The organism is Streptomyces sp. NPDC050121, assembly GCF_044460385.1.
Taxonomy (GTDB): domain Bacteria; phylum Actinomycetota; class Actinomycetes; order Streptomycetales; family Streptomycetaceae; genus Streptomyces; species Streptomyces soliscabiei.
The window spans coordinates 1-57,671 of record NZ_JBITJV010000043.1 but is presented as its reverse complement, the minus strand read 5'-3'; the positions used below and the strand labels follow the sequence as shown (position 1 = coordinate 57,671).

Genomic DNA, 57,671 nt, shown 5'->3' with positions numbered 1-57,671 from the left:
AGGACAGCGCCAGCGCCGTCTGCAGGTCGACGCCCTCGGCGGACAGGACGGCCTGGGCGGCGATGCCCGACGGTTCGCCGAGCAGGAGGTGGGCGAAGGAGACCGGGTAGACGCCGAGGTCGAGGAGGGCGCCGCCGCCCTGGGCCGGGTCGCGCAGCCGGTGCGAGGCCGGGAAGGGGCCTTCGAGGCCGAAGTCGGCCTGCACGGTGCGGACTTCGCCGATCGCGCCGTCGTCGACGAGGGCCTTGAGCCGGCGGATGACCGGGTTGCAGTACATCCACATGGCTTCCATCAGGAAGCGCCCGTTGCCGCGGGCCAGCGCGACGAGTTCCTCGGCCTCGCGGACGTTCAGCGTGAACGCCTTCTCGCACAGCACGTTGCGCCCCGCCTCCAGGCAGAGGCCCGCGGCGGTGCGGTGGGCGGCGTGCGGGGTGGCGACGTAGACGACGTCGATGTCCTCGTCGGCGGCGAGCAGGGACCAGTCGCCGTAGGCGCGGGGTATGCCGAACCGTTCGGCGAACGCCTTCGCGGCAGGCTCGGTGCGCGAGGCGACCGCGACGACCTCCGCGTCGGGCAGGTCGATCAGGTCTGCCGTGAAGGCGCCCGCTATCCCGCCGGTCGCCAGGATTCCCCAACGCACCGTGTCCGTCGTCATACCCTGCCCGCCCTCGTGCCGTCCCAGCAGTCCGTTCGAGCTGAGAGCATAGGTGGCGAAGACATCGGAGAGGGAGGGGCGGCCGTATGCCGGAGGGTGGGGCGATACCGGAGGCTTCGCGAGCGGCCGTCGCACGCAGGAACACCAGGAACACCGAGAAGAACACCGGCACGGACAAGGCGCCGCTGTCTGCGCGGCGTCGGGCCGGGCTGCTCGTCACGCTCGTCCTGGGCGGTCTGACCGCCACTCCCCCGCTGTCGATGGACATGTACCTTCCGGCCCTGCCGGAGGTCACCCGTTCCCTTAACGCGCCCGCGGCGACCGTGCAGCTCACGCTGACCGCGTGCCTGGCCGGGATGGCGCTGGGGCAGCTCGTGGTCGGCCCGATGAGCGACCGGTGGGGGCGCAGACGCCCGCTGCTCACCGGACTCGCCGTCTACGTGGTGGCGACCGCGCTGTGTGCCGTGGCGCCGACCGTCGAGGTGCTGGTCGCGTTCCGGCTGCTGCAGGGACTCGCGGGCGCGGCGGGCATCGTGATCGCGCGGGCCGTCGTACGCGATCTGTACGACGGCGTGGCGATGGCCCGGTTCTTCTCCACCCTGATGCTGATCTCCGGGGTCGCCCCGGTGGTGGCGCCGCTGATCGGCGCGCAGATTCTGCGGGGGACGGACTGGCGGGGCGTGTTCGTGGTCCTGACGGCGGTGGGGCTGCTGCTGGCCGGGGTGGTGTGGATGAGGCTCCCGGAGACGCTGGACAGCGCCGACCGGCATGCGGGCGGTGTCGGCGAGGCCCTGCGCTCGATGCGCCGGCTCCTGTCCGACCTGCCCTTCACCGGCTACATGCTCACGGGCGGCTTCGCCTTCGCCGCGCTGTTCGCGTACATCTCGGCGTCCCCGTTCGTGGTCCAGGAGATCTACGGCGCCTCCACGCAGACGTTCGGTCTGCTGTTCGCCGTGAACTCGGTCGGGCTGGTAGTGGTCGGGCAGATCAACGGCAAGGTGCTGGTGGGCCGGGTCCGGCTGGACCGGGTGCTGGCCGCCGGGCTGACGGTGGTCGCGCTGGCCGCCGCCGCGCTGCTGCTGATGACGACGGGCGTGTTCGGCGAGGTCGGCCTGGCGCCGGTGGCCGCCGCGCTGTTCGTGCTGATGTCCGCGATGGGCGTGACCCTGCCCAACGCCCAGACCCTCGCCCTGCTGCGGGTGCGGCACTCCGCCGGTTCCGCCTCCGCGCTCCTCGGTACGTCGTCCTTCCTCATCGGCGCGGTCGCCTCGCCGCTCGTCGGGATCGCCGGCGAGCACACGGCCGTCCCGATGGCCGTCGTCCAGTTGGCCGCCGCGGTGGTGGCCCTGGCCTGCTTCGTGATTATGTGCCGTCCCTGGACGAACACGGGGGCGGAAGGAGCGGAGAGCTGAGCGCACCGAGACTGCGCGTCGACACACCGGAACGGGCGGGGCTCGACCCCGAGGAGACGCGGCTCCTCGTCCGCGACGTCGTGGACCTCACCACCGGCGACCGGCCCTGGGCCGCGGGCGCCGTGGTGGTCGCCGGGCGCGGACCGGTGATCGCCGTCGAGGAGGCGGCGGGCTGGGCCGTGCGCTACTCGGCGTACGACCCGGCGACGGACGCGGGCGTGGAGCTCCCGCCGCGGGCTCAGGTCCCGATGACCGTGGACACGCCGTTCGACCTGGCCTCCCTCACCAAGCTGTGCACGTCGGTCGCCGCGGTGCAGCAGATCGAGCGCGGCACCCTCGGCATCGATGCGCGGATCGGCGCCTATCTGCCCGACTTCCACGCGGCCGCCGCCCATGACATCACCGTCCGCCAGCTCCTCACCCACACCTCCGGCCTGCGCCCCGAGCTGCCGCTGTACGACTGCGCGGACGACACCGAGCGGCTGGAACGGCTGCGGGCGGAGGCGCCGATCGGCGAACCGGGCGCGTATCTGTACTCCGACCTGAACATGCTGCTGCTCCAGCAGCTCCTGGAACGCCTGACCGGCCGCCCGCTCGACGTCCTCGTGCACGAGGGGATCACCCGCCCCCTGGGGATGACGTCGACCGGCTTCGGCCCCTGCCCCGGCGCGGCGGCGACCGAGGACCAGCGGCGGCCGTGGGCCAGGGTGGACCGGGGGATGCTGCGGGGCGTGGTGCACGACGAGAACGCGTGGGCGCTGGGCGGAGTGGCCGGTCACGCGGGCCTGTTCTCGACCGGCCGCGACCTGGCCGTGTTCTGCCGGACCCTGCTGGCGGGCGGCTCGTACGGTCCCGCCCGTATCCTCGGCCCCGACTTCGTGGAACTCCTGCTGACCCCGCCGGGGCTGGGCTTCGCGGTGGACCAGCCGTGGTTCATGGGCGAACTCGCCGGCGAGGGCGCGGCCGGCCACACGGGCTTCACGGGCACATCGCTGGTCCTGGACCCGGCGACGGACACGTTCGTGGTCCTGCTGGCGAACACGGTCCACCCGGTACGCAGGGCGCCTGACAACGGACCGCGGGCACTGGTGGGGACGCGGATGGCGATGGCGGTGCGATAGCCGGCCCATTGGGGGTGCCCCCTCTGGCGGAGTTTGAGGACGAGGCCCCTTCAGGGCCGACAGGGCGCTAGGGGCCTGGGGTACTGGGGTACTGGGCGCTGGGGGCCTGGGGCGCTAAGGGCCTGCGGGCCCGAGGCGCTGGGGGCCTGCGGGCCCGAGGCGCTGGGGCCTGCGGGCCCGAGGCGCTGGGGCCTGCGGGCCCGAGGCGCTGGGGGCCTGGGGCGCTGGCGGCCCGGGGCGCTGGCGGCCCGGGGCGCTGGCGGCCCGGGGCGCTGGCGGCCCGGGGCGCTGGCGGCCCGGGGCGCTGGGGGCCTGGGGCGCTGGCGGCCCGGGGCGCTGGGGGCCTGGGGGCGTAGCCCTCGGTGTGGGCGACACCGATGCCGGGTGCCTCATAATCGCCAGGTGAACGTCTCCGTATCCGCTGCCGAGACTCTCCGTACCGCCCTCGGAGACCTCCTCGACGGGCTGCCGCCCAAGCAGGCCGCGCAGGCCGTCGAGCGGCTCATCGCCAACTACCGGGGCGCCACCCCCACGGACGCGCCGATCCTGCGCGACCGCGCGGACGTGGCCGCCTACGCCGCGTACCGGATGCCGGCGACCTTCGAGGCGGTGTGCTCGGCGCTGGAGGCGTTCGCGCGGGCGGCGCCGGAGTGGACGCCGGGCAGCCATGTCGACGTCGGCGGCGGGACGGGCGCGGCGACCTGGGCGGTGAACGCGACCTGGGAGGGCGAGCGCCCGGTGACCGTCCTGGACTGGGCCGAGCCCGCCCTGGCCCTCGGCCGCGAGGTGGCCGCCGCGAACCCGGCTCTGCGCGGCGTCCGCTGGCAGCGCGCCCGCATCGGCTCGGCGCTCACGCTGGACCCCACGGACCTCGTCACCGTCTCCTACGTCCTCAACGAACTGGCCGCGCCCGACCGTGCCGCCCTCGTGGACGCCGCCGCGTCGGCCGCGCAGGCCGTGGTGATCGTCGAGCCGGGCACGCCGGACGGCTACGCCCGGATGATCGAGGCCCGTGACCGGCTGATCGCCGCCGGTTTCCACGTCGCCGCGCCCTGCCCGCACAGCGCGGCCTGCCCGATCGTGCCGGGCACGGACTGGTGCCACTTCTCGGCGCGGGTCAGCCGCTCCTCCCTGCACCGGCAGGTCAAGGGCGGCTCGCTGCCCTACGAGGACGAGAAGTTCAGCTACGTCGCGGCCGCCCGCTTCCCCGTGTCGCCCGCCCCCGCCCGGGTGGTCCGGCGGCCGCAGATCCGCAAGGGCCAGGTGCTCCTCGACCTGTGCGAGGCCGAGGAGCAGTTGAGCCGTACGACGGTGACGAAGAAGCACGGCGAGCTGTACCGGGCGGCCCGTGACACGGACTGGGGCGACGTCTGGCCGCCGGCCCCGTAAGACTGTTGGAGGCTACGCCGAGGGTGAAGGGGTCGGCGGTGAGCTGCGCGGGGTCGCGTTCGGCGGCGGGCAGGTTCACCGTGAAGGCGAGCGCGGCGGCGGCCGCGGTGCCGGCGAGGAAGCGACGACGGCCCAAGTGACGTGCGGTGGCGCGGAGTTCGGGGGTGTGCGGGGACTGGCGTGCTGCGGGTGAGGCATCTGGTTGGCGCGTACACAACAGTCGGATGGCGGACGTGCGAGTTCCGCATGCCGGATCCGAGGGCGCGGGCGCGGGCGCGGGCTGCCGTACGCTGCGGCCCCATGAACGCCAAGGAAACTGCTGAACGAGCAGCTCTCAAGGGGAAGATCGCGGTCGTCACGGGCGCCGGTTCCGGCATCGGGCGCGCGGTCGCCGTGGAACTGCTGCGCGCGGGCTGGTCGGTGGCGCTGGCGGGCCGGCGCACCGAGACCCTGGAGGCGACGGCCGCGCTGGCGCCCGAGGGCACGAGTCTCGTCGTACGGACGGACGTCTCACGCCCCGACGAGGTGACGGCCCTCTTCGCCGCCGTGCGCGAGCGGTTCGGGCGACTGGACCTGCTGTTCAACAACGCGGGCACGTTCGGGCCGGGCGGCGTGCCCTTCGAGGACCTTCCCCACGACGCCTGGCGGCACGTCGTCGACACCAACCTCAACGGGGCGTTCCTGTGCGCGCAGGGCGCGTACCGGCAGATGAAGGAGCAGGAGCCGCGAGGTGGACGCATCATCAACAACGGTTCCATCTCCGCGCACACGCCCCGCCCGCACTCGGCGCCCTACACGGCCACCAAGCACGCCCTCACCGGCCTGACGAAGTCCCTCTCCCTGGACGGGCGGGCGTACGACATCGCGGTCGGCCAGATCGACATCGGCAACGCCGCGACCGACATGACGGCGCGGATGCAGACGGGCGCGTTGCAGGCCAACGGCGAGGTCGCACCGGAACCGGTGATGGACGTCTCCGACGTGGCCCGCACCGTGCGGCACATGGCGGAGCTGCCACTGGAGGCGAACGTGCAGTTCGCGACCGTACTGGCGACGGCGATGCCGTATGTGGGCCGGGGCTGACGGCTCACAAGCGGAATTTGGATGTCCGCCCCATTGCGGCCGGTTACGGAGATATGCTCAACTCTCCTGCACAAGAACTTCACACTTGGGACACGAAAGTTCCGCAAGGAGCGACCGTAAGCCATACCGAGGGGGGAAGGGCAGCCGTCCCACGGCCCCGCGTGGGGGTGACCTCGCTGGGACCGCGAGGTACGCATTGGGGCCGTGGGACGGCTGCCGCACCATCACTTCTTCTCGGAAACCTCCGCCGACGCCTCGGCCGAAGTCTCGGGCGAGGTCTCGGGCGCGGTCCCGGGCGAGGTCTCGGCCGCGGTCCCGGCGGCCGCCGTCTCACGGGTGCGGCGTCTGCGCAGCGCGTACGCCCCGCCCGCCGCAAGCGCCACCACTCCCCCGGCGCCGCCGAGCACGCCCCAGCCACCCGGGCCACCCGATCCGCCGCCGTCCGCCGTGGAAGCCCGTGCCCCGGCATGCGGGACCTCGCCGGAGGACGACACCCGCGCCCCGCCCTCGCTCAACGCCTCGGCCAGCATCCCCACCGCGCGTGCCGAACTCCCTTGCGCGAAGCCCCAGTCGAGCAGCGCGGCCGTCTCCTCGTAGACGGCGTTGTGGCCGCTGCGGGGATGCAGCACGGTGACGACGAGAGTGCGCCCGGCGCGGGTCGCGGCACCGGCGAACGTGTTACCGGCGTTACTTGTGTAACCGTTCTTGACGCCGATCATCCCCGGATACGGCGTCACCCCGTTCGTGCCCGCCAGCAGCCGGTCGGTGTTCTCGATTTGAACCGTCTTGCCGCCGCCGGCCGGGAAGCGGACGCTCCGCGTGCCGCAGTAGGCGCGGAAGTCGGCGTTCTGCAGCCCGTGCCGGGCAAACAGGGCGAGGTCGTGGGCGGAGGACAGTTGGCCCTCGTGGTCGTAGCCGTCGGGGCTGACGACATGGGTGTCCAGCGCCTGGAGGTCGGCCGCTTTCGCCCGCATCTCGGCGACCGTCTTCGCGACCCCGCCGTTCATCCGCGCCAGCACCTGCACGGCGTCGTTCCCCGAGCGCAGGAACACGCCCTGCCACAACTCCTCGACGGTGTACGTGACCCCGGCCTCGACGCCGACGAGGCTGGACCCGGACGGGATACCGGCCAGGTCCGCGTCGGTCACCGTGTACCGCTCGGTGCGCTCGAACCTGCCGAGCAGGGTGTCCGCGAACAGCATCTTCAGCGTGGAGGCGGGCGCGAGCCGCAGATGCGCGCGGTAGGAGGCGAGCACCTCGCCGCTGTCGTGGTCGGCGAGCAGCCAGGCCCGAGCGGTCAGCTTCTCCGGCAGGGGACTGCCCCCGTCGACCTGGACACCGTCGGCGAGCGGCGGACGGCTCGTCGGCGCGGTCGACGGTGCGCCCAGCGGCGCGGCGGCCGCGAACGCCAGCAGAGAACGCCGGGACAGACTCGGGGACAGACTCGGGGACGGGCGCGGAGACAGACTCGGGGACGGGCGCGGAGACAGACGCGGGAACCGACGCGGGGAGGAGCGCGAGAATGCGTGCACTGCGGGACCGTACACGAGGGGTGGACGGCGAGGGGTAGACGGTGCGGGGCTCGGGCGGCGGCTAAGCCTGCCCGGTCTCGAACCGGGAGATCCGCCCGTCGTCCTCGACCGTGAAGCTCCACCTGGTGCGCATCTCGCCCCAGGTGTCGTTGCGGTAGTCGGCGATCAGCGCCCGGCCGCCGGCCATCTCCTTCGTGACGTCCATGTGGCCGTGCGAGGAGAAGATCTCCCGGTCGATCCACTGGACGAGATCACGGTCGGAGCCGTCGTCCGACATGGTCGCGCCGGGAGTGAGAAGGCTGCGGAAGGCCTCCTCGTCATGGGCGTTGACGGCGCTGACGAAGGCGCGGACGGCCGGGTCGCTGAGTTTGGCGGTCTGAATCGTCATGCCGGCCACACTCACACCGCCGTCCGCCCGCCGCCACCCGACCGCCGCCACTCGAACGGCGCCACCCGACCGCCGCCACTCGAACGGCGTCCAGGACGGGCCGGACGGGTGTGAAGGGTGCGACGGTGGAAACGCGGAGGGGACTGTTTTCTTTCGTTGCCCGCTGTCGACCGCTGCCCACGCCTTTGTCGCCCGCGCCTTGCCTCAGGGAGTCACCGTGACCTGTTACGACCGTCGTGATCTGGGACTGCTGCTGCTCCGGCTGGGCACCGGCGGAGTGCTGGCGGCCCACGGCACGCAGAAACTGTTCGGCTGGTTCGGCGGCCACGGCCTGGAAGGCACCGGCCAGTTCATGGAGTCCGTCGGCTACGAGCCGGGCAAGGCGAGTGCGACGGCGGCGGGCCTGGCCGAAGCGGGCGGCGGCACGCTCCTCGCCCTGGGCCTGGCCACCCCGGCGGCGGGCGCGGCGGCGGCCGGCGCGATGGCGGGCGCGTCCGCGGTGCACGCCCCCAACGGCTTCTTCGCGGCGAGCGGCGGCTACGAGCACGCGGCCTCCCTCGGCCTGGCCGCCGCGGGCCTCGCCGTCGCGGGCCCCGGCCGCCTCTCCCTCGACCACGCCCTCGGCCATCTGGTCGACCGCGGCTGGATGGTCCCGGCCGCCCTGGGCGCGACGGCGGCGGCCACGGCGGTGATCATCGGCCTGCGCAGCCAACGGCTGCGGCGGCGCGAGCAGGGCGAGCAGGAGGCCCTGTTCGAGGAGTAGCCACCGGCTGCCGGGGTGAGCTGACAGGCTGCGCCCATGAGCATCGAGAACCAGCAGCCCACACCCACCTCCCCCACCTCCCCCACCTCCCCTGCCACCCCTGCCACCCCCGCCACCCCGGCCGACCTCTGGCCCACCGTCGACGCCCTGTGGACCTGGCTGGACGCCAACCGGGCGCACGACGGCCAAGAGGCCCTGCTGCTGCGCATGCTGAAGCTGTCGGAGGAGGTCGGCGAGGTAGCCCAGGCGGTCATCGGCGCGACCGGCCAGAACCCCCGCAAGGGCACCACCCACACCTGGGAGGACGTCCAGGCCGAACTGTGCGATGTCGTCATCACGGCGTTGGTGGCCCTACGGACGCTCACGCCGGAGGCGGAGGCGGTGTTCGCACGGCATCTGGGACGGGTGGCGGAGCGGTCGTTGGGGAGCACCGGGGACCGGCCCGCGTGACTCGAAGTGAACCCTGTCCGGGCCGCCGTGTTCACTCCGCGTCGGCGACGACCGACCCGACGCGTTCGGCCAGGCCCGGGTCGCGTCTGACCAGGAGGGTCGCGTAGCAGACGGCGGCGAGGAGGGTGGCCAGTGCCGCATACGGGAACCAGCTGTAGGGGGCGGGCTGACCGGGCTTGGCGAGGTAGTAGAGGGGGATCAGAACGGCGAGGGCGCCGACGGCGGGCAGTACCACGTGCCGCACGATCCGGAACTCCTGCGGCCGGTATCTGCGGTAGTACAGCGGCAGCGCGATGTTGGACGCGAGGTAGACCAGCAGGATCAGGATGGCGCCCAGACTCGAGGACTCGGCGAAGAAGACCACCGGGTTCATCTGACCGCCGCTCCCGAGCACATGCCCCAGCCCCCAGCCCGCGATGATCAGCAGCGCGGTGGCCGCGAAGGTGACGATCGCGTTGTTCGGCGTACGGCGGGTGGGGTGGACGTACCCGAAGAAGGACGGGAGCAGGCCCTCGCGTCCGGCGTTGAACACCAGCCTCGCCTGGGAGTTGATGCCGGCGATCAGCACGCCGAGGGTGGAGGTCAGGCCGCCGACGTAGGCGAGGAGCGCCAGCGCCCCGAGGGTGTGCTGGGCGACGTCGATGAACGGGATCCGGGAGTCGCCGAGCCGCTGGACGTCGTAGCCGAAGCCGGTCACGGTGGCGTAGGAGAAGAGGATGTAGCTCACCGTCATGATCGCGACGGAGGAGAAGACGGCGCGGCCGACGTTGCGCCGCGGGTTCTCGGTCTCCTCGGCCAGTGCCGCCGAGTTCTCCCAGCCGATGAACAGGTACACCGCCAGCGGGAAGCCCGCCGCGAGGCCCTTGACGCCGTGGGTGAGGTGGGAGGGCAGGAACGGGGCCGCGGAGAGGTTGCCCCGGTGCTCGACGATCGCCGCGACCGAGACCACGACCAGTACCAGCATCTCCACGCCGAAGAAGTAGCCGGCCCACTTGGTGGACACCACGATCCCGCGCAGCATCAGCACCACCGACAGGCCGGTCAGCAGCAGTGTCCAGATGATCCACGGCAGGTCGACGCCGGTGTAGTGGTGCAGGGTGATCTGCATGAACCCGCCGGAGATCGCGATGACGGAGGCCATCGCGATGATGTAGCCGAGTCCCGCGAGCAACGCCGTCGTCACCGCGCTGACCGGCCCGAAGGTCTTGCCCACGAAGGTGGTGAAGCTGCCCGCCGAGGGGTGCGCCCGGGAGAACTCGGCCAGCGTGTTGCCGAACAGCGCGACCGCCACCCCCGCCGCCACGATGGTCAGCGGGGACGCGACGCCCGCCGTGGTGGCCAGGAAGGCGAAGCCGAAGAAGAAGCTCATGGCCGGGCCGACGTTGGCCATCGTGGCGGCGGCGATGTCCGCCATGCCGAGGACGCCGCCACGCAGCCGCTGGGGCGTGCCGCCGGCGGGGCCCGACGTCGACGACGGTCCGACAGGTCGGGGGTCAGGCATGGCGACAACTCCTTCTCAGACCGGGTCAGCTCGGGCCGGCGTACCGGTGGGCCTTCACCGCTCGTACCGCCGGGTCCATGGCGCCACGGGTGAGTTCGTCGAGCAGGTCGGCGTGGCAGCGGTTGCGGGCGTGTACGACCGCGGGGTCCGGGGCGGGCCGCACCAGGCACTGCCGGCCGAGCAGGTCGGCGGCGAACTCGCGGATCCCGGCGCCGCCGAGCGTCTCCGCGAGGTCGAGGTGGAAGCGGGTCTCCAGTTCGAGCAGTCGTGCCGGGTCGACGGCCAGGTCCATCTCCTCGACCAGTGCCCGCAGCCCCTCCAGCCGGCCGTCCGGGACCTCGCCCGCGGTGTGCGCCACGAGCCCGCACTCGAGCAGCAGATGGAAGGCGTCCAGTGAGGCCGCCTCGTCGTCGTCGTGCATCACGGCGACGACCGTGTCCCAGTCCGCCGCGACGAAGGTCCCGCCCGCCCGGCCCCGGCGGCGGTCGAGCAGGCCGTCCTGGCACATGGCCTCCAGCGCGCGGCGCACGGTGATCTCACTGATCCCGAGTTCCTCGGCGAGGACGCCCGCGTCCGGCAGCCGGTCTCCCGGCGACACGGACCTCAGACGCACCCGCAGGGCGATCCGGGACCGGACGAGCTCCGCTCCCGTGGGGCCCCGACCGGCCAGGACACGGGTGTCCCAACCGCTGTAGGGGCCGAACTTGCCCGCTGCATTCACCACGGCGCCACCTTAACCGGGTGCTGACGGGTGCCTGAAAAATAGAGCAAGGTGAACAGTTAAACAAGTCTTGTTCTTTTCGATCGTACTGAACTAATTTCCAGGCACCCAGGTCCGTCGTCCCTGTCCGCTCTCTCTCCTGGATGTCGAGATGACCACAACCCTCCCCAAATCCGCTCCCACCGAGTCCGGCGGCCTGCAGGCCGGACTCAAGAACCGCCACCTGTCGATGATCGCGATCGGTGGTGTCATCGGCGCCGGCCTGTTCGTCGGCTCCGGCTCCGGCATCGCCGCCGCCGGCCCCGGCATCCTCGTCTCCTACGCGCTCGTCGGCGTCCTCGTCGTCCTGGTGATGCGCATGCTCGGCGAGATGGCCGCGGCCAACCCCACCTCCGGTTCGTTCTCCGCCTACGCGGACCGCGCGCTCGGCCGCTGGGCCGGCTTCACCATCGGCTGGCTGTACTGGTTCTTCTGGGTCGTGGTGCTCGCCGTCGAGGCGACCGCCGGCGCCAAGATCCTCGCGGGCTGGATCCCGGCCGTCCCCCAGTGGGGCTGGGCCCTGATCGTCATGACCGTCCTCACCGCCACCAACCTTGCCTCGGTCAGCTCCTACGGCGAGTTCGAGTTCTGGTTCGCCGGCATCAAGGTCGTCGCCATCGCCGCGTTCATCGTGATCGGCGGCCTCGCGCTCTTCGGGCTGCTGCCCGGCTCCGACCACCCGGCGAGCGGCTTGTCCAACCTCACCGCGCACGGCGGCTTCCTGCCGAACGGGCCCGGCGCGATCCTCACCGGCGTCCTGATGGTCGTCTTCTCCTTCATGGGCAGCGAGATCGTCACCCTGGCGGCCGGCGAGACCGCCGACCCGCGGGCCGCCGTCACCAAGGCCACCAACAGCGTGATCTGGCGGATCGCGGTGTTCTACCTGGGCTCGATCCTGGTCGTGGTCTCGCTGCTGCGCTGGGACGACCCCGCGATCCTCAAGGACGGCTCGTACGTCGCCGCCCTGAGCTCCATCGGCATCCCGCACGCCGCGCAGATCATGAACACCATCGTGCTGACCTCGGTGCTCTCCTGCCTCAACTCCGGCCTCTACACCGCCTCGCGCATGGCCTTCTCGCTCGGCCGCCGCAACGACGCCCCGGCCGCCTTCGGACAGACCACCGGACGCGGCGTCCCCCGCGCGGCCATCCTCGCCTCGGTCGTCTTCGGCTTCGTCGCCGTCGCCTTCAACTACCTCTGGCCCGACACGGTCTTCCAGTTCCTGCTCAACGCCTCCGGCGCGATCGCCCTGTTCGTCTGGCTGGTGATCTGCTTCTCCCAGCTGCGGATGCGCAAGATCATCCAGCGGGAGTCGCCGGAGAAGCTGGTCGTCCGGATGTGGCTCTACCCCTACCTGACCTGGGCGACCATCGCCCTCATCACCTTCGTCCTGGGCTACATGCTGACCGACACCGCAGACGGCGGCGGCCGCGACCAGGTGGTCCTGTCCACGGCGGTGGCCGCGGCCGTGGTGGTGTTCGCGGTGCTCCGCCAACGCCTGACCGGCAGAAACAGCACGCAGGACACCGCTGACGGCGCTCCCCTGTCCTGACGGTCGCGGACGGAAGACGGGAGGACCGGCGTCGGAGTTGGCGCCGGTCCTCCCGGCGTCCTGCCGGCCCCGCTGCGGCGTCTCCACCACGTCGAGGACGACGAACAGCCCGGTGTGCCCGGAGTCGAGCGGCACGGTGAGGAGCCCGTCCGGATCGCAGGGGCGAATCCCGCCCGCCGCTCACCCTTCGCAGGAGCCTCTGTCGACACGCAAGATGTGCCGGCCACTGGCCCAGCGGCACAGCCTGACCCCGACGACGATGCCGGCGATGGTGACCAGGGCCGGCAGGTAACCACTGGCGACTTGGATGATCGGGATCGCCGGGCATCCGCCGGAGATCGCCCAGCCGATACCGAACAGGACCGCGCCGGGGACGACGCCGGCGTGGAGGCGGCGGCCTGCGACCCGGCGCACCCGCAGCAGGGCGAAGACACTCGCGATGATCACGACAGCGCCGAAGAAGGAGAGGAACATCCGCAGGTCCTGGAAGGTGAACATGCGGTTCAGCTCGGCGTAGTCGCCGAACCCGATACTGGTCACGGTGAAGCCGAGAGCCAGCCCGGTGAGGAGATTGGCCAGCAGGACTCCGCCCCTGGTACGCATCAGATCACCTTCCACAGGAGGAACGACACCGCGACGGCGGTGCCGAAGAACGTCGCTGTCGCGACGAGACTGACGGGGCTGAGCCGACCGCAGCCGTTGAGCCCGTGCCCCGAACTGCAGCCACCTGCCAGCCGGGTGCCGAAGCCGACCAGCACGCCTCCCGCGAACAGCAGGGCGACCATGGCGACCGGGTTGCCGGTGACCAGGTGCCGGTAGCCTGCGCCCATGTCGAAGCGGATGTGGAACCGCCCGGAGGTGACGGCGGCGATCAGTCCGCCCACGAAGATCGAGACCAGCAGGACGGCCTGGGTGACCAGCGGAGCGGGGCGCGGGTGCGCGTCGCGGCGGCGTCCGTCCGTGACCGGTACGGCGGCTGGCCCAGGGGGCACGGGCGCGATGGGGGCGGGGGCGGTGCCGAAGTGCTCGGCGGTGGCCGCGCCGAGGGCGGCGACAAGAGCCCGTTCGTCGGCGAACTCGGCTTCCCTGCGCTCCAGTTCGGCTTCGCGGCGCCAGTGCAGCACTCGCTCCCATGCCCCCGACACTCCGAACGACCGATCGGTTGCGAGGGTGTAGCCGATGGTCAGTACGGCGAGTCCGACAGCACCCGCCCACCAGGGCCAGTAGTCGGTCATGCGTTGCCTTTCATCCACTCGGCCAGCCGGGCCCACCAGCCCCGTTCGGGCTCTTCCGGAGTCGCCGACGGCTGTTCGGCGGGGCCGCGCGCGGCGGAAGCGGTGCGTGCGGGTCTCGGCGCCAGATGACGGGCGTGCCGTCCGTTCGGCAGCAGGGTGATCGGCACCCGCTCACCGGTGAGTGACACCTGATAGCGCGCGCAACCGCGCCAGTTGGCCTCGTTGTCACAGTAATAGGTGCGCCAACCCTCCAGACTCTCATTGAGATGGGGGAAGAGCGGGCACGTCGAAGCATGTAGGCAACCCACGGCGTGATCAAACCATCATCCGAACAGGCCGACAACCGTTGGCGGGTGATGGTCAAGTACCGCCTTCACGCCTTCACGCCTTCACACGCGGAGGAGGGGCGGCTGCTGGGCCACTACCGGTCACACTCTCCATCTGGCGACCGGACGACATGCGCAAGCTGTGCGCCGACCGCGCGGTCGTCGTGAAGCTCTGAGCCGAGCCCGGCCCGCCCCCCTTCACCCTTCGCTTCCCTCGGTGTGCCCGCCCTCCCCCTCGTGCCCGGGTCGAACCCCGGCTCCAGCCAGGTGATGCGGGCGGCGAGGGCCGCTGACAGCGGCGCCCCCGCTCCGAGGATGGAGCGGGGGCACCGTGCGTGACGTGGTTATGCGCGGAACGGCCCGCCGATCACGCCATAGATGAGGCCGGTTCACTCGTCCGATCTGAACACGAGGCCGGGACCATCGGCAGTCCCGCTGTCAGAGTGTCGCGAACTCTACGAACGTGGTCCACGCCGTGGGTTCTACGGTCAGTGCGGCACGTGTTGTGTCCTTCGAGTCGCGGACGTGGACCCTGCCGGGGCGGGTGGCGACCTCGACGCATTCGCCGCCCGAGCCCGTGCTGTAACTGCTCTTGAACCAGGCCGACTTAGGTACCGGCTTTATGAGCTGTTGGGCGTTCATCTCTCTCCAAGCAACTTCTCGACGAGGGCCAGCGACTCGCGCGGAGTGAGGGCCTGGGCCCGAAGGATGCCGTACTGCTCCTCGATCTCCCGTACCTGCCTCCGCTCCGTGTAGAGACGGCTGTCCTTGTACGCCTCCACGTAGGCGATCCTCTGCCCATCATGCGTCTCGATCAAGGTGAAGGGGCCTTCCAACCCAGCATGCTCGTCCCGCTCGATCGGCATCACCTGGATTTCCACGTTGCGCCGATGCCCGTACAGCAGAATCTGCTCCAACTGGCCCTGCATCACGGTCCGTCCACCGAGGGGTCGGCGCAGAACGAACTCCTCGATGACGAAGCTGATGGTGGGCATCGGGGTCCGGGAGAAGATCTCCTGGCGTGCCAGGCGAGCCGCGACCCGCTGATTGATGGTCTCCTCGTCCAGGAGCGGACGCCACATGGAGAACACCGCTCGCGCGTAATCTTCCGTCTGCAACAGCCCTGGAACTGCCTTCGTCGCGTACACATGCAGGGCTGCCGCCTTGGCCTCCAACCTGGCCGCGTCCCGGAAGAACGCCGGATACTGGGCCCGAGCCACCTCCTCCTTGCTCGCGCTCAACACCCCAGCCGCCTCCAGCACGTCATCGGCCTGGTCGATGAACTTCGGCGGCGGAATACGTCTCGCCTGCTCGAACGACGCGATCGTCGAGGCCGAGTATCCAGTCAGCGACCCGAGCCTCGCGCGGTCCATCCCCGCCCGCTCGCGAAACAGCTTCAACTGCCGCCCGAACACGCACAGCATGCCCGTCCCGAACTCGTACTCCGGCTGCTGAACCTCGTCGTTCACGCCGCGACTCCTCCCGTACGACCATCAGTCACCGGACACCGCACGCCCAACGCACGGCCCGGAAACCGGTCACGCCCGACACCACGTACAAGCGCACCGCCGACGTGTACAGCCCACACCCGTCAGCACGTCGCTCCTGGTCAACGCTACGCAGAGTCCGCAACCGTTGACCCCATGAAGTCAGCAACTCCCCCGAACGGGCATATGCCACAGCACCTCGTACCCGAACGCGAGTTCGCCATGCGCTTCACCTCAACCCCACGTGGCGCCCGCCTCGCCCGCCGACTCGTCTCGCACCGCCTGGACGACTGGGGCCACCCCTATGCGACCTCGGTCAACGAGACTCTCACCCTCATCACGGCGGAACTCACCGCCAACGCCGTACGCCACGGCCACGTCCCCGGCCGGGACTTCCATCTCCAACTCACCCTGGCCGAGGACACCTTCCGCATCGAGGTGACCGACACCCGCGCGGAGAGACAGCCCCCGTCCACTCCCCCGGCTCTCGACCCCGCATCCGAGTCCGGCCGGGGTCTCCACCTCGTCGCCGCCCTCGCGGACGACTGGGGCGTCGCGCCCCGCTTGGCCGCTCCCGGCAAAACGGTTTGGGCGACACTGCGCGTACCGGCCGAAGACCGCTTGCACACCCACCCGGCGGCTCCCCGGCCGGCAGACTCGGCATGGGCGTACGGGCACAACGCCGAGTCGTTTCCGGCTACGTCTTCACGACGGCGCGACGGCCTCGGGTTGCTGTCAGAGGACGCCAGTTGCGGAGAGCGGGTCGCGGACCTCGGCCCTGGGCCGCGGCCTGCGTTGGCCGCCCCGTCACCCTCATGCCCGCTCGGAGCGGCCGCCGTCGATCGCCACCACCGTCGCGTTGATGTACGACGCTTCGTCGGAGAGGAGGAAGGCGGCCAGGGCGGCGACCTCGTCGGGGCGGCCGAACCGTTGCGCTGGAATCCTGTCGAGGGCCTTGTCGATCTCCTCCGGGGCGTGCCGGCGAAGCGCGTCCAGGTGGTTCTCCAGCATCGGGGTCAGGATGGTGCCGGGGGCCATGGCGTTGACGGTGACGCCGTACCGGCCGTACTCCACGCCCGCGTTACGCGTCAGACCGACCACGCCGTGCTTGGAGGCGTGGTAGTCGGATCCCAGGCCGTTGGCGCGGATACCGAAGAGCGACGCGGTGTTGAGCACCCGTCCGTGACCCTGTTCGCGCATGACTTTCAGCACGTGCTTCAGGCCGAGGAACACGCCGTCGAGGTTGATCGCGATGGTCCGGGCGAAGTCCTCGTGGCCGATGTCCTCGGTGCGCCGTTGCGTCGGCTCGACTCCCGCGTTGTTGAGGAAGCAGTCGATCCGGCCGTGGTGCTCGACGGTCCGGGCCACGTACCGTGCCACGTCCGCCTCCTGGCTGACGTCCGCCACGACCGTCCGTACCTCCGTGCCGGGCGCGGCCTCCCCCAGCTCCACCACGGAGTCGGCCAGGCCCCGCTCGTTGACGTCGACCAGGACCAGCCGGGCGCCCTCGGTCGCGAGCCGGACCGCGGTGGCGCGGCCGAGCCCGGAGCCGCCGCCGGTGATCAGGGCGACCTTGTCGGTGAACCTGTGCTGCACGCCGCTCTCCCTCACGCCGTCCGGACGGGCAGTGACCACAGCCCGTGGTGGAGCATGCTGGGGAACAGCCTCACCGCGTCCGCCATGTTCTTGCTCAACCGCGCTTCCGCCGGCAACCACGGGCTCACCCACCGCCCCGCCCCCTCGTCCTGAAGAGTTTCACTGCGATCTCAGTCCCTTCCGGTTCTTGCGTCCCAACCAGCCGGCCGTCACGAGTTGTTCGAGCACGGGCGACGGCATGAAGTCCGGCTCCCCGAACGCCTTGTACAACTCGGCCTGGATGGCCAGTGAGACGTCCAGTCCGATGGCGTCCAGCAGGGCGAACGGGCCCATGGGATGGCCGAAACCCCGCTCGATCGCCGTGTCGATCCCCGCGATGTCCGTGTCGTACCGGTTCAGCAGGTTCAGGGCGCGCCCCAGGTAGGGGAACAGCAGGTAGTTGACGATGAAGCCGACGCGGTCCCGGCAGTGCACCGTCGTCCGGCCGAGCCGCTCGCACACGGCCTGCGCGGTGGCGGCGGCCTCGTCGCTCGTGGCGTCGGTGCGGACGAGCTCCACCAGCCGCATCGCCGGGGCGGGGTTGAAGAAGTGCATCCCCAGGACGCGGGAGGGGCGTCCGGATGCCTCGGCACAGGCGGTGACCGAGAGGCTGGACGTCGTGGTCGCCAGCAGCGCACCGGGCTCGCACACCGCACCGAGCCGGGCGAACAGTGCGCGTTTGACGTCGAGGTCCTCCGCCACCGCCTCGATCACCAGGTCGCAGTCGCCCAGCGCACCCACGTCGTCGGCGCCGACCAGCAGATCCAGCGCGGCGGCTTTCGCCTGCGGCCCGATCCTGCCCCGGCGGACGGCCCGCACGAGTGACTCGCCGATCCGCGCCACGGCCTGGGACGCCTTGTCCGCGTCGCGCGCGACCAGCACCGTCGGGAAGCCCGCCGCGGCCGTGACCTCGGCGATACCGCGGGCCATGGTTCCCGAGCCCACCACGCCGACGCGACGGACATCGGCCGGTGCGGCGGGGAGACCGGCCGGGCGGTGGGGCTCTGCGGGGCGGTGGGGCTCGGCCGGCCGGCCGGCGTCGTACGCGTAGAAGCCGTGTCCGCTCTTGCGGCCGAGGCTCCCTTGGCGCACCAGCCGGGTCAGCACCGGTGCGGGTGCGAAGGAGTCGTCATCGGTGCAGGTCCACAGGCCGGTGAGGACGGACAGCGCCGTGTCGAGACCGATGCGGTCGAGCAGTTCCAGTGGCCCGAACGGCAGGCCGCAGCCCATGCGCATGGCGGTGTCGATGTCGTGCCGGTCCGCCTCGCCCCGCTCGTACAGGGTCATGGCTCGGTTGAGGTACGCGTACACCAGGGCGGTGGCGTCGGCCGCGCACCGGGAGTCCACGGCCACCGGCGTCAGGCCGAGCCGGGCGACCAGCTCGTCGACGGCGACGGCGGTGTCCGGTGAGGTCATGGGCGTGCGCAGGGCCTGGACCGGTCCCTGGGGCCAGGGCGGGATCAGGAAGCGCAGCCCCATCGTGTCCGCGGGGCGGCCGGAGGCGACCGCCAGCCGGGTCAGCGGCAGCGAGGACGTGGTGGTGACCACGGGGGTGCCGTCGGCGCAGAGGGTGTGCAGGCGGTGCAGCAGCTCGCTCTTCACGGCCTCGTCCTCGCTCACCGCCTCGATGACCAGGTCGGCTCTGCTCAGCTGGGCGATCTCCGCGGTGAGGTGAACGGGGGCGGAACCGTCGGCCGTGGGGCGTCCGTTCAGCCGGGCGAGGGCCGCGGGGTCGGAGTCGACTCCGATCACCTCGTGCCCGGTGTCCCGCAGCATGTCCAGCAGCGCCCGGCCCACGGTGCCCAGGCCGACGATCCCGACCACGGGCTTGTGCGGTGTCATGACCGAGGTGTCCCCTTCTCCGGCCGGGAGGCGACAGCCGTCTCCCGGAAGCGGTTGATGGCGTCGATGTGCTGGGCGCGCTTGTCGTGGTCGCGGACTCCGAGGCCCTCCTCGGGGGCCAGGCACAGGACGCCGACCTTGCCCTGGTGGAGGTTGCGGTGCACGTCGTGGGCGGCCTGCCCGGTCTCCTGAAGGGAGTAGACCTTCGACAGCGTCGGGTGGATCTTTCCCTTCGCGACCAGCCGGTTGGCCTCCCAGGCCTCGCGGTAGTTGGCGAAGTGCGAGCCGATGATCCGCTTCAGGGACATCCACAGGTAGCGGTTGTCGTACTCGTGGTTGTAGCCGGAGGTCGAGGCGCAGGTGACGATGGTGCCGCCCTTGCGCGTGACGTAGACGGACGCGCCGAAGGTCTCGCGGCCCGGGTGCTCGAAGACGATGTCGACGTCCTCGCCGCCGGTCAGCTCACGGATGCGCTTGCCGAACCGCTTCCACTCACGCGGGTCCTGGTGGTGCTCGTCCGCCCAGAACTCGTAGCCCTCGGCGTTGCGGTCGATGATCGCCTCGGCGCCCATGGCCCGGCAGACGCCGGCCTTCTGCTCGCTGGAGACGACGCAGATCGGGTGGGCGCCCCCGGCGAGGGCCAACTGGGTGGCGTACGAGCCCAGGCCGCCGCTCGCGCCCCAGATCAGGACGTTGTCGCCCTGCTTCATGCCGGCGCCGTTGCGGGAGACCAGCTGGCGGTAGGCGGTGGAGTTCACCAGCCCCGGGGCGGCGGCCTCCTCCCAGCTGAGATGGTCCGGCTTGGGCATCAGCTGGTTGGACTTCACCAGCGCGATCTCCGCCAGGCCGCCGAAGTTGGTCTCGAAGCCCCAGATCCGCTGCTCGGGGTCGAGCATCGTGTCGTTGTGGCCGTCGGACGACTCCAGCTCGACGGAGAGGCAGTGCGCGACGACCTCGTCGCCCGGCTTCCAGGCGTTGACGCCGGGGCCGGTGCGCAGGACGACGCCCGCGAGGTCGGAGCCGATGACGTGGTACGGCAGGTCATGCCGCTTGGTCAGCTCGCTGAGCCTGCCGTAGCGCTCCAGGAAAGCGAACGTCGGCAGCGGCTCGAAGATGGCCGACCAGACGGTGTTGTAGTTCACGGACGACGCCATGACGGCCACCAGCACCTCGCCCGGACCGAGTTCGGGCACCGGCACCTCGTCCACGTGCAGCGACTTGCGTGGGTCCTTGTCCGCCGAGGCCAGTCCCTCGAAGAGGCCGACCTCTTCCTTACGGAGGACCACGGCGCGACAGGACTCCGGGACGGCCAGACCGGCGACGTCGGCGCTGGTCGCGTCGCCGGAGAGGACGGCGCCGACGATGTCCTTCATGGGGTTTCCCCGCGCTGCCGACGGGTCGCCCACGGTCATCGCCGTGCCGTCCGGACGGGCAGTGACCGCAGCCCGTGGTGGAGCATGCTGGGGCGCCATGGCAGTTCCTCGGGGTCGACCGTGAGCGTCAGGGACGGGAAGTGCGCGAGCAGCCGCCGGAACGCGATCTCCCCCTCGGCCCTCGCCAGGGGCGCGCCGATGCAGTGGTGGATGCCGTGACCGAACGCCAGGTGCCCCTTCGTCGCACGGCGGACGTCCAGGCGGTCGGGGTCCGGGAAGCGGGCGGGGTCCCGATTGGCCGAGGCGAGCGCGATGAACACGAACTCACCGGCCGGGATGGTGACTTCGCCGACGGGTACCGGTTCGACGGTGCGCCGCCAGTGGCTGATGTTGGCCGAGCCGTCGTAGCGCAGGAACTCCTCGACGGCGCCCGGCAGCAACGCCGGATCGTCCCGTACGGCGGCCAGCTGGTCCGGGTTGCGCAGCAGCGCCAGCGTGCCGTTGCCGAGGAGATTGACGGTCGTGTCGAAGCCGCCGACGAACAGCAGTACGGCGAAGGAGATGATCTCGTCGTCGGACAGCCGGTCCGAGCCGTCGGCCGCGAGGATCAGCGAGCTGAGCAGATCGTCCCGGAGGTCGGTGCGCTTGGCCGTGACGATGTCGCTCACGAGCGTGAACAGCGCGTTCGACGCCTCCTGTGCGGCCTGCCGGTCACTGTCGGAGGTCAACACGGCGGTCCCGGCCGAGAAGTCCGCCCGGCAGCGCTCCGGTACCCCGAGCAGTTCGAAGATGACCGTACTGACCAGGGGGACCGCGAAGTCGGCGATCACATCGAACTCGACACGACCCTCCAACGACCCCAGCACCTCGTCCGCGATCTCCTCGATCCGCGGACGCAACCCGGTCACCTGCCGCATCGTGAACGCTTTCGCCACCAGCCCCCGAAGCCTCGTGTGATCCGGCGGATCCATGTTCACCATCGACCGGTTGATCACATGCGAGTAATCCCGCTGCCGGCTCATGTCACTCTGATGCCGCTCGAACAACTTCCCCGCGTCCGACACGTTCTTGCTCAACCGCGCATCCGCCAACAGCGCGCGCCCCTCCTCCCAACAAGTCACCCACCACACCTTCAACCCCGTCGGCATCACCACCTCATGCACCGCGCCCGACTCCCGCAACCGCGCGTTGACCCCATGCGGATCCCGCACGAACTCCGCACCCAGCACCACGGGCTCACTCGTTGTGGAACTCATCGGCTCCGCTCTCCTTGTCCCTGTCGATGGACTCTCGTTGTCTTGCCGGTCTGCCGGTCCGGTCAGCGCAGGCGGTCGCCGAGTTGCAGGGCGATCCGGTCGACGGTCCTGGTCATGCGGGCCGTGTCGAGGGGTCTGACCCAGAACAGGACGCGGTCGACGCCGACGGCCGCGTAGCTGTCGGCGTCACGGAGTTCGCCGCCGAAGAGGGTCACCGGGAGGGGCTGGTCGCTGCCCGGCCTGCGGACGGTCTTCTTGAACTCGGCGATGTGGTCGAGGACTCCGGGGCGGAGCATCGGGATCCACTCGTCGCCGTAGGCGAGGACGCGTTCGGCGACCCGAGGGCCGTTGCCGGCCACCAGGATCGGCGGGTGCGGCCGTTGGACGGGCTTGGGCCAGGAGGTGACGTGGTCGAAGTCGACGAAGTCGCCGTGGTAGGAGGCGATGTCGTGGGTCCAGATCTGTCGCATGGCCTCGACCCGCTCCCGCATGACGCGCCAGCGGTCGTCGGGGTCGGTGCCGTGGTTGCGCAGTTCCTGTTTGATCCAGCCGGGTCCCACCCCCAGGTGCACGCGGCCGCCGGAGAGGACGTCCACGGACGCCACTTCCTTCGCGGTGATGATGGGGTCGCGTTCCGGGACCAGCAGGATGCCGGTGCCGATCCGCAGGGTCGTGGTGGCCTGCGCCACCGCGCCCAGGGCGACCAGCGCGTCCATGCCCTTTCTGAACTCCGGCGCGAGAGCGGCGACGTCGTCCCCTTCGGGCGTGACGGCCGGGATATGGGTGTGGTCGGGCAGGAACAGGGACTCGAAGCCCCGGTCCTCCAGCAGGGCGCCGAACTCTCCGGGTGAAATGGCGTCCTGGGTGGGGAACATGACGAAGCCGAACTTCACGACGCGCTCTCCTCGGCCACCGTGCGGGACGCGTCTTCCCGGGCCGCCAGGTAGTCCGCCGTGAGCCGCTGACGGCCCAGCTTCCCTGTGGGCAGGACGGGGAGCCTGTCCACGGGGATGATCTCGCTGGGGTGCTTGTACGCGCCGATACGGCCGGACAGATGCTTCAACAGCTTGGGAGGGTCGACCTCTCGTCCCGGCTCGGGTTCGACCAGGGCGACGACGCGTTCGCCGGTGGCGGCGTCGGGCACGCCGAAGGCGATGGCGGCCGCCACGTCCGGGTGCGCGGACAGTTCCCGCTCGATCTCCAACGGGGCGATCGGATAGCCCTCGACCATGATCAGGTCCTTCTTCCGGCCGACGAACAACAGGCAGCCGTCCGGTCGTTGGCGGACGATGTCCCCGCTGGCGAGCCACTGCCGGCGGTCGAAGGGGTCCACTCCCGTCCCGTTCCAGGACCCGACGGGCCGGGAGGGGGTGCGGATCAGCAGCTCACCGGCTTCGTCCGGCTCGGCGTCGACCCTGATCTCCACGCCAGGCAGCGGCCATCCGATGGACGGCTCGTCGACTGCGTCGATCCGGGGCTGCTCGATCACGGGAGCGGCGGTCTCGGTCATGCCGTAGACGCCCGTCAGGGAGGACTTGAAGGTCTCGGCGAACTCCCGGCTGAGCTCGATCGGGCACGCGTCGCCCCCGGTGACGCAGCGCGTGTCCGTGAGATCGGGTGCCGGTTCGGCGGCGGCGCGGGCCTCGGCGAGGAGCGCGCGGTAGGTGGTCGGCGCACCGCCGATCCAGCCGAACCGGTGGGCGCGCAGCATCCGCAGGACGACGTCCGGCTCGTTGGTCGCGGCCAGGGCCAGCGGGGAGCCGCGGCGCAGCGAGGTGAGCAGGACGAGGACGCCCCACGGGTTGACCAGGTTGATCATGTAGTACGTGGCGTCGGCGCGACCGACGCCCTGGGCCTGCGTCAGACCGAGTCCGGCGTCGAGCGTCCTGTGGGAGAGCACCAGGCTCTTGGGGCGTCCCGTCGTACCCGAGGTGTAGAAGATGGCCGCGAGGTCGTCCGCGTCGACCTCGTCGGTGGCGGCCGGGGCATCGGCGAGGACATCGTTCCACGGGCGCGTCGTCGCGGTCGTGGCGGAGGCGTCCAGGATCCACGCCCGCTCGACGGCGGCGCTCTTCTCGGTGACGTCGGAGCACGGCCCGTGCACCGCGGCCTCGCCGAAGTAGAACCGGGGCGCGCTGTCGGTGATCAGCTGTTCCACCTCGCCGGCCGACATCTTGTGGCTGACCGGCACGATCACGGCTCCCACGCGCAGGCAGGCGTAGTAGACCGCGACCAGCTCGTACCGGTTGGTCAGGTGCACCGCGGCCCGGTCCCCCGTACGCACCCCCGCCGCCAGCAGGCCACCGGCGATCCGGTCGGCGAGGCCGAGGACGGTCGCGTACGACACCGCGCCGTCAAGAGTGACCAACGCGGGCGCGTCCGGCTGTCGTTGCGCGACCTGCTGGAAGACCGAGAAGACTGACATGAGTACCTCCGGTGGTACGCCTTGCGGGGCAATCGGGGGGCGTCGTCGGCGCTGGGGGTCACGACGGCGGTCGGTGTGTGCGGTGGGGGGTGGGTCGGCGGTCGGTGTGTGCCGGGGGGGCCAGCTGTGGTGCGGGCGGGGGTGGGGTCAGCTGATCGCGTCGGCCGTGGTGTGGGGGTCCAGCAGGCCGGTGAGGGTGTCGGCGGTCCGCGTGACGTACTCGGTGAGCAGGGTGAAGTGGCTGCCCGGTGTGGTGGTGCGGGCCGTGAGGTCCGGCCAGTCCCCGGCCCAGCCCTGCTCGGGGGCGGAGGGCACCTGCTCGGCGGCCTCGACGAGCAGGACGGGGGCGGTGAGTCCGGTCGGCCGCCATCCGCGGCCGAAGAGGTCGAGATACCAGCCCATGGCGGTGAGTCCGGTGTCGTCGTGGGTCCAGAACTCGCCCTGCGACGCCAGCCACTCCTGGAGGATGTCGGCCGACGCCGCCTCGGGGATGGCGCCGGGCGACAGGCTGTCGAGCAGCACCACGGCCTCGGGACGGATGCCGCCGGCCTCAAGGCGCCGGGCCGTCGCGTGGGCGGCGAAGCCCCCGGTGGAGAACCCGACCAGGGTGAACGGCTCACCCTCGACGCAGTCCTCGACGGCGGCGGCCAGTGCCTCGGCGACGGCGTCGACGGACGCGGGCAGTTGCTCGCCGTCGCGGTACCCCGGCAGCGGTACGGCCGCCACGTCGTACCGCCCGGCGAGCGCGCCGGCCAGCCGCTGGTAGGTGAGGTTCGCCGCGCCCGGGATGAACGGCTCCACGCAGATCAGTGCCGGCCGTCCCGCCCGGCGCAGCCAGGTCGCGGCGGGTGTGTGTGCCGGCTTCGGGGGGTGGGAGAAGGTGGGGCGCAGCCGTGCGGCCGCCGTCAGGATCCCGATGCCGTCGTGGGTACGGCCCAGGGAGACCGCCTGCCTCAGCAGCGTGCCGAGGCCTGCGGCCGTACCGTCGTGGTGGGCGGCCGGTGGCGCCGCGGCGGCGCGGGATCCGGTGGCGTCGGCCAGCCGGTCGTGGAGGTGGGCCGCGAGAGCGACGGGGGACGGGTGGTCGAAGACGACGGTCGCCGGCAGGGGGAGCCCGGTCGACGCAGCGAGCCGGTTACGGGCTTCCACGGCGGTCACGGAGTCGAAGCCCAGGTCCCTGAAGGCCGTGTCGGCGGGGATGGCCGTGGGGTCCGGGTGGCTCAGGACGGCGCCGGTGTGGCGGGTGACCAGGTCGAGCAGGAACCGTCGGCGTTCCGACTCCGGCAGTGCCGCGAACCGGTCGGCCGCCCCGGCGGTGGCCGACGGCCGTGCCGGGGCGGGTGCGAGGCCCGACAGCAGCGGTGTGGGGTGCTGCGCACGCAGCGTGTTCAGGTCCAGGCGTGCCGGTATGAGCAGCGGATGGTGGCTGTCGGGCCCGGTGCCGAGGGCGGCGTCGAGCCGCGCCAGTCCTTCCGCGGCGGACATCGGCACGATCCCGGAGCTCAGGAGTTGCCGGATCCCTTCGGCGCCGAGCTCCTCCCCCATCGCCGACCTCTCCTCCCACATGCCCCAGACCAGGGCGGTCGCCGGCAGTCCGTGGCGGCGGCGGTGGTGGGCGAGGGCGTCGACGAAGGTGTGGGCGGCGGCGTAGTTGCCCTGCCCGGCGAGCCCGAGCACGCCCGCCGCCGAGGAGTACAGAACGAACTCGGCGAGGTCGAGGTGCTCGGTGAGCCGGTGCAGATGCCAGGCCGCGTCGGCCTTGGGCCGCAGGACGCTGTCCATCTGGTCGGGGGTCAGTTCCCGGACGGCTCCGGGGTCCACCGTTCCGGCGGCGTGGACGACGGCCGTGAGGGGGTGGTCGGCGGGGACGGTGTCCAGGAGGGCTGCCAGGGCATCGGGGTCGGCGACGTCGCAGGCGGCGAGGGTGACGTGCGCGCCGTGTCCGGTCAGTTCGGCGCGCAGGCTCTCGGCGCCGGGGGCGTCCGGTCCGCGCCTGCCGACGAGCAGCAGGTGTCGGACGTGGTGTCGGGTGACGAGGTGGCGGGCGGCGAGGGAGCCGAGGGTTGAAGTGCCTCCGGTGACGAGGACGGTGCCGTCGGGGTCGAGGGGGCGCGGGACGGTGAGGACGATCTTTCCGGTGTGGGCCGCGTCCCGCATGAGCCGGATCGCCCGGGGAGCGTGGCGGACGTCCAGGGCGGTGACGGGCAGGGGCTGGAGGGTGCCGTCGTCGAAGAGTCCGCCGAGGCGGGCGAAGGTGCGCGCGACGCGGTCGGGACGCGTGTCGAGTCCGTACGGCAGGTAGCGCCTGCCGGGGTGGTCCAGGGCGGTCTGCCGGGGGTCGCGCGGGTCGGTCCTGCCGATGTCGACGAGACGTCCGCCGAGGGCGAGCAGGCGCAGCGAGGCGTCGGTCAGCTCGCCGCTCAGGCTGTGCAGGACGACGTCGATCCCACGGCCCGCCGTCATGGTGCGGAACCGCTGCTCGAAGCCTGAGTCCCGGGAGGAGGCGATATGGGAGTCGTCGAGGCCGAGGGCACGCAGGGTGGCGTGTTTCGTGGGGTGGGCGGTGGCATAGACGTCCGCGCCGAGGTGGCGGGCGATCTGGAGGGCGGCCATGCCGACCCCGCCGGCCGCCGCGTGCACCAGGACCGTCTCGCCGGGGCGCACATCGGCGACGTCGACGAGGCTCTGCCAGGCGGTGAGGAACGCGGTGGGCACGGTCGCGGCCTGCGCGAACGTCCAACCGCGTGGCACGCGGAGGAGGTTGCGGTGGTCGGTGACCGCCAGCGAGCCCATCGCGCCCTGCCAGGCGAGCCCCAGCACCCGGTCTCCGGGCCGCAGCCCCTGCACGCCGGGGCCGCACTCGGTCACCACTGCTGCCAACTCGCTGCCGAGCCGCCCGGGTTCGGGATACATGCCGAGGGTGAGGAGCACGTCGCGGAAGCTGACGCCGGCGGCGCGGACGGCGACGCGGACCTGTCCCTCCGTGAGGGGGGCCTCGGCCTCGGGGCAGGCGGCTAGGGCGAGGTCGTCCGGGCTGCCGGTGGACGGTTCGCGCAGGGTCAGCCGCCAGGCCGCTTGTCCGTCCGGCACGGTCAGGGTGGTGTCGGTAGCGGTCCTGGTCAGCCGGGGCACGCGCAACCGGCCGTGTCGCAGGGCCAGTTGCGGTTCGCCGTCGGCGAGCGCGGTGGCGAGTGCCGTGGGCAGGTACTGCCAGGAGGCCTCGTGGTCGTCGATGTCGAGCAGGACGAACCGGCCGGGATGCTCGGACTGGGCGGTCCGCAGCAGCCCCCACGCGGGCGCCTGGGCGAGGTCGCGGACGTCCTCCCCCGCCCCGGTCGCCACCGCGCCGCGGGTGAGCACCACCAGGGGCCGGTCCCGGGTCCGTTCGTCGGCCAGCCATTCCTGTACGGCGGCGAGGAGCCCCCGGGCCGAACGGTGTGCGGAGTCCGCGACGGCCGCGACGGCCGCGACGGGGTGCCCGACGCGCACCAGGACCGCCACGTCACCGTGCGGCCGGGTGGCCAGGGCGTCGACTGCGGGACCGATGCCGGTGTGGTGATGGTCCGCCCGCAGGTGGCGCGAGAGCGGGGCCGGGCCGTCCTCGGGGAGGATCCAGCAGACGTCGCGGGACGGCGGGTCCGCGGCCGGGGTCAACTCGCGCCACTCCAGGAGGTAGGGCGCCTGGCGCCGGGAGTGGGCCCGCCCGACGGTCTCCGCTGTGAAGGGCCGTAGCGTGAGCGAGTCGATCACGGCGACGGGCCGGCCCGTGTCGTCGGCCAGCCGGAGCGTGTGTTCGCTGTGCCCGGCCGGGGAGGTGGCGCGTGTCGTGGTCGACAGGTGGGCGCGCACGACGGTGGCGCCCGGTGTGAGGATCCGCATGCCGGCGATGGCGAAGGGCATGCGGGCCGGCTGCCCGCCCGTGGTGTCTGCCGCCGCCTCCACGAGGCAGGCCTGCAGCCCCGCGTCCAGCAGTGCGGGGTGCACGGCGAATCCCGGGTCGGCGGCGTCCTCGGGCAGGTGGGCCTCGATGTAGGTGTCGTCGCCGCGCCGCCACGCGCCCGTGAGGAGCCGGAAGGTGGGGCCGAAGTCGACGCCCTGCTCGGCGAGGCGCTCGTAGAGCGGGTCGAGGTCGACGGGGAGCGCGCCGGGGGGCGGCCATGCCGTCAGGTCGGGCCATGCGGGCACGGTGTCCTCGTGCGGAGCGAGCGTGCCGCCGGCGTAGTGGGTCCAGCCGGTCTCCGTGTCGGGCGCGTCGGAGTCGTCGGAGTCGTGGGAGTCGTCGGAGTCGTCGGAGTCGTCGGAGTCGTCGGAGTCGTCGGAGGGGATCCGGAAGTGGAGGTCGACGGGGTGCCGTCCGTCGGCCGTGGCCGCCCTGACACGCAGTTGGAGGTCGACGGAGGTGTTCTCCGGCAGGACCAGTGGGGTGTACAGGGTGAGTTCGTCCAGACGGCCGCAGCCGAGCTGGGACCCGGCGTGCAGGATCAGTTCGGCGGTGCCCGCGCCGGCCGCGACCGCGCTGCCGCCCACCGCGTGGTCGCGCAGCCACGGGTGGGTCCGCACGGACATGCCGCCGGTGAACAGCCAGCCCTCCCCGTCGGCGAGTACGGCCTTGGCGTCCAGGAACGGGTGCGTCACCGGGCTCAGTCCCCCGCCCGCGCCCAGCTGCCGTGGCGGTGGGCTGTGCAGCCAGTAGGAGCGGTGCTGGAACGGATAGGTGGGCAGTTCCACGCGGTCGGCGCGGGCGAGCAGCCGCGTCCAGTCGACCGGTGCTCCCCCGACGTGCAGACGGGCCAGCGCGGCGGTCAGGGCGCGCGGCTCGTCACGTTTCCTGCGCAGGGTGGGGATCCACGCGGCCGAGGACGTGCCGGCCCCCTCCGCGGCGCCGGGGCCGGCCTGGCCGAGCGCGGTCAGTACGGCGTCCGGGCCGATCTCCAGGAACGTGGTGATGCCCTGGTCCCGCAGCCGGGCGACGGCGTCGGCGAAGCGCACCGCACCGCGTGCCTGCCGGGCCCAGTACTCCGGCGAGCAGGCCTCCTGCGCGGACAGGGCGGCGCCGGTGAGGGTGGAGACGACGGGCACGGCGGGCGGACGGAGGGCGAGTCCGGCCGCCACGCGGGTGAGTTCGCCGAGGACGGGGTCGATGTGCGGGGAGTGGAACGCGTGGCTGACGCGCAGCCGCTGGATGCGGCGTCCGCGCTCTCGCCACTCCTCGGCGATGCGTACGACGGTGTCGTGGTCGCCCGAGATCACCGTGGCGGCCGGCGCGTTGACCGCGGCGACGGACACCCGGTCCTCGTGGCCGCGGAGCGTGGCCAGAACCTCCTCCTCGGAGGCGGCCACGGCGATCATCGCCCCCGTGGCGGGCAGCGACACCATGAGCCGGCCGCGCGCGGCCACCAGCGTGGCCGCGTCCGCGAGGGACAGCACCCCGGCGACATGGGCGGCGGCGATCTCGCCGACGGAGTGTCCGGCCACGAAGTCGGGGCGGGGCCCGAGGTGTTCGACGGTCCGCTGCAGCGCGACTTCCAGGGCGAAGAGGGCGGCCTGGGTGAAGTCCGTACGGTCCAGCAGATCGGCCTCGTCCGTGTCCGGCCCGGCGAACATCACGTCCTTCAGCGGGCGCGGCAGATGCGGGTCGAGGTGGGTGCACGCCTCGTCCAGAGCCTGGGCGAACACCGGGGAGTGCGTGTGCAGGGCGCGGCCCATGCCGGGCCACTGGGAGCCCTGGCCGGAGAACAGGAACGCGGTCCCGCCCGCCGGACCGCGCACCCCCTGGACGAGGCCCGCCCCGGCGGAGTCGCCTGCGAGGGCGTCGAGGCCGGCGAGCAGGCCGTCGCGGTCCGTGCCGGTGAGGACGGCCCGGTGGGCGAGGTGAGCCCGGGTGGTCGCCAGGGAGTGGCCGACGGCGGCGAGGTCTGTCTCCGGCGCTTCGTTGAGGAGTCGGGAGAGCTGGGCCGCCTGGGCGCGCAGTGCGCCGGGCGACGCGGCGGAGACCGGCCAGACGAACCCGGGCACGGTCAGCGCCGGCGGCCGGTCCGGATCCTGCGGTGGGGCGGTCGGCGGCGGGGCCTGCTCCAGGACGAGGTGGGCGTTGGTGCCGGAGACACCGAACGAGGACACCGCCGCGCGGCGGGGCCGCCCGGTGTCCGGCCAGGGGCGCTGTTCGGTGAGCAGCCGCACCGATCCCCTGGACCAGTCCACCCTGGAGGAGCGGGTGTCGGCGTGCAGGGTCCGGGGCAGCTCGCCGTGGCGCAGCGCCATGACCGTCTTGATGATCCCGGCGACCCCGGCCGCCGTCTGGGTGTGGCCGATGTTGGACTTCAGCGAGCCCAGCCACAGCGGCAGGTCCGCGGGGCGGGCCTTGCCGTAGGTGTTGATCAGGGCGTTCGCTTCGATGGGGTCGCCCAGTGCGGTGCCGGTGCCGTGCGCCTCCACCAGGTCCACGTCGGACGGGGTCAGGCCCGCGTTGGCCAGCGCCTGGCGGATGACCTGTTCCTGGGCGGGGCCGCTGGGCGCGGTCAGCCCGTTGCTGGCGCCGTCCTGGTTGAGGGCGCTGCCCCGGATGACCGCCAGCACCGGATGACCGGCCCGCAGCGCGTCGGAGAGCCGCTCCAGCAGGAGCAGGCCCACGCCCTCGGAGAACCCGGTGCCGTCCGCGCCGTCGCCGAACGCCTTGCACCGCCCGTCCGCGGCCAGCCCGCCCTGCCTGGTGAACTCGACGAACACCTCCGGGGTGGCCATGACCATCGCACCGCCGGCGATGGCGAGCGAGCTCTCGTCGGCACGCAGCGACTGGCAGGCCAGGTGCACGGCGGACAGCGAGGAGGAGCACGCGGTGTCCACCGTCACCGCCGGGCCGTTCAGGCCGAGCGTGTAGGCGATCCGGCCGGAGGCGACGCTGGGCAGGCCGCCCTGGAGGCGGTACCCGTCCGCGGCGGGGACGTGCCGGTCGATGGGGGGCAGGTAGGCCTGATGGGTGACGCCGACGAAGGTGCCCGTCCGGGTGCCGCGCAGGGAGGTCGGGTCGATTCCGGCGCGCTCCGCCAGCTCCCAGGCGGTCTCCAGCAGCAGCCTCTGCTGGGGGTCCATCGCCAGCGCCTCGCGATCGGATATCCGGAAGAGTCCGGCGTCGAAGCCGGCGGCGTCCTGGAGGAAGCCGGCCCGCCGGGGCCGCTCGGCAACGGCGCCGAGCAGGTCGTCGAGGTCCCAGCCCCGGTCGGTGGGGAACTCCCCCAGTGCCTCCCGGCCGTCGGCGACCAGCTGCCACAACTGCTCGGGGGACCGGACTCCACCGGGCAGCCGGCACCCCATCGCGACCACGGCGATCGGCTCCCGTGCGGCGCCGAGCAGCTGCTGGTTCGTCCGCCTCAACTGCTCATTGGCCAGCAGGCTGTTCCGCAGCGCCTCGACGATGTTGGCAGGCGGGTTGGTCACGGTCGGCTCCCTCTGCTCGGGGGACGTCGGTCCATGGGCGGGGTGCGCGGCACCGCCGGGGCGGTGTGTCATCCGGACTCCTCCATGGACAGGGCGAGTGCGACGAGCTCGTCGGCGCTCGCCGACCTGATGTCCTGCGCGCCGGTGTGCCGGGCGGGGGGCGTGCCGTCGTCGGCCAGCTGCAGGAGCGTCTCCAGAAGCCCGAGGTCCCGCAGGCGGGCGACGGGGATCGAGGCCAGGGCCCGCTGGATCGCGGCGTCCGGGTCGGCCGTCGTCCGGTCCACACCGTCGGCGTCGGCGTCGGCGTCGGCGTCGGCGTCGGCGTCGGCGTCGGCGTCGGCGTCGGCGTCGGCGTCGGGGAACAGCTCGCCGACAAGGTGGACGGCGAGGTCGTCGGGGGTCGGATGGTCGTAGGTGAGGGTGGCGGGCAGCCGGAGCGCGGTGGCCTTGGTGAGCCGGTTGCGTAGTTCCAGGGCCGTCAGGGAGTCGAAGCCGGACGCCCTGAAGGGCTGGTCCGCCGGCAGCGGCGAGGCCGCGTCGAGACCCAGTACGGCGCCGGCGTGGGCGGTGATGAGCGTGCGCAGCCGACGCAGCCGCGCCTCGGGGGCGAGGGCGTCGAGTTCCTGGCGCAGATCGGGGGCCGAGCCGGCGGCGCCCGAGGTCCGGCGAGCGGCTGGGGCGGCGGTCAGGCGCTCCAGCAGCGGGTGCAGGGTGCCCAGTTCGCTGTTGGCGCGCAGGGTCCGCTGGTTGAGGGGGCTGGCGGTGAGCACCGGGTACGGCAGTTCCAGCGCGGCGTCGAGGAGGGCGTGCCCGTACTCCGCGGTGATCGGGGCGAGTCCGGTGCCGGCGATCCTCGCGTTGTCGGAGTCGGTCAACGTGCCGCTGAGTCCGGTGACCGGCTGCCACCAGCCCCAGGCCATGGAGGTGGCGGGCAGGCCCTGGCGGCGCCGGTGGTGGGCGAGGGCGTCGAGGAAGGCGTTGGCGGCCACGTAGTTGCCCTGGCCGGGGTTGCCGAAGGTGGCGGCGGTCGAGGAGTACAGGACGAAGGCGGCCAGGTCGAGGTGGCGGGTCAGTTCGTGCAACTGCCGGGCGGCGTCGGCCTTCGGCGCGAAGGCTCTGGCGAACTGCGCGGGGGTCAGGTTGGCGATGGTGGCGTCCGCCAGCGTGCCCGCCGTGTGGAAGACACCGGTCAGCGGGTGCTCGGTCGGGACGGAGTCGAGGAGTTGCCGAAGTGCGTGCGGGTCGGCGACGTCGCAGGCGGTGATCGTGACGTGCGCACCCGCGCCTTCGAGGTCGGCGCGCAGCCGGTCGGCTCCGTCGGCCTCGGGTCCGCGCCGGCTCGCCAGCACCAGGTGGCGGACGCCGTGCGTGGCGACGAGGTGCCGGGCGAGCAGAGTGCCGAGGGTACCGGTGCCTCCGGTGATCACAACCGTGCCGTCGGGGTCCAGCGGACGGGGGAAGGTCAGGACGAGCTTCCCGGTGTGACGGGCGTTCTGCATGAGCCTGAAGGCGTCGGTCGCCTGGCGGATGCCGTAGGCGGTGACGGGCAGGGGGGTCAACGCCCCGGTGCGGAACAGGTCGAGGAGTTCGCCGAGCAGGTCCGCCAGGCGGTCGGGGCCCGCGCTGGGGTGCAGGTCGAAGGCCTGGTAGGTGAGGTGCGGGTGGGTCGTGGCCAGGTGCCCGGTGTCCCGGATGTCGGTCTTGCCGAGTTCGACGAAACGACCGCCTGGCGCCAGGAGGTCCAGGGACGCGTCGACGAAGGAACCGGCCAGGCAGTTCAGGACGACGTCCACGCCACGGCCCCCGGTGGCCTCCCGGAAGCGCTCGGCGAAGTCGAGGTCGCGGGAACTGGCGATGTGCTCGTCGGGGCAGTCCAGTGCGCGCAGGGTCTCCCACTTGTCGGGGTGGGCGGTCACCAGCGGCGTCGCGCCCAGGTGGCGGACCAGCTGGACGGCGGCCTGGCCGACGCCTCCGGCGGCGGCGTGGATCAGGACCGTCTCGCCGGGCCGGACGTCCGCCAGGTCCACGAGGCCGTGGTAGGCGGTGGCGAACGCCACGGGCACGCCGGCGGCCTGCGCGAACGACCACGCGTCCGGGACGTGCGTCAGCAGGCGGTGGTCGGCGACGGCGACCGGCCCGAAGGCCTTCTCGATCAGACCCGTCACGCGGTCCCCCACGGCGAACCGGTGCACGCCCGGCCCGGTCTCGGTGACGACACCGGCGGCCTCCGCCCCGAGACTCCGGGGCGGGATCAGACCGAGTGCGGCGGCGGTGTCGACGAAGTTCATCGCGGCGGCACGCACCTCGACGCGGACCTCGCCGGGCCGCAGCGGGGCGGTGGCGTCGGGCGCGGGCAGCAGGGCGAGCCGGTCGAGACCGCCCGCGCCGGTGGACTCCAGCCGCCAGGCGGGGGTTTCGGCCGGCGGGGTGAGCAGCTCGGCCGTGCTGGTCCGGGCGAGCCGCGGGATGTACGGCTTCCCGGCCCGTATCGCCGACTGGGGGTGCCCGGCGGCCAGTACGGCGGCCAGCGCGGCCGCGCTGTCGGGGTGGCGGTCGGTGTCGACCAGGACGATCCGGCCGGGGTTCTCGTTCTGGGCGGTGTGCAGCAGACCCCACGCCGGGCCGTCGGCCAGTCCGGGCGGGTCGTGGGGACCGGTGACGACGGCGTGGCGGGTGACGACCGCGAGGACGGTACGGGTCAGCCGGTCGTCGGCGAGCCATTCCTGAAGGAAGTGCAGCACGTGTTCGCACAGGGTCCCGGCGCCCTCGGCATCGGCCTGGTCCTGTGCCGGCGGGGACCAGACGACCAGCTCGGGCGGAGCCGCTCCCCGGTCGACGGCCGCGGTCAGGGCGGCGAGACCGGCATGGCGAGGGACGGTGTCCAGGGCCTCGGTGAGCCGGGGATCCGTGTCGAGCAGGGCCCATCCGGTGCTGTCGGGGGCGTCGGTGCGGGCGCCGGGCAACGCGCTCCACGTCAGGCGCAGCAGGTCGTGCTCGGGGCCGGTGGTGGTCTGGCGGCGCAGATGGTCGCCGGTGGTCGCGCGCAGGGTGAGCGCGTCGATGGTCAGGACCGGGGCGCCCGTGCCGTCGGTGGCCAGCACACGCACGGTGTCCGGCTGGGTGACCTGGAGGTGGACGCGCAGTTGCCGGGCCGGGGTTCCGGTGCGGGTGATGCCGCTGAAGGTGAAGGGCAGCCGGGGCCCGTCGCGTCCGTCGGTGCGCTCCCCCACGGTGTCGGGCAGGGCGATGGGGTGCAGCGCGGTGTCGAGCAGCGCGGGATGGATGACGTGGCCGGTGGGCGTCAGGCCGTCGGGCAGTTCGGCCTCGGCGTAGAAGTGCTCACCCCGGCGCCACACGGAGCGCAGGCCGGTGAAGGCCGGGCCGTAGTCGTAGCCCGCCTCGGCGAGGCCGGTGCGCAGGCCGGCCAGGTCGACCGGCCGGGCGTCGGCGGGCGGCCACCCGGCCGGTCCGACCGGTGCCGGGTCCGCCGCCGGCTGTGGGGTCAGCCGCGCGGTGGCGTGCAGGGTCCAGGCGGGCGGGTCGGTGTCGGCGGTGTGGACGCGGGCGTGCAGGGTGACCGGCCGGTGCCCGTGGTCGTCGGGCGGGCCGACCCTCAGATGCAGGTCGAGGGTCTCCTGGTCGGGCAGCACCATGGGGGCGTGCAGGGTCAGCTCGGCGATGTGCGGGCACCCGGCCAGGTCGGCCGCGTGCAGGACCATGTCCAGGTAGGCGGTGCCGGGGACCAGCGCGACCGAGGTGGCGGCGTGGTCGGCGAGCCAGGGGTGGGTGTCCAGGCCGACGCGGCCGGTCAGGAGCAGGCCCTCGTCGTCGGGCAGGTCGACCATCGCGCCCAGCAGCGGGTGCCCCGTCGTGCGCTGCCCCGCGGTCACCGCCTCGGCCGAGGGGGCCTGGACGAGCCAGTGGCGGCGGTGTTCGAAGGCGTACGTGGGAACGTCGACGCGGCGGGCCCCGGCGTACAGGGCACTGAAGTCGAGGTCGTGTCCGTGGGTGTGCAGGCGTGCCGCGGCGGACGCGAGGGAGCCGGTCTGCGACTGGGTGCGGTGCAGGGTGCCGACGACGAGCCCGGCGGCGGTGGCGGTCTCCTCGACGGCCGGCACGAGCACCGGGTGCGGGCTGCACTCCAGGAAGGTCCGGTACCCCTGGGCGGCCAGGGAGCGGATGGTGTCGGTGAGGCGAACCGTGTTGCGGAGGTTGTCCCACCAGTAGGCGGCCGTCAGGGTCCTGCCGTCGAGCGGGCCGTCCTGGAGACGGCCGTCCACCGTGCTGTGGAAGGCGATGGAGGTGGGGTGCGGGGTGATGTCCGCGAGCCGTTCCAGGATGTCGTCGTGCAGCGGCTCGATGTGCGGGGAGTGGCCGGCGACCTCCACGTCGATACGCCGCGCCCGTATACCCTCCGCGTCGCACCGCCGCAGCAGTTCCTCCACGGCGGTGCCGACGCCGGCGACGACCGTGGAGGCGGGGCTGTTGACTGCGGCCACGCCGATGTCACCGGCGTACTCGTCGACGAGCGCCTGGGCCCGGTCGGCGGGCAGGCCGAGAGTGGCCATGGAGCCGGTGCCGGACAGGACGGCCAGCGACTGGGCGCGCAGGGCGACCAGTTTCGCCGCGTCGGCCAGGGTGAGGGCGCCTGCGATGTGGGCGGCGGCTATCTCGCCCTGGGAGTGTCCCACCACGGCGTCCGGGCCAAGACCGTAGGACTGCCACAGGCGGGCGAGCGAGGTCATCACCGCGAACAGCGCGGGGTGGACGATGTCGACCCCGTCCAACGCGGGCGCACCCGGAGAGCCGCGCAGCACGTCCACCACCGACCAGCCGGTGTGGGGCCGCAGGGCCTCGTCGGCCGCGTCGAGCGCCTGCCGGTAGGCCGGGTGGGCGTCGTACAGCTCCATGCCCATGCCGGGCCACTGCGAGCCCTGCCCGGGGAAGACGAACACCAGCTTCCCCGGCCCCGACACCGGCACGGCCGCCTGGGTGAGGCGGGGGTGGTCCTCCTGCCGTTGCAACGCCCGCAGGCCGTCGATGAGTTCGTCACGGGTACGGCCGCGCACGACGGCGCGGTGCGCGAAGGCGCTGCGTGCGGTGCCCAGCGTATGAGCCACGTCCGCGGGATCGAGGTGGGGGTGGACGGCGGCGTACTCGCGCAGCCGGGCGGCCTGGGCCCGCAGCGCGGTCGGGCTCTTCGCCGAGACGGGCCACAGGACCTCCGCCGACGTCTCGCCGCCGACGGCGGGCGCGGGGACCGCGGGCAGTGGCAGGGGCGACTGCTCCAGGATCAGGTGGCTGTTGGTGCCGGAGACGCCGAAGGAGGACACCGCGGCGCGCCGGGGGCGGCCGTCGACGTCCGGCCACCGCTGTTCCTCGGTGAGCAGCCGCATCGCGCCGGCCGACCAGTTCACGTGCGGGGAAGGGGCGTCGATGTGCAGGCTCCTGGGCAGCAGTCCGTGCCGGAGGGCCATGACCATCTTGATCAGTCCCGCGACCCCGGCGGCGGCCTGCGTGTGACCGAGGTTGGACTTCACCGATCCCAGCCACACCGGCTGTTCGGCGGGTCGCTGACCGTAGGTGGCCAGCAGCGCGTGCGCCTCGATCGGGTCGCCGAGCGGTGTTCCGGTGCCGTGGGCCTCGATCGCGTCGATGTCGTGGGGGCCCAGCCCGGCGTTGACGAGGGCATGGCGGACGACCTGTTGTTGTGCCGAACCGCTGGGCGCGGACAGACCGTTGGAGGCGCCGTCCTGGTTGACCGCGCTGCCCCGGATCACCGCGAGGACCGGGTGGCCGTTGGCGCGGGCGTCCGACAGCCGTTCCAGCAGCACCATGCCGACGCCCTCGGCGAGGCCGATGCCGTCGGCGGACGCCGAGAACGCCTTGCACCGGCCGTCCGGGGCGAGGACGCGCTGTCGGGAGAAGTCGACGAGTACACCGGGACCGGACATCACGGTCGCCCCGCCCGCGAGCGCCAGGTCGCAGTCGTGGGCGCGGAGCGCCTGGCAGGCCTGATGGATCGCCACCAGGGAGGAGGAGCAGGCCGTGTCCAGGGTGATCGCCGGTCCCTCCAGTCCCAGGAGGTAGGAGATCCGGCCCGAGGCCACACACAGCGCGGTGCCCAGGAACGCATGGCCCGCCACCTCCTCTCCTGCCTGGTGGAGACGAGGGCCGTACTCCTGGGAGATCACCCCGGCGAACACCCCGGTGCGGGTGCCGCGCAGGCTCTCGGGGACGATGCCGGCGTGCTCGACCGCCTCCCAGGACACCTCCAAGAGCAGCCGCTGCTGCGGCTCCATCGCGGTCGCCTCGCGCGGCGAGAGCCCGAAGAATCCCGCGTCGAAGTCGGCGGCGTCGTACAGGAACCCGCCGTACCGCGAGGAGATCTTCCCCAGCTCACCCGGGGTCGGGTCGTACAGGCGGTCCGTGTCCCAGCCGCGGTCTGCGGGGTGCTCGCCGATCCCGTCGCGGCCGCCCAGCACCAGGTCCCACAGGGACTCCGCGCTGGTCACCCCGCCGGGGAAGCGGCAGCCGATCCCGACGATCGCGATCGGCTCGTCCGTCGCGGCACGGCGCACGGGGCGCGCCGGGGCCTCGTCCGGCGCGGTGAGGCCGAGTTCGTGGCGCAGATGGTCGGCAAGGGCCAGGGGGGTGGAGTGGTCGTAGACGAGGGTGGCCGGGAGGTCGAGGCCGGTGGCCGCCGAGAGGGCGCCCGCCAGCTCGACCACGGTGAGCGAGGTGAGCCCGATCTCCAGGAAGGTGCGGGTGTCGAAGGAGCCCGAGGAGTCGGCGGACTCGGCGGACTCGGCGGAGTCGGCGTGGCCCCGTACCCTGTCGGTTTCCCGGGCGATCAGATCGACCAGGATCGCGCGTTGTTCGGCCGGGGAGGCGTCGCGCAGCTCCGCGGTGTCGCGGAACTCGGCGGTCCGCGGCGGCACCGCGGGCTCCTGCGGACAGACGACCGGGGCCAGGGATGAGACCGGAGCGGAAGCTGAGGCCGGGGCCGGGGCCGGGGCTGAGGCCGGGGCCGGGGCTGAGGCTGAGGCCGGAGCCGAAGCTGAGGCCGGAGCCGAAGCTGAGGCCGGAGCCGGGGCTGAGGCCGGAGCCGGGGCTGAGGCCGGAGCCGGGGCTGAGGCCGGGGCTGAGGCCGGGGCCGGGGTGAGGAGTTCTTCGTAGGCCGTCTCCCAGTTGACCGGCACTCCGTTGACGTACGCGTGGGTGAGGGCGCGCAGGAGGCTCTCGCGGTCGCTCTTCCTGCGGTCCAGCGTGGGGATCACCACGCCGGTCACACCCTCCGCGCGCAGCGTCTCGCCGATGACGGTGGTGAGCGTGGGATGGGCGCTGACCTCGATGAAGAGCCGGTGGCCCGCGGCGACGAGCGCGCGCACGGCCTGCTCGAAGAGGACCGTGCCACGCAGCGAGCGGTACCAGTGCGCGGCGGTGAGGTGGGCGGCGCCGAGCCGCGAGCCCGTGGCGGTGGAGTAGAAGGCGGCGCGCAGCGGGCCCGGGGTCCCGGGCGACGCCTGTCCGAGGATCATCTCGCGCAGGATCTCCGTCTGGCGGGAGTGTCCGGCGACCTCGATCCCGGGCACCTTCCAGGCCCAGAGACCCTCGCCGGTCAGCTTGGCCAGGAGTTCGTCCACGGCGTCCCGGTCACCGCTGACCGTCACGTTGCGGGCGCTGTTGACGGCGGCGATGTCGAGGCGTCCTCCCCATGCGCGGAGCAGCGGTTCGACGCGGTCGACGGGGGCGGCGACGGATGCCATCGCGCCCCGCCCCTCGATGCGGGTGAGCGCGCTGCCGTACTGGGCGAGGAGCCGGGCGGCGTCCTCGATGGCCACAGCGCCACAGGCGTGGGCGGCGGCGATCTCGCCGACGGAGTGTCCGACGACCGCCGTCTCCTTCAGGCCGTGGGCGCGCCAGGTGTCCGCGAGGGCCGAGGACAGGGCGAACTGGACGGGCTGGACGGTGCCGAGCCGGGTGAGCTCCGCTTCCTCGGCGAGCGCGTCGGCCGGGTCCCAGCCGTCCAGGTGGGCGCTCAGTGTCCGGCCGTAGAACGCGATCCGCTCCTGGAATCCGGGCGAGGACGCGCGCAGTTCCGCCGCCATGCCCGGCCAACTGGCGCCCTGGCCGGGGAAGACCAGGACGGGTTCGCGGGCCACGTCGGCGGTGCCGGTGAGGATGTCGCGCCCGGTCCGGCCCTGTGCCAGGGCGGTGAGGCCGCGCAGCAGTCCGTCCCGGTCCGTGGCGAGTACCGCGCCGCGGTTGTGGGCGTGGACCGTGGTCAGGCTGCGGTGGCGGAGGTCCCGCAGCGTCTCCTCCGGGGCCGACGCGGCCTCCTCACGCAGCCGGTCGGCCGCCGCCGCGAGCGCGTCCGGGGAGTTGCCCGAGACCAGCAGGGGTGGGGTGAGATGTTCCATGGTCGACCTCCGCTACTTTCCGGCGGACTTGCGCCAGCCCAGGTGCGTTGCCGGGTGGATCAACAGGCGGGCCGGCTGCTCGCTGCGCAGCAGGACCGTCGCCAGCCGTCGTCGGATCTCTTGTTCGTCGATCGAGGGGTCCGCGCAGTAGACGTCGAGGGTGAACACGACGTCGCCGTCGGTGTTCTCGTGGGTCCAGGCCTCCGCGCCCAGGACGCCGGGGAGGGTCTCCGCGAGTGCGCAGACCGATTTCAGGGAGACCTTCTCGCCGCGGCTGATCACATAGCTGGGGCGGCGGCTGCGAAAGTAGAGATAGCCCTCGTCGTCCCTCTCGAAGAGGTCCCCCGTGCTGATCGAGGTCGTGGGGCCGCTGACGGGGGGTTCGGGCTCGTCGCGGCGGCCGACCCTGCGGAGCATGCCCGTGTCCGTCTCGACGATCAGCTCGCCGGCCCTGTCATCGGCGTCGGCCGTGCGCAGCCGGACCTGGACCCCGGGGAGCGGGAGTCCCACCGAGGCATGGCGACTGGGCGGCTCCAGGTGGGCGGCGAGGGTGGAGACGCGGGGACCGGCTTCGGTGAGCCCGTAGGTGAGGTACAGCTCAAGGCCCGCGTTGTGCTTCAGGAGGTCCGCCACGGACGAGGCGGCGAACGCGTCGCCCCCCACCGTCAGACGGCGCAGCGGTGCCGGGAGTCGCTCTCCCGCGCGGAGCCATGACTCGACCATCGTGGGTGTCAGGGAGGACACGGTGACCCCGTGTTCCTGGATGGTCCGGTGGTAGTGGGCGGGCGTGAACGGCGGGCCCGCGATGACCGCCCTGCCCCCGGTCGCGAGGGTGGCGAGCAACTGGGCGACGAAGGCGTAGGAGTAGTGCATGGGCAGGCTGATCAGGACGCTGTCGGCGGCGCTCTGACCGATCGCCCGGGCGTGGCGGCCGGCGTTGCGCAGGAGCGAGTCGACGCGGTGCAGACAGCCGCTGAACACACCGGAGGTCCCCGAGGTGAGGAGGATGATCTCCCCGGGCCGGTACCGGAGGGTGTCCACGCCGCTCAGGCGGGCGAACCGGGCGAACCCGCCGAGGGTGCGCGGTGGTACGCCGGCGTGCGGTCCGGGCGGGACCCTCGCAGCGATCAGGGCGTCCGCGCCGAGGGCCCGCGCCATCCGCTCGACACGGGACGGCGGCGCCGACGGCGGCAGAAGCACCGGGACCGCGCCACGGACCAGCAGCGCGCACACCACGGTGACGAACGGAGCGCCGTTCGGCATCGCCACCATGACGGGCATTCCGGGTTCGACACCGAGTCGGTGGATCTCCTCCACCACGGTGTCGAACAGCGGGGGCCGGGTTCCCGGTCGGTCCACCTGGACGAGATCACGGAGAAAGTCCCGCACGACGCCGGACTCGAGAGTGCAGGCGGTGTCCACTTCAGCCTTCCTGTGTCCCCGTCAGCAGCGCGCTGGTGACGCGATGGCCCGAGGGGCCGGCTCGATGGGAGGTGACGAGCACATGGGTCGCCGAGCCCTGGCGCAGCCATGCGCGGGCGACGGCGGCCGCCGGGGGCAGGCCCTTGTCCGGCGGCATCGACAGGGTCATGCTGGGCCCGCTGAAGCCCAGGAACTGGGAGGGGAGGCTGCACACCGAACCCGGGTTCGCCCCGGAGAACCGCAGCGGCGAGATGCGTCCCGCCGCGATCGTCGCGGCGATCGCGCGCATGGTGTACGTGGTGCAGTCGTCGCTGACGACGATGTGCCCCACGCCCTCCCGCGCCGAGTCGATGTCCTCCCGGTGTGCGTCGATCGCTTGTTGCACGGCCTCGAACACGAGCCAGGAGAGCGGGTCCGCGTAGAGGGAGGCCCGCTGTCTCGGGCGTACACCGGACAGGTCGGTCACCTGGGTGACGCCTTCGCCGAGCACGGTCATGCCGTACGTGGTCAAGATGTCCACGTCACTCATGTCGCCGCGCTTTCGGGTCCCTGGAGGACGAGGCAGGTGTTGAAGCCGCCGAATCCGAGCGTCACGCTGATGCCCCAGCCCGGTTCGGCCTTCATCGGTCGCTCCATCGGGATCGGCAGGCCGAGCCCTGGCAGCGGGTTCCGCAGGGAGGGGACGGGGGGCGCCGTGCCTGTCGCGAGGGCCTGGAGCAGGGCCACCGCCTCGATGGCGCCGGTCGCGCCGAGCGTGTGTCCGAACGCCCCCTTCGTCGCGGACGCGACCGGCGGGCGGGGTACGCCGGTGAAGAGCCGCGCGTAGGCCCGGGCCTCCACGTCGTCGTTCACCGGTGTCCCGGAGCCGTGCGCGTTGACGACGGTGACGTCCTCCGGCGTGATGTCCGCGTCGCGCAGCGCGCGTTCCACGGCCAGGACGACGTTCGCGCCGGACGGATCGGGGGCCACGGCATTGGCGGCGTCGTTCGACGATCCGGCGCCGGCGACGACGCCGTACGGGCGGGCTCCGCGGGCGCGGGCGCGTTCGGCCCGCTCCAGGACGAGGAACGCCGCTCCCTCGCCGAGGACGGTGCCGTTGCGGGCGGTGTCGAAGGCACGGAGGCCGTCGGGGGACATCGTGCCGAGGTGCGAGTGGCCGAGGCGTTTGCCCAGGGTGAGTACGTCCGCCCCGCCGCACACGCAGACGTCCGCGACGCCTTCCTCAAGGAGGGCGAGTCCGGCCAGGACGGCGTCGGAACCCGCGGAGCAGGCGGTCGTGACGGTGACCGGTTCCACCACGCATCCGGCGCCCCGTGCCGCTGTGACGGACCAGTGGGACAGCGAGCCGGTGTCCGGCATCTCCAGGTGGGGGCCGTAGCTGGTGCCGAGGACGGGCAGGACACCCGGGTCGCCGGGGTCGATCCCGGCGTCCCGCAGGGCCTTTGACAGCGTGGCGCGGGTGATCCGCTGCTGGCGGTCCCACGCGGGCAGGTCACTTTCGAGGTCGGGCACGGTCGCGGCGAGCACGCCGCGCAGCGGCAACGGGGACGGCACTTCGGCGATGCCGGAGGCGCCGGCCAGCAGCGACTCCCACACGGTGTCCACGTCGGAGCCCAGAGCGGTCGACCACGCCCTTCCCGTCACCCACACCTGGGACCCTGCGCTCACCACAACTGCTCGCCCAGATCCGCCACCTTGGTGCGGACCAGCGAGCCCCTGGTCATGGCGACGGGCCTGCCGGAGACCTCCGCCCGGCACGTGAATGTCATGACGTCGCCGCGAAGCTTGTCGCAGGTGGTGTGGAAGACGATCTGGTCGCCGGGGACGACGACGCGGATGAACCTGGCCTTGACCGATCCGATCAGGGTGATCTCGTCGTCGCCGAGCGGCGATGTCGACAACTGGGCGAGGATGATCGCCGACTGGGCGATCGCCTGCATCATGTGGCTGGCGGGAAAGACGGCACGCTCGGGAAAGTGGCCGGCGATCGCGTCGATCTGCCCGGAAACAGCCATGAGGCTCTTCACGTATTTCCCGGGCTCGTAATCCAGAATACGGTCGAGATAAACCATCGGATGACGATGGCGCAACCAGCTCTTGAGTTCCGTGAACCCCATGGTCCGCGGTTCACGCGCCACCTCGGCGTTCGCCATCTCGGTCACTGGGCGCCGGCCTCGTCCGGAAGAGCCGCTTGCCTGAGCGACACCAACTGGGTCAGGGTCCGGATCGAGGAGAAGTGCTCCGGGACGAAGTCATTGTCCGAGATGGTGATGCCGAAGAGGTATTCGCACTGGGTGCGAAGTTCGGTGAATCCGAGCGAATCGAGTCCGAGGACATCCCGGAAATTGTCGTCCAGCCCGATCTCAGACGGCGGAACAGTGATGAAGAGATCATCGACCAGGATGTGTTTGATGGTCGATTCGATGTTCGCCATAAAGGGTCTCCTGTGGTGCCGAAATGGAGTCGACCTGCGGAGGCAATGCGACCATACAAGGGCCACAGAACGAAGGTCGACTAGAAGAACCCTTAGTCTCCGCATTCGGGTTGGCGTCGGCCTCGATTCGTCTGCGGGTTGATCGGTTCCGCCGATCCGGCGTCTTGCCCTGGTTTGTCCGGCCGGTCGGCGGCGCAGGAGCCGTCGCATGCGCTGCGGGTGCGCTGCGGGTGCGTCGGGTTCCACGGGCCCGAGGTGAGGGGTTCTCCTCCTTCCTGATGTCGACGGGGTGGTGGCCGGCCGTCAGGTGAGGGACGGGAGTTGGGTGAGGGCCCGTAGTTGGGCGGCCCGCTGCCAGGCGGCAGTGAACGCGGCGGCCCAGGGCGGGTGCGTCCCTGGTGGGCGGGGATGTCGGTGGCGGTGATCTGGTAGCGCCGACCGGCGCGCTTCTCGAAGGCGGTCAGCTTCTTCGGCGGTCAGCTTCTTCGCATCCCGGCGGGACGGTTCGACCCGGCGCACGATCAGCCGCGCCCCCGGCGGCCAGGCGGTCAGGTCGCGCAGGCCGGTCGGCTCGGCCGGCTGGACCAGCGCAACGCCCCGGTCCCGCCGGCCCCGCCCGGCGCCCTTCGGGAGTACGGCAGCCAGGGCCCGGGTGAGCCCGGCACGATCGGCGACCTTTCGTAGCAGCACCACACCCACGTGGCCGGATCAGATTCTCGTTCATCGGCCCGCACGTCGAGCCGCTGGGCCCAGCCCGTGGTCTTCACCCGTGGAGTACCCCTTCCGCACGGCCCACTTGATCTGGAAAATCCAGATCACCGCAGGTGAGAGGCACCCTTCTGCTGTCGGGGCAGCAGATCACGGACTCGGCTGAATGCATGAGGTCGCAGGAGTTGCGCCGATCGCGTCAGTGACGGTTCCGGGCGGGCGGGCATGGCGTGCTCCGGTCACCACCCGCGGAGAAGAGCGTCCTCCCCGTCGCCCACCCGCGATCCGGCCGGCCTCGAAGGATGCCCACGGTGTCCCGCGCGTGCGCCGGCCTGCCTGTTGCACCTGGCCACGGACGCAGTCGACGGCCGCGCGACAGCCGGCCGCATCGCGCACAGCGACCGCAGAAGCGAATACATCCCACCCGGACTCCACGCCAGAATGGGGATGTTGGGTCTTGTGATATTCCGTCACCGCGGCAACTATGGAACCAACAAGGAACGCACGTCCGAACCACCAAGAGACCTTGCACGCCGCCCCCCATGGCAGTTGGACGGTTTTCCCGGACCCCCGTCCGATGGGGAACAGGATTCACTACGACGTTCGGGCTGGCCTGTCCCCCCGCTGCACGACCGGCTTCCCTCACACGGCCCTCTGTCCCACCTGACGGAAGAGACTAAGGACGCCCCCGCTCAGGGCAGTCCACCGGCGTCGGCCGAACGCGGAACACCCGAGTCTCTTCCGGCCGCCCCCCGAAAGAGGTACTGCCTTGTCCACCCTGCCCAAGGCCACAATTCTGGAGCCCCGCCCAGAGCCCGTCGCGGCGAAATCAGGAGACCCGTCGGCGCTCACCGCGGCAATCGGCATCGTCCATCTCGACACCGCCCTCCGGGTCGTGGAGGCGAACGACGCGTTCTACGAGCAGTTCGGGCTCGTACGCGCGGAGGTGACGGGGGAACCCCTGGCACGGTTCTTCCACCCGACGGCCGCGGCGAGCCTGGAGGAACACTTCTCCCAACTCGTCGACGGGCAGCGCGGTGACTTCACCATCTGCCTGACACTCACGGACGGGAACCTCACGGGCAGGGACTGCCTGGTCACGAGCATCACGCTCAGCACCCTTCTGCATGTCTGCCGCACGGACTGCGCCGCGATCGCGCTCATCGTCCCGGACGCCGTCCACAGCCCCCCGCTCACACCGGCCGCGGCGCTCGCCGAGGTGCCCGCCCGCATCCTGGAAGGCGTGGCCGCCGGGCTGTCCACCCAGCAGTTGGCCTCACGGCTCGGCCTCAGCAGCCACGGCGTCGAATACCACATCAGCGCGATGCTGAAGAAGCTGCAGGCCCCCACCCGGTCCGCGCTCGTCGCCCGCGCCTACGCGCTGGACATCCTCGTCCCGCGCTGCTGGCCGCCCCGGGTCAGGCCCCAGCAGATCAGGCGGTTCCCGGTCGGCAGGTCCGCCTGCGCAGCCGCGGGCGGCCACCACCCGGAGCTGGAAAGCGCATGAGCCGAACACGCCCATCCCACCAGCACAGTACGGCACTTCGCTCCACCGCCGTCGCAGCGCGGGCCGAGCACGGGCACCGAGCGAACGGAAGCAGCCATGGCCACTGACACCCACCGGGCGGACATCGACGTGGCGGCCGCCGGGGCCGAGGCGGTGGGCCGCAACGCCGGCATCATCAGCGAACGGGAACAGGCGGCCCTGCGCGCCGCGACCGTACTCGTGGCGGGATGCGGCGGCGGTGGCGGGGTCGTCGAACCACTGGCCCGGCTCGGTGTGCTGCGCTTCCGGCTCGCCGACCCCGACGTCTTCGACGTCTCGAACCTGAACCGGCAGGCCTGTGTACAGGCCGACCTGGGCCGTTCGAAGCCCGCGGCGATCGCCGACCGGATTCGCACGCTCAACCCCTCGGCCGAAGTGACCGTTTACCCGCAGGGGCTGACCCTGGAGAACCTCGACGAGGCACTCGACGGCGCCCACATCGTCGTCGACGCCATCGACCCGACGATGTCGTCCTGGGTCAAGTACCAGCTGCACGAGCGGGCCGCCCGGCTCGGCATCCCCGTCCTGGCGGGTATGGACTTCGGCGGGAAACCGACCCTGTACGTCTTCGACTACCGGCGCAACCCGGTGCCGTTCTACGGCAGGGCGAGCGCCGAGGCACACCGCGAGAACCGCCTGTGGGAATCGATGCGGTGGATCGGCAGACTTCAGGTCCCCAGCGACTACCTGGCCGTGCAGACCGACCGGCGCGTCAACGGGGGCGCCTGGCCGCAGATCGGCTACTGCGTCCTCGGCCTGGCCACACTGACCGCCAGAACGGTCGTGGACCTGCTCATGAACCGCGGGACACGGCATGTCGTCACCATGGACGTGCATGCCGCGGTCATGCCCCGCCCGGCCGCCCTGCTGCACCGGGCGCGGCTGCCGGTGGAGATCGTACGGTCCCGACGGGCGCTACGCGCCGCCTCCCGGCGCGGTCCCCTCCGGCCCTCGGCCGCGCCACAGCCCCCGCGCCCGCTGCCCGAGCGGCTCGCCACCGTGCTGGGCGGCGCCCGGCTCGCCCCTTCCGCCTTCAACACCCAGCCCTGGGCGTTCGAACTCCTCGACGACCGCACGGTCCGGCTGGCGCACGACCCGCAGCGCTGGCCCGCCGCCGTCCGGGATCCGCTGGGCTGGGCGGAGAGCCTCGGCTGCGCTCTGGGATCCATGGCCTACCTGGCGCACGGCGAGTGGGAGGCCTCGACCGCGTCGGATCAGCCGGCCGGCGAGGACGGGACGCCCGCGTTCGTCGGCCGGTTCCACTGCGACCGCCTCCGCGACGACGTCCTCGTCCGGCAGGGCGCGCTCGGCCTGCGCTCCACCCACCGGGAGGGCCTGCTGCGCACCCCTCTCGACACGGCGACGGCGAAGCGGATCGAGTTGCTGTGCGCCGAGCGGAACCTCGCCCTGGAGACGGTGACCGGCCCCGCCGCCCTGGCCCGGCTCGCCCGGACCGAGCTCGACTCGGCCATGGCCGCCGATCCGGCGTCGGACGCCCGACTCCGGGCCTGGCTGCGGGAACGTGCACGAAACGACAGCGGCCGCCGTTCCTTCGGGGAACCGCGCGACCTCCTCGACCGCTCGGGGGCGGCCGGCGTGCTCGCCCGCGCCGTCGACAGCGAGGCGGTACCGCGGGCGCTGGTCCGCCGACTGGCCTCGGCGGCGGCCGGCGGCCGGGCACGGAGGCTGCGCGACTGCGGGGCCGTGCTCGTCCTGCGCGGCCCGCGCCGGACCGTCGCCGACCGCCTCGAAGCGGGAGCCACGCTGATGCACATCTGGCTCGCACTGACCGAGGCCGGATACGCCGCCCAGCCGCTGGGCGGCGAGTTCGGTCGCCCGGCGGCCGGACTCGGCCCCGACGGGGACAACGAGGTCCTGGCGGTCCTGCGAACCGGACGGGCCACGACCACGCCGCCCCACCAGGGCGCGCGCTGCCCGATCGAGGACTCCGTCCGGTGGGCCGGATAGCCCCCGGCCCCGGGCAGTCACCGGAGCCGCCTCCCCGAGGCGGCTCCGGGACCTCACCGGTGACGGCCGTCGCGGCGACGGCCCCCGGACTCATCCGCGTGCGCGACCGGCACGGTGGCCAGGTGGTCCTTGACCTGGTGCCCCGCGCCGGAGCGGTCGGGACGGGGACTTCGTCGTTCTCGGAGAGGCCGGTTCCGGTGGCCACCGAGGCGGACGGCATCACCGCCGACATGGTGATCACCGAACTCATCCGGCGCGAAGTACCGGTGGCCCGGTTCAACCCCGCCGACATCGGCGAGGACCTCGCAGTCTCGGCTGGTGGCAGCCTCCGGGACGGGGTCAGGGATACCTCCAGGGCCGCCCGAGGCGGGACACTCACCGGAATCCGTACTAGAATCTGTACAGAATCAAGACTCTATACGGGTACGGTGACAGCATGGAGATTCCTGAGGTCGTGACCGTCAGCGACGCGCGCGCGAGACTGTCGCGGATCCTGACCGACCTGTCGGAATCCGGCGCGGATGCCGACCCGGTCCTGATCGGCGCCCACCGCAAGCCCCAGGGCGTCCTCCTGTCCGTCGAGGCCTTCGAGGCGCTGAGCGGCCGAGCGGCACGACGTGCGGCCGTCGCCTCGGCCACCGGCTCCATCGAGGCCGAGGGGCTCCACGCCTCCGAGGCCTCGGACCGCGACACAGAGGCATACGTGAAGGGCGACCTCGACGTGGACACCCTTGTCGCCCGCGCGATCGCCCGCCACCGACAGACTTCGGAGCGGCGGGCGGGGTGAACGATCCGTACGCCATGCCCAACGGCGTGCTGCGCAACAAGCTCGGCATCACCGACCATCAGCTGCTCGCGGCAGCGGAGGCGGACATCACCCGGGCCCGCCTCGTCATGCTCGCCGTACGCCCCCTGCCCGGCGCGTACGACCTCGGCCATCTCCAAGCGTTCCATGCCGCGATCTTCGGTGACATCTATCCGTGGGCAGGCGAGTTACGCACCGTGAACATCGCCAAGCGCACACCGTTCTGTCCGGCGAGGAACCTGGCGCCCTACGCCGGAGAGGTCTTCGGCCGTCTCGCCTCCTCCGGCCGACTGCGCAATCTCCCCCGGCAGGAATTCGTCGTCCAGCTGGCCGAGCTGTACGGCGACATGAACGTCCTCCACCCGTTCCGCGAGGGCAACGGCCGTGCCCAGCGGGCGTTCCTGACCCAACTCAGCGCCGACGTCGGATACGACCTCAACTGGTCGACCCTGGACCCCCCGCGCAACGAGGACGCCTCGGTGAAGAGCTTCCTCGGCGACAACAGCCTGTTGGAGCAGCTGCTCGACGAGCTGGTCGCCACGAGCTGACGCCCGTCTGAAGCGGCCTCGGCGGCTTTTCCGGTTCAGCCGTCGTACTGAAAGCGCGCCGGCTCGCCCAGCACCGAGCGAGCGCTCTCGAAGTCGGCCAAGCGAGCCGCCACCGTGGCCACGGCGAGGCGTTCCGGAAGGGCGGCGGAGAACTTCAGGCCGCGTACGGCCCGGCGGTCCACATCAGGCAGGACGAGGTTCTCGCCGACGTTCTCCCGCGCCGCATGCCAGTCAGCCGGGATGAGGTTCTCACGCAGGCGCAGCCAGCTGTCGGTGGGCCGTTGCAGGGGGTCGGTGACCGACTGGAGGGTGGCCGCCAAGGTGGCGTTGGCGCGGTAGCCGGCCCAGGTCCACCAACGGACGTCGGAGCCGACGCGCGTGATCAGCGTGCCGCCGGGGTGGACGGTGTCGGGGGCGTCGGTTTCGCGCTGTTCGGCCAGGCACGCCTCCGCTCGCCGGGTGAGGGAGACCGGTGGGGCCGTGCCCAGCAGTACCTCGCGCATGGCACGCGTCAGGGCGTACGACAGTCCGGCGACGCCGCCGTTCATCCACTTGGCGATGCCGCCGCCGTCGGCCGGCTCGACGAATACGCGTTTGCGCAGTCAGTCGATGTAGGTGACCTGCCAGCTGCGTCCACCGAGCAGCAGCCGCCTGGGGCCGGGGCGTTCCTCCGTGAGGACGCTCGGGGCGGTGCGTCCGATCTCGGTGCGTCCGGACAGGACGGTGAACTGCGGAGGCGCGGTGAAGGAGGCGGTGAGTTCGATGAAGTGCCGTTTTCCGAAGCGGCGTTCCGCCTCGGGGCCGACGAACAGCATCCCGCCGTCGCTGTCGAGGAAGCCCTCCTCGGTGAGGGTGGCCAGCCAGAGGATCAGCTCGTCCATGAACAGGATGAGTCCGTCGTAGCCGATCGACTTGGCGTGCTCGGCGATGACGGACAGACCGGCGTCGAGGAAGATGAAGCCGTGCTCGTCCTCGACGGCGTTCTTGGCGAAGCCGGGCAGGAGGTTGGTGCCGGCGTCGTTGACCAGCTTGGCCCGCAACTCCGCAGGGGCGGAGGGGTTGCGGAGGTTCACAGGGGTGCCGGCCTCGTGGTTCTCCTCGGCGGCGAGGGCGGTGTCGAGGAGCTGCGGGGTCCAGGCGAATCCCTCGCCCCACTCGTCCTCCTCGCCGTCGTCCGCGTCGCTGCCGCCCAGGCCGCGGATGACCGCCTCGTCGCCCATGTTGGCGCGCATGGCGCGGATGTCGGCGAAGAGGGAGTCGGTCCGGTACACCTGGGGGGGGTCGGAGCGTCGGGGCGCAGCTTCTTGACGTGCGTGACGTACCCGCCGAGCACCCGCTGCTCGAGGGCCTTAGGGCGTGTGGTACGGCACGAACAGGAACTTCTTGCCGTCCGTGGTCAGCCACTCGTGCTTGGTCAGCACCGGGTCGAACTCGGTACGGGCACGGGCGGCCGGGTTGCCGCTGAGCAGCGCGTACAGCACGGCCATGAAGGCGACTTACCGGAACCGAACGAGCCGTGCAGGTAGGCCGCCTTGGACCGGTGGCCGTCGAGCGAGGACTTGATGAGCGCCAGCGCCTCGTCGAAGTTCTCCAGCAGCCGCTCGGTGACGACGTAGTCCTTGAGCCCGTGCTGGGCGCCCTCGGGTGTCGTCGCTTCGGCGAGGGACAGCACGAAGTCCGAGGTGGAGATGGACTCCTTGATGTCGATGACATCGCGGAGGAGGGGCGGCTGCTGGGCCATTACCAATCACGCTCTCGATCTGGTGGGCTTCGCCACCGCTTGTACACGATCGTGCGGGATGTCTGTCACTGGCTGGCTGCCCGGCCAGGCTCTCGGTATGGTCGACGGTATGGCAACCAAGAAGTACACCGTGACGCTTCCCGAGGAGCTCGCCGAGGCCATCCGGGCCGAGGTCGGCCCCGGCGGCTTCAGCCGCTATGTCACGCAGGCCATAGAGCGCCGGCGGGAGCAGGAGCGGCTGCACGAGGCCGTGCAGTGGTGGGAGTCCGAGTACGGGGAGATCACCGAGGCGGAACTGGCTGAGGTCGAGGCCGAGCATCGCGATCTGGAGCGGCAGCACGCCGAGCGGACCAGTGCCCGCGAACCCGGTGAGCAGCCGCGCGAGCAGAAGCGAAATGCCGCATGACCGGAAACCGGGTCTACGTACTCGACAGCGAAGGACTTTCGCGGTGGGTGCGCGGGGAGCGTCGCATGGGCGCCTACCTGAGGCACGCCGACGATGCAGGCATCCCGGTCGTCACCACCTCGATGACCCTCATCGAGGCTTACGACCCCACGCGCTCCCACCCCAAGTGGCACTGGGCTCTCTCCAAGATCCGTATCGAGCCGGTGACGGAGGAGATCGGCAAGGAGGCGACCGGCCTTCTCAAGGAGACCGGACTGCACGGCCACAAGCACGCCATCGACGCGGCCCTCGCCGCCGTCGCCCTGCGGCAGCCCGGCCCGGTCACCGTGTTCACGTCGGACGAGGACGACATGCGCAAGCTGTGCGCCGACCGCGTGGTCGTCGTGAAGCTCTGAGCCGAGCACGGCCCTTCTGCCCGCCCCACGTGATGCGGCCTGCTGCCCCGACCCAAGGCCGGCTACCCAGTCCAGATCGTAGGGCGGAATCCGGCAATACGGGTAGGCGGTAATACACGCGACGTGCCAATCCTACGGATGCCCGACCGCCGGGCCCCACCCGGCACCCGGCCAAGGCCAACCCCGGGTGAGCGACCGGACAGCAGCCGACGGTTCGCGGCCGTGACCCAGCGTGACGACCTTGCGGCAACCCCGCAACCACTCGCCGAATGAGAGCGGCCGCACCCAACGCCGATCCGAACAAGCGCAAGGGTCCGTCGGCAAGCCGACGGACCCTTGCGCAAGATCGAGTTCAGCCTGGCACAGGCGCTGGGCGCAGCGCGAGCACCCGTCGAACGCGGCGTCTGCACGCTGGAGCGGCAACGCTCAAGAGTCGCAATGAGCTCACGCGTCACGCCCCCCGGAAGACTAAAACCGAATGGGTACGGTTGCGGGCAGATCGGGATAGGCGGTTGGCCATTCTTCCGTCACGCAGTCCACGACGGGCACCTCATCCTTGGCGGAGGCGGAGTAATCCTTGAGGCTGCGTTCCTTGCCTGTCAGTGACACCCCCTGGCGTCGCAGGCAGTCAGTTACCGCAGTCCGCAGCACCTCGTCCATGACCTGCTGCTCAGACTCCACGAAAGTAGGCTCGACAAGCGACAGGTGGGAAAGGTTGCAGGCTTGCACAGCCTCGTTGTAGACGTCCGGTTTACCACTGGGCTTTATGTCGTAGATCAGCGTGAGGTTGTCCACCGGGCTGCGCACAGGATCATCGACCGCGTAGCCGGCGTCCCGAACGCACGAGATGAACCGATCCACCGCCGCACGGTATTCCTCCGCAGTGACGACTCCGTCTTTGAGCGCCCAGGCTTGTCCGGGAAGCGGTATGTCAGCGGGCCTTTCCTGGCCGCCGCTCGTGGCAGCTGGGGCGCAGCCCGAGACGGCGGCCAGGATGCCCGCGACGACAAGCATCGCTTTACGCATACGGTCAGGACTTGGTCACGCTGCAGGCGTCACAGCCCCAGTGCAGACCGTACTTGGCCGCCATTCCGGAACCCGTGTTGAAGGAAGCATAGGCACTGCTGTTGCTCCCGTACACACGCTGGGTCCTGTAGCCGTCCACCAGCTCAAGAGCGGCGCTCAGCCGGCCCGCACAGGTACCCGACTCCTTCTTGGTCTGTGCCCAGCTCTTTGGGCTGTTGAAGCCACTGGACACATAGTTCTTGCCACAACTGCGGGTGACCGAGCGATTGTTACCAAGCGCCTCCGCGCCGGGCGCAGCGACCAACGGTACGATCGCCATCAGCGTTGTCATGCCGAGCACTGCCGCTGCCTTTCGAGCCGCGCCGACAGTTGCCTTACTCATGAGTCCACGCATTTGGTTTCCACTCATCCTTTCCGATGGACCGAAATCGCCGGCCCGAGTGGAACAGACGTTAGGGAGCGCTGTGGATGGCGGGCAATGCGCACGGTGCGCAGTCGCGGGGGTACGGCTGTTCACGGTGCACGGTCGGCGATGCGGAACGCGTGGACCACTTCGTGGATGCCGGGGCCTGGGGTCTGGAGGCTGCGTTTGAGGAGCTGTTCGGCGGTGTGCAGGTGGGCGCGGACGGTGGTGCGGCTGATGCCGAGGTTCCGGGCCGTCCGCTGGGCGTCGGTACCGGCTTCGATCCAGGCTCGCAGGGTCTGGTGCACGGTGCGGTCGGTGCCGGTCTGCAGGGGATGGAGGAAGGTCTGAGCCCAGGTGATGGCCGCTTCGGTGGACAGCAGACCGTCCACCGAAGGCGTCGGCGCATCCTCGACTACGGCGTTGCCGTCGGGTATCGGGAGGTCGGTGACCGCGAGGGCCAGGGCGAGCTCGGCGCGGCTGCGGGGATCTTGCAGGTCGAGGCCGAGGGCGTCTTGGACACGCCTCAGATGGGCGGTGACGGTGTTGCGGCTGACGTCGAGCAGGCGCGCCACACCGGAGCGGGGAAAGTTCAGGGCAAGGCTGGTGATGTCGAGGGTGAGCCGGGGGGCCGACCTGATCGGCTCCAGGAAGGCATGGGCCCAGGCAAGGGCTTGCCCACGAGGGAGCAGCCTGGCCAGCGGTGGCCGGCCGTGGTGGTCGGCGACCCGTTCGGGTGTGTGGCAGGCGACGGCCAGGGCATGGCGGGCTTGGTCGTAGGCCTGCGCGGTGGCCGGCAGGGGCACCGGAGCGCTGATGCCCAGCGCGTAGTGCGGGTTGTCCCGCACCAGCGCCCGCAAGGGCGCGGCCAGGCCGCCGTCCGCGCTGTCGCCGTCGTGGTCCACGGGCAGGAGACAGATGAGGTGGTCGTCGTAGACAGGGCAACGCACCATCAGGCCGCGACCGTGATAGCCGGACGCATCCTGGTAGGTATCGATGAGCCTGCCGCGGTCCGAGGGCGGGCAGCGCAGCAGGTGGATGCGCAGACGTTCGGCGTCCAGCAACGGCGGGACGGCACCGGCCGTCATCCGGCGGGCCAGCGTCAGTTCTCCAGCCATCAGGGCCATGAAGACCGCCAGGCGCAGCCGCGTTGCCGCCTGCTGGTGGCGCAGTGCGAGGTCGTCGGCCTGCCGGACACGCCGCACCACCTCGACCACGGCGCCGACATGGGACGCCAGCGCCAGCGCCTCCCGCGTCAGGGGTGACGGGCTGCCCACCACCAGCACCGGACGCGGCACCTGCCGTCCCAGCGCTTCGCACCGCACATGGAACACGCCCACCTGCGAAGCCGCAGCGGCCAGCTGTCCGCTCGACAACCGCGTCAGCACCGACTGGAGACCGGCAAGAATGTCCGGCGCAAGCCGGGCAGTGGACACCTCCACCCTGCCCGCGCGGTCGACCAGGGCGATCTCCGCACCGAGCTGCCGCCCCAGCCAGTCGATCAGCGTCCGCGGATCAAGATCGGCATCTTGGCTGCCGCGAGAACCCAGTTGGCGCAGCAACTCATCAAGTACCTGAGGTCTCGGCACGGATCTCCTCCGTCAGCTTGTCAGCCGCCTTGTCCGAGCCAGCCGGCGCGCACTCCCGAATCTGAAGCACCGGCGGATCTCCGCGCGGTGCTCCTTGCCCGTCTGACCGACCCACTCATGTCGCGCCCGTTCCTACGGTGAAACCTGCCACTCTCAGGACGACGAAGGCCTCACCCGCAGGTGGGCCACGTCGGTCCGTTCCGATGCTCCCACCGAAGCCCGTCCCAGCCACTCCGGCTCGCCCATACCGAGGCCGCGACGACGCACCACGCCATCCCGCGCGACCAGTTCGCCGCGCAGGTCGCCACGGCCGAATAGCGCGTGACCGGTGAGCACTGACTACCAGCACGTTCACGGGCGCGTGGGGTGCGCGGCTGCGCGAACTCCGTTTCACGTGCCCCGGTGGCCGGCTCACCGGTCAGCGGCTCGCGCAGCGGCTCGGCCGGCCGGGTTCGAATCGCACATCAGATCATGGCGTCGAGCCTGGCGAACGGCTTCAAGCCCCTTCACGAGGGACTGAGTACCGAGATCGACCGCACCTCGGACATGTGGATCTGGGAAGAGTCGGTGATCCCCGGACTGTTCCCGGACTGTTGCAGACCCCGGAGTACGCCCGACACGTCATCCGGCGGTATGCGGAGCTGCTGGGCGGAGCCGACGACATCGAGGCAGCCGTCCGCTCCCGGGTACAGCGCCAGGAATGGCTGTACCGGTCCGGCCGCAAGCTGCACGTGTTGATGTGGGAGGCCGCGTTGCGGTCACTGATCTGCCCGCCCTCGGTACTGGCGAGCCAACTCGACCGCCTCAACGGCATGATCGGCATGGACACCGTCGAGCTGGGCGTCATCCCTTTCACAGCGTCCGTCAAGGTCGTGCCTGCCAACGGCTTCCGGGTGCTCGATGACCGGCTGGTCGTCGCCGAGGACTGGCACGCCGAACTGTGGCTGGACGACGCCGACAACATCACCTTGTACAAGAAGGTCTGGAAGACCCTGAGCGAGTCGGCGGTGTACGGGGCCGAAGCCCACAACGTCATCAACTCGGCCCGGCGAGCCCTGAACCCGCGGAAATGACCCTGCGGGCGGGCGCATCCGAGGCCGAATCATGGGGCTCCGGTTCCCGTTGGGACGTGCGGGGCCCTCGGCAAGCACCTCCTGCCGAGGGCCCTGCCCCTGTCAGAGGGCCGCGAACTCCACGAACGCGGTCCACGCCGTGGGTTGTACGGCCAGTGCGGCGCGGGTTGTGTCCTTCGAGTCGCGGACGTGGACGGCGCCGATCCCGGCTGCAACCTCGACGCACTGGCCCCCATCACCGGCGCTGTAGCTGCTCTTGAACCACTCCAGGCCATCAGTGTCCGGCCCGGCCTTTTCCCCGCTCATCTCTCTCCCAGCAACTTTTCGATCAACGCCAGCGATTCTGTCGGAGTGTGGGCCTGCGCGCGAAGGATCCCGTACGTGCGCTCAAGTTCTCGCACCTTCAGACGCTCCGTGTGGACACGGCTGTCACCTTGTACCTCCGTGTACGCCATCCTGCGCCCATCCTTGGTCTCCATCAAGGTGAACGGGCCAGCAAGTCCCGCGTGTTCCTGGCGAGACAACGGCATCACCTGGATCACCACGTTGCGCTTGTCCGCGATCAGCCTGAGGTGCTCCAACTGCCCTCGCCAGACAGCCTCTCCGCCGAGCGGCCGGAGCAGAACAGCCTCCTCGATCACGAAGCTCAGATGCGGCGCCGGTCGCCGGGAGAAGATCTCCTGCCGTGCCAGTCGTGCGGCCACTCGTTGCTCGATGACCGTTTCGTCCAGCAGTGGCTGCCACATGGCAAACACCGCTCGCGCGTACTCCTCCGTCTGCAAAAGGCCGTTGACCAACTGCGTGTCGTACACAAGAAGCTCAACCGCCTCGGCCTCCAGCTTGGCCGCGTCCCGAAAGAACGCCGGATACTGAGCCCGAGCCACCTCCTCCTTGCTCGCGCTCAACACCCCACCCGCCTCCAGCACTTCATCGGCCTGGTCAATGAACTTCGGCGGCGGAATACGTCTTGCCTGCTCGAACGACGCGATCGTCGAGGCCGAGTACCCGGTCAGCGAACCGAGACTCGCCCGGTCCGTTCCCGCCCGGTCCCGGAACAGCTTCAACTGCCGACCGAACACGCACAGCATGCCCGTCCCGACTTCGTACTCCGGCTGCTGAACCTCGTCGTCCACGCCGCAGCTCCTCTCGTACGACCGCCCAGTCGGCCAACTCAGAGGCCCGGGAGGCGGTCACGCCCAACAGCAGGTACAAGCGCACCGCCCGCGCGTACAGCCCGTACCCGTCAGTGCGTCGCTCCTGGTCAACGCTACGCAGAGTCCGTGACCGTTGACCCTATGAAGTCAGCGACTCCCCGAACGGGCATATGCCACAGCCTCCCGCGCTCGAACGCGAGTTCACCATGCGCTTCACCTCGACCCCACGCGGTGCCGAGTCCGGCGCCTGCTCCTCGTCACCGCCCTCGCGGACGACTGGGGCGTCACCCCTCGCCGGGCCGCCCCGGGCAAGACCGTGTGGGCGGAGTGCGCCATGGAAGCGCCTTGATGTATTCCCGGCTGAGCTGGGAGGAATTCGGAGAGTATTCCTGGGCCGAATGACTTACCCGG

The 57,671-nt window shown here is 71.6% G+C and carries 42 protein-coding genes and 5 pseudogenes (1 of these 47 running past the window's edge); 17 read left to right on the top strand and 30 right to left on the bottom strand.

Annotation, left to right across the window (positions count from 1 at the left end):
* On the bottom strand, window positions 1-655 hold the 5' portion of the coding sequence (locus ACIBTS_RS41225; RefSeq protein WP_399325967.1) for a Gfo/Idh/MocA family protein. Its footprint begins 347 nt before the window's first position; 655 of the gene's 1,002 nt are visible here — the first part of the coding sequence; it begins with the start codon at window positions 653-655; its stop codon lies beyond the left edge, outside the window.
* A gap of 86 nt (window positions 656-741) precedes the next feature.
* Between ACIBTS_RS41225 and ACIBTS_RS41220 the strand changes: the two genes are divergently transcribed.
* The 3 genes from ACIBTS_RS41220 to ACIBTS_RS41210 all read left to right on the top strand — a co-directional run bounded on the left by ACIBTS_RS41220 (window position 742) and on the right by ACIBTS_RS41210 (window position 4,577).
* Entirely contained in the window at window positions 742-2,067 is a 1,326-nt protein-coding gene (locus ACIBTS_RS41220; protein WP_399325965.1) for a multidrug effflux MFS transporter, read from the top strand.
* Entirely contained in the window at window positions 2,022-3,188 is a 1,167-nt protein-coding gene (locus ACIBTS_RS41215; RefSeq protein ID WP_399325963.1) for a serine hydrolase domain-containing protein, read from the top strand. Before ACIBTS_RS41220 ends, ACIBTS_RS41215 begins: the two co-directional genes overlap by 46 nt.
* Before the next feature lie 402 nt (window positions 3,189-3,590).
* On the top strand, window positions 3,591-4,577 hold the full coding sequence (locus tag ACIBTS_RS41210) for a small ribosomal subunit Rsm22 family protein (protein WP_399325961.1): 987 nt from the start codon (window positions 3,591-3,593) through the stop codon (window positions 4,575-4,577).
* 7 nt (window positions 4,578-4,584) lie between these two features.
* Here ACIBTS_RS41210 and ACIBTS_RS41205 read toward each other — a convergent pair.
* Window positions 4,585-4,794: pseudogene (locus ACIBTS_RS41205) on the bottom strand (alkaline phosphatase); the annotation flags it as partial.
* 83 nt (window positions 4,795-4,877) lie between these two features.
* Here ACIBTS_RS41205 and ACIBTS_RS41200 point away from each other — a divergent pair.
* Complete coding sequence (locus ACIBTS_RS41200) at window positions 4,878-5,660, top strand: SDR family oxidoreductase (protein WP_399325959.1); 783 nt, start codon at window positions 4,878-4,880, stop codon at window positions 5,658-5,660.
* Between the two features lie 224 nt (window positions 5,661-5,884).
* Here the strand turns inward: ACIBTS_RS41200 and ACIBTS_RS41195 are convergent, their stop codons facing one another.
* Entirely contained in the window at window positions 5,885-7,192 is a 1,308-nt protein-coding gene (locus ACIBTS_RS41195; protein ID WP_399325958.1) for a D-alanyl-D-alanine carboxypeptidase family protein, read from the bottom strand.
* A gap of 61 nt (window positions 7,193-7,253) precedes the next feature.
* On the bottom strand, window positions 7,254-7,580 hold the full coding sequence (locus ACIBTS_RS41190) for a nuclear transport factor 2 family protein (protein WP_319677330.1): 327 nt from the start codon (window positions 7,578-7,580) through the stop codon (window positions 7,254-7,256).
* 217 nt (window positions 7,581-7,797) lie between these two features.
* Between ACIBTS_RS41190 and ACIBTS_RS41185 the strand changes: the two genes are divergently transcribed.
* Entirely contained in the window at window positions 7,798-8,343 is a 546-nt protein-coding gene (locus ACIBTS_RS41185; RefSeq protein ID WP_319677331.1) for a DoxX family membrane protein, read from the top strand.
* A gap of 36 nt (window positions 8,344-8,379) precedes the next feature.
* Window positions 8,380-8,793: a MazG-like family protein gene (locus ACIBTS_RS41180; RefSeq protein WP_399325955.1), complete on the top strand. Its 414-nt coding sequence runs from the start codon at window positions 8,380-8,382 to the stop codon at window positions 8,791-8,793.
* 31 nt (window positions 8,794-8,824) lie between these two features.
* On the opposite strand, the gene ACIBTS_RS41175 is transcribed toward ACIBTS_RS41180, so the two are convergent.
* Window positions 8,825-10,294: an APC family permease gene (locus ACIBTS_RS41175; protein WP_399325954.1), complete on the bottom strand. Its 1,470-nt coding sequence runs from the start codon at window positions 10,292-10,294 to the stop codon at window positions 8,825-8,827.
* A 25-nt stretch (window positions 10,295-10,319) separates the two neighbouring features.
* Window positions 10,320-11,018 (bottom strand): FadR/GntR family transcriptional regulator, encoded by a 699-nt coding sequence (locus ACIBTS_RS41170; RefSeq protein ID WP_399325952.1) that lies wholly within the window; start codon window positions 11,016-11,018, stop codon window positions 10,320-10,322.
* A 148-nt stretch (window positions 11,019-11,166) separates the two neighbouring features.
* On the opposite strand from ACIBTS_RS41170, the gene ACIBTS_RS41165 reads away from it, so the two are divergent.
* On the top strand, window positions 11,167-12,606 hold the full coding sequence (locus tag ACIBTS_RS41165) for an amino acid permease (protein ID WP_399325950.1): 1,440 nt from the start codon (window positions 11,167-11,169) through the stop codon (window positions 12,604-12,606).
* Between the two features lie 180 nt (window positions 12,607-12,786).
* Here ACIBTS_RS41165 and ACIBTS_RS41160 read toward each other — a convergent pair whose 3' ends face one another.
* From ACIBTS_RS41160 to ACIBTS_RS41145, 4 genes are all read right to left on the bottom strand, one after another.
* Entirely contained in the window at window positions 12,787-13,209 is a 423-nt protein-coding gene (locus ACIBTS_RS41160; RefSeq protein WP_399325948.1) for a YeeE/YedE thiosulfate transporter family protein, read from the bottom strand.
* Window positions 13,209-13,841 (bottom strand): YeeE/YedE family protein, encoded by a 633-nt coding sequence (locus ACIBTS_RS41155; RefSeq protein ID WP_399325946.1) that lies wholly within the window; start codon window positions 13,839-13,841, stop codon window positions 13,209-13,211. The genes ACIBTS_RS41160 and ACIBTS_RS41155 overlap by 1 nt, the downstream gene beginning before the upstream one ends.
* A 764-nt stretch (window positions 13,842-14,605) precedes the next feature.
* Complete coding sequence (locus ACIBTS_RS41150; RefSeq protein WP_399325944.1) at window positions 14,606-14,809, bottom strand: DUF397 domain-containing protein; 204 nt, start codon at window positions 14,807-14,809, stop codon at window positions 14,606-14,608.
* Window positions 14,806-15,636, bottom strand: coding sequence for a helix-turn-helix domain-containing protein (locus ACIBTS_RS41145; RefSeq protein WP_399325942.1), 831 nt, complete (start codon window positions 15,634-15,636; stop codon window positions 14,806-14,808). Before ACIBTS_RS41145 ends, ACIBTS_RS41150 begins: the two co-directional genes overlap by 4 nt.
* 174 nt (window positions 15,637-15,810) lie before the next feature.
* Between ACIBTS_RS41145 and ACIBTS_RS41140 the strand changes: the two are divergent.
* A pseudogene (locus tag ACIBTS_RS41140) lies at window positions 15,811-16,191 on the top strand (ATP-binding protein); the annotation flags it as partial.
* Window positions 16,192-16,467: 276 nt separating this feature from the next.
* Here the strand turns inward: ACIBTS_RS41140 and ACIBTS_RS41135 are convergent.
* The 14 genes from ACIBTS_RS41135 to ACIBTS_RS41070 form a co-directional block, all read right to left on the bottom strand.
* Window positions 16,468-17,250, bottom strand: coding sequence for a glucose 1-dehydrogenase (locus ACIBTS_RS41135; protein ID WP_399325940.1), 783 nt, complete (start codon window positions 17,248-17,250; stop codon window positions 16,468-16,470).
* A 159-nt stretch (window positions 17,251-17,409) separates the two neighbouring features.
* Complete coding sequence (locus tag ACIBTS_RS41130; protein WP_399325938.1) at window positions 17,410-19,131, bottom strand: 3-hydroxyacyl-CoA dehydrogenase family protein; 1,722 nt, start codon at window positions 19,129-19,131, stop codon at window positions 17,410-17,412.
* On the bottom strand, window positions 19,128-20,504 hold the full coding sequence (gene ccrA / locus ACIBTS_RS41125; RefSeq protein WP_399325936.1) for a crotonyl-CoA carboxylase/reductase: 1,377 nt from the start codon (window positions 20,502-20,504) through the stop codon (window positions 19,128-19,130). Before ccrA ends, ACIBTS_RS41130 begins: the two co-directional genes overlap by 4 nt.
* A 35-nt stretch (window positions 20,505-20,539) precedes the next feature.
* Window positions 20,540-21,760 carry a cytochrome P450 gene (locus tag ACIBTS_RS41120; protein WP_399325934.1) on the bottom strand — a complete coding sequence of 407 codons (1,221 nt, stop codon included), beginning with the start codon at window positions 21,758-21,760 and terminating at the stop codon, window positions 20,540-20,542.
* A 62-nt stretch (window positions 21,761-21,822) separates the two neighbouring features.
* Window positions 21,823-22,653, bottom strand: a complete 831-nt coding sequence (locus ACIBTS_RS41115) for an LLM class F420-dependent oxidoreductase (protein ID WP_399325932.1) — start codon at window positions 22,651-22,653, stop codon at window positions 21,823-21,825.
* Entirely contained in the window at window positions 22,650-24,185 is a 1,536-nt protein-coding gene (locus ACIBTS_RS41110; RefSeq protein ID WP_399325929.1) for a class I adenylate-forming enzyme family protein, read from the bottom strand. Before ACIBTS_RS41110 ends, ACIBTS_RS41115 begins: the two co-directional genes overlap by 4 nt.
* Before the next feature lie 147 nt (window positions 24,186-24,332).
* Entirely contained in the window at window positions 24,333-31,619 is a 7,287-nt protein-coding gene (locus tag ACIBTS_RS41105; RefSeq protein ID WP_399325927.1) for an SDR family NAD(P)-dependent oxidoreductase, read from the bottom strand.
* Window positions 31,620-31,687: 68 nt separating this feature from the next.
* Window positions 31,688-40,042, bottom strand: coding sequence for an SDR family NAD(P)-dependent oxidoreductase (locus ACIBTS_RS41100; RefSeq protein ID WP_399325925.1), 8,355 nt, complete (start codon window positions 40,040-40,042; stop codon window positions 31,688-31,690).
* Window positions 40,043-40,054: 12 nt separating this feature from the next.
* On the bottom strand, window positions 40,055-41,464 hold the full coding sequence (locus ACIBTS_RS41095) for a class I adenylate-forming enzyme family protein (RefSeq protein ID WP_399325923.1): 1,410 nt from the start codon (window positions 41,462-41,464) through the stop codon (window positions 40,055-40,057).
* A gap of 1 nt (window position 41,465) precedes the next feature.
* A complete protein-coding gene (locus ACIBTS_RS41090) occupies window positions 41,466-41,993 on the bottom strand; it encodes a coronafacic acid synthetase (RefSeq protein ID WP_399325921.1) in 528 nt (175 codons plus the stop codon).
* Window positions 41,990-43,132, bottom strand: coding sequence for a beta-ketoacyl synthase N-terminal-like domain-containing protein (locus ACIBTS_RS41085; protein ID WP_399325919.1), 1,143 nt, complete (start codon window positions 43,130-43,132; stop codon window positions 41,990-41,992). Before ACIBTS_RS41085 ends, ACIBTS_RS41090 begins: the two co-directional genes overlap by 4 nt.
* Entirely contained in the window at window positions 43,129-43,617 is a 489-nt protein-coding gene (locus ACIBTS_RS41080; protein ID WP_399325917.1) for a 3-hydroxyacyl-ACP dehydratase FabZ family protein, read from the bottom strand. The genes ACIBTS_RS41085 and ACIBTS_RS41080 overlap by 4 nt, the downstream gene beginning before the upstream one ends.
* A gap of 5 nt (window positions 43,618-43,622) precedes the next feature.
* Window positions 43,623-43,898: an acyl carrier protein gene (locus ACIBTS_RS41075; RefSeq protein ID WP_399325916.1), complete on the bottom strand. Its 276-nt coding sequence runs from the start codon at window positions 43,896-43,898 to the stop codon at window positions 43,623-43,625.
* A 303-nt stretch (window positions 43,899-44,201) separates the two neighbouring features.
* On the bottom strand, window positions 44,202-44,591 hold the full coding sequence (locus ACIBTS_RS41070; RefSeq protein WP_399325915.1) for a hypothetical protein: 390 nt from the start codon (window positions 44,589-44,591) through the stop codon (window positions 44,202-44,204).
* 784 nt (window positions 44,592-45,375) lie between these two features.
* Between ACIBTS_RS41070 and ACIBTS_RS41065 the strand changes: the two genes are divergently transcribed.
* The 5 genes from ACIBTS_RS41065 (at window position 45,376) to ACIBTS_RS41045 (ending at window position 49,473) form a co-directional block, all read left to right on the top strand.
* Window positions 45,376-46,113, top strand: a complete 738-nt coding sequence (locus tag ACIBTS_RS41065; protein WP_399325913.1) for a LuxR C-terminal-related transcriptional regulator — start codon at window positions 45,376-45,378, stop codon at window positions 46,111-46,113.
* 96 nt (window positions 46,114-46,209) lie between these two features.
* Window positions 46,210-48,120 (top strand): ThiF family adenylyltransferase, encoded by a 1,911-nt coding sequence (locus tag ACIBTS_RS41060; RefSeq protein ID WP_399325911.1) that lies wholly within the window; start codon window positions 46,210-46,212, stop codon window positions 48,118-48,120.
* A 122-nt stretch (window positions 48,121-48,242) separates the two neighbouring features.
* The gene (locus ACIBTS_RS41055; RefSeq protein WP_399325909.1) at window positions 48,243-48,578 is read left to right on the top strand and encodes a hypothetical protein; all 336 of its coding nucleotides are present in this window, start codon (window positions 48,243-48,245) and stop codon (window positions 48,576-48,578) included.
* Window positions 48,557-48,907, top strand: a complete 351-nt coding sequence (locus ACIBTS_RS41050; RefSeq protein ID WP_399325907.1) for a type II toxin-antitoxin system Phd/YefM family antitoxin — start codon at window positions 48,557-48,559, stop codon at window positions 48,905-48,907. Before ACIBTS_RS41055 ends, ACIBTS_RS41050 begins: the two co-directional genes overlap by 22 nt.
* Entirely contained in the window at window positions 48,904-49,473 is a 570-nt protein-coding gene (locus ACIBTS_RS41045; protein ID WP_399325905.1) for a Fic/DOC family protein, read from the top strand. Before ACIBTS_RS41050 ends, ACIBTS_RS41045 begins: the two co-directional genes overlap by 4 nt.
* A gap of 35 nt (window positions 49,474-49,508) precedes the next feature.
* Here the strand turns inward: ACIBTS_RS41045 and ACIBTS_RS41040 are convergent.
* Window positions 49,509-51,214 (bottom strand): annotated as a pseudogene (locus ACIBTS_RS41040) (hypothetical protein).
* 109 nt (window positions 51,215-51,323) lie between these two features.
* On the opposite strand from ACIBTS_RS41040, the gene ACIBTS_RS41035 reads away from it, so the two are divergent.
* Together ACIBTS_RS41035 and ACIBTS_RS41030 are read left to right on the top strand one after the other, a co-directional pair.
* Window positions 51,324-51,620, top strand: coding sequence for a hypothetical protein (locus ACIBTS_RS41035; RefSeq protein WP_399325903.1), 297 nt, complete (start codon window positions 51,324-51,326; stop codon window positions 51,618-51,620).
* Window positions 51,617-52,015: a hypothetical protein gene (locus tag ACIBTS_RS41030; protein ID WP_399325901.1), complete on the top strand. Its 399-nt coding sequence runs from the start codon at window positions 51,617-51,619 to the stop codon at window positions 52,013-52,015. The genes ACIBTS_RS41035 and ACIBTS_RS41030 overlap by 4 nt, the downstream gene beginning before the upstream one ends.
* A 468-nt stretch (window positions 52,016-52,483) precedes the next feature.
* On the opposite strand, the gene ACIBTS_RS41025 is transcribed toward ACIBTS_RS41030, so the two are convergent.
* The 3 genes from ACIBTS_RS41025 to ACIBTS_RS41015 all read right to left on the bottom strand — a co-directional run bounded on the left by ACIBTS_RS41025 (window position 52,484) and on the right by ACIBTS_RS41015 (window position 55,033).
* A complete protein-coding gene (locus tag ACIBTS_RS41025) occupies window positions 52,484-53,029 on the bottom strand; it encodes a hypothetical protein (protein ID WP_399325899.1) in 546 nt (181 codons plus the stop codon).
* 16 nt (window positions 53,030-53,045) lie between these two features.
* The gene (locus ACIBTS_RS41020; protein ID WP_399325897.1) at window positions 53,046-53,423 is read right to left on the bottom strand and encodes a hypothetical protein; all 378 of its coding nucleotides are present in this window, start codon (window positions 53,421-53,423) and stop codon (window positions 53,046-53,048) included.
* 131 nt (window positions 53,424-53,554) lie between these two features.
* Window positions 53,555-55,033, bottom strand: a complete 1,479-nt coding sequence (locus ACIBTS_RS41015; protein ID WP_399325895.1) for a helix-turn-helix domain-containing protein — start codon at window positions 55,031-55,033, stop codon at window positions 53,555-53,557.
* Between the two features lie 328 nt (window positions 55,034-55,361).
* Here ACIBTS_RS41015 and ACIBTS_RS41010 point away from each other — a divergent pair.
* Window positions 55,362-56,106: pseudogene (locus ACIBTS_RS41010) on the top strand (DUF5753 domain-containing protein).
* Window positions 56,107-56,208: 102 nt separating this feature from the next.
* Here the strand turns inward: ACIBTS_RS41010 and ACIBTS_RS41005 are convergent.
* Complete coding sequence (locus tag ACIBTS_RS41005) at window positions 56,209-56,412, bottom strand: DUF397 domain-containing protein (RefSeq protein ID WP_399325893.1); 204 nt, start codon at window positions 56,410-56,412, stop codon at window positions 56,209-56,211.
* Window positions 56,409-57,239: a helix-turn-helix domain-containing protein gene (locus ACIBTS_RS41000; protein WP_399325891.1), complete on the bottom strand. Its 831-nt coding sequence runs from the start codon at window positions 57,237-57,239 to the stop codon at window positions 56,409-56,411. The genes ACIBTS_RS41005 and ACIBTS_RS41000 overlap by 4 nt, the downstream gene beginning before the upstream one ends.
* A 262-nt stretch (window positions 57,240-57,501) precedes the next feature.
* On the opposite strand from ACIBTS_RS41000, the pseudogene ACIBTS_RS40995 reads away from it, so the two are divergent.
* Window positions 57,502-57,609 (top strand): annotated as a pseudogene (locus tag ACIBTS_RS40995) (ATP-binding protein); the annotation flags it as partial.
* Between the last annotated feature and the right edge of the window lie 62 nt (window positions 57,610-57,671).

Bases quoted from the DNA above. Each gene is read 5' to 3' on its own strand.
- ACIBTS_RS41220 (WP_399325965.1), top strand. From the start codon at position 742: ATGCCGGAGGGTGGGGCGATACCGGAGGCTTCGCGAGCGGCCGTCGCA.
- ACIBTS_RS41200 (WP_399325959.1), top strand. From the start codon at position 4,878: ATGAACGCCAAGGAAACTGCTGAACGAGCAGCTCTCAAGGGGAAGATC.
- ACIBTS_RS41190 (WP_319677330.1), bottom strand. From the start codon at position 7,580: ATGACGATTCAGACCGCCAAACTCAGCGACCCGGCCGTCCGCGCCTTC.
- ACIBTS_RS41180 (WP_399325955.1), top strand. From the start codon at position 8,380: ATGAGCATCGAGAACCAGCAGCCCACACCCACCTCCCCCACCTCCCCC.
- ACIBTS_RS41175 (WP_399325954.1), bottom strand. From the start codon at position 10,294: ATGCCTGACCCCCGACCTGTCGGACCGTCGTCGACGTCGGGCCCCGCC.
- ACIBTS_RS41165 (WP_399325950.1), top strand. From the start codon at position 11,167: ATGACCACAACCCTCCCCAAATCCGCTCCCACCGAGTCCGGCGGCCTG.
- ACIBTS_RS41160 (WP_399325948.1), bottom strand. From the start codon at position 13,209: ATGCGTACCAGGGGCGGAGTCCTGCTGGCCAATCTCCTCACCGGGCTG.
- ACIBTS_RS41155 (WP_399325946.1), bottom strand. From the start codon at position 13,841: ATGACCGACTACTGGCCCTGGTGGGCGGGTGCTGTCGGACTCGCCGTA.
- ACIBTS_RS41150 (WP_399325944.1), bottom strand. From the start codon at position 14,809: ATGAACGCCCAACAGCTCATAAAGCCGGTACCTAAGTCGGCCTGGTTC.
- ACIBTS_RS41130 (WP_399325938.1), bottom strand. From the start codon at position 19,131: ATGACACCGCACAAGCCCGTGGTCGGGATCGTCGGCCTGGGCACCGTG.
- ccrA (WP_399325936.1), bottom strand. From the start codon at position 20,504: ATGAAGGACATCGTCGGCGCCGTCCTCTCCGGCGACGCGACCAGCGCC.
- ACIBTS_RS41120 (WP_399325934.1), bottom strand. From the start codon at position 21,760: ATGAGTTCCACAACGAGTGAGCCCGTGGTGCTGGGTGCGGAGTTCGTG.
- ACIBTS_RS41110 (WP_399325929.1), bottom strand. From the start codon at position 24,185: ATGTCAGTCTTCTCGGTCTTCCAGCAGGTCGCGCAACGACAGCCGGAC.
- ACIBTS_RS41100 (WP_399325925.1), bottom strand. From the start codon at position 40,042: ATGGAACATCTCACCCCACCCCTGCTGGTCTCGGGCAACTCCCCGGAC.
- ACIBTS_RS41090 (WP_399325921.1), bottom strand. From the start codon at position 41,993: ATGAGTGACGTGGACATCTTGACCACGTACGGCATGACCGTGCTCGGC.
- ACIBTS_RS41080 (WP_399325917.1), bottom strand. From the start codon at position 43,617: ATGGCGAACGCCGAGGTGGCGCGTGAACCGCGGACCATGGGGTTCACG.
- ACIBTS_RS41075 (WP_399325916.1), bottom strand. From the start codon at position 43,898: ATGGCGAACATCGAATCGACCATCAAACACATCCTGGTCGATGATCTC.
- ACIBTS_RS41060 (WP_399325911.1), top strand. From the start codon at position 46,210: ATGGCCACTGACACCCACCGGGCGGACATCGACGTGGCGGCCGCCGGG.
- ACIBTS_RS41050 (WP_399325907.1), top strand. From the start codon at position 48,557: ATGGAGATTCCTGAGGTCGTGACCGTCAGCGACGCGCGCGCGAGACTG.
- ACIBTS_RS41035 (WP_399325903.1), top strand. From the start codon at position 51,324: ATGGCAACCAAGAAGTACACCGTGACGCTTCCCGAGGAGCTCGCCGAG.
- ACIBTS_RS41030 (WP_399325901.1), top strand. From the start codon at position 51,617: ATGACCGGAAACCGGGTCTACGTACTCGACAGCGAAGGACTTTCGCGG.
- ACIBTS_RS41025 (WP_399325899.1), bottom strand. From the start codon at position 53,029: ATGCTTGTCGTCGCGGGCATCCTGGCCGCCGTCTCGGGCTGCGCCCCA.
- ACIBTS_RS41020 (WP_399325897.1), bottom strand. From the start codon at position 53,423: ATGAGTAAGGCAACTGTCGGCGCGGCTCGAAAGGCAGCGGCAGTGCTC.
- ACIBTS_RS41005 (WP_399325893.1), bottom strand. From the start codon at position 56,412: ATGAGCGGGGAAAAGGCCGGGCCGGACACTGATGGCCTGGAGTGGTTC.